Below are 57671 nucleotides of genomic sequence, written 5' to 3'. Positions count from 1 at the left end.
AAAATACCGGAAGTGTGTTAGGCGGAACCGATATTTCCGGCAGCCTGGAGGCGTATGCCGGGGGAATCTGCGGCTCTGCACACTCCACTTTTATTGGTGATTGTGTCAGCGACACCAATGACAGTTACAGCTCCCTTTACTCCGAGGGCTGCGTCGGCGGTATTTGTGGAAATATCTATGACAGTGAGGTTTATAACTGCTATGTGCAGGGAAAAGTGGGAAGCACATCGGCAGATTATATCGGCGGGCTTGTTGGGCGCATGCAGAGCGGACGGGTGAAGAACGGCCGGTTTGCAGGAACCATCGGGGCTTCCACCGCATCTGCTTTAAAGACAGCGGGTCTGTTTATCGGATTTATTGAGGGCGGAAATATCGAGCTGGGAGATCATCTGGAATACCTGTTTGCCAATTCGGAGGATAAGTTTGCATTGAATCCATTTGGAAACAAGCTGACTCCGCAGATTAGGCTGGAACATCATATCGGGGCGTACTATTCCAATAACCGGGATTTTTCGCTGTATCAGATGGGCAGCTTTGTAAAACAGACAAGCCGTTTCTTTTATGAGGAATTAGAGGAAGGGGTTTTGGCAATCGGGGACAGCAATATCCATCATATCGCGGCCAGCAAGACCGGAGACCCCATCCGGGGATATTTAGTGACGGTACCTTCGGTTGACTATGGAACATTATCCGTCATGGAATCCCAGAATAACTATGTGAAGGAAATTAACTGGGCGAATCCGGGGGCGGTTGCAGCGGGAACCAAAGTGCTGGTCTACACCAGCCCGGTCAACAATACGGAGAGCAATCCGCCTGTGTATTATGAGCTGGAGCCCGGATCATTAACCTGGGTGTCGGACGATGGCGGACATCATGAAGAAATCAACACCGACACAACCGATATTTCCTTTACCATGCCGGATGAGAATATCACAGTCTCAGCTAAATACCGGGCTATGACAAACGGAGTGGTACTTGACCGCGACAAGCTGAACTTTGAAGTGGAACAAATCAGAAGCGGGTCCCGCTGGAATCCTCAAATTGCCTGGAAGATTACAGATCCGCAGCATCTGACTGCCACCGTTATTCCGGATTCGGCCGCCAATAAAAATGTGGTCTGGAATGTGAAGGATACCGATGGTTCCTCAACCGATGTGATTTCTGTGGACGACAAAGGTGCTGTGACCGTAAACCAGGATGCAAAGTGGATACAGGATTTAATCAAGGCCGGCGTGACCAACCAGGAGCTGTATCCGTCCAAACCGATTACGACAGAGGGTAAGAATTACGCCTCCGTAACCGTGACAACAGAAGCAGGACAGAAGCGGGCCAGCTGTCTGGTCACTGTGGATTTCAAAATTACAGACGAGACAACCGTGCCGGTGTCCAATATTACGCTGAACCAGTCGGAAATCAGCTTTGATGTTGTCCGTGTCCTGAGCGGAAACCGGTTGCAGCCGGAGGTGGCTTATCGGGTAACACCGTCCCAAAGGTTATATGAGACAATCACTCCCGAGTACGCAGATAACAAAGCAGTGACCTGGAAAGCCGGGGATGGAGATATGGTGACTGTGGACAGGGACGGGCTTGTAAGCGTGAATAACCAGGCCAGATGGATTGCAGATTTGATCAATGTGGACAATGAAAATCTGAAGCTGAATCCATATGATGCGTCCATCGCCAGCGGAAACCGGTCCACCTACATAACGGCAACTACCGTAGATGGCGGAAAACAGGCGGTCTGTGCCGTAAACATTGATTTTTCAACCGAAGACCATACGGTCGTCCATGTGGAAGGGGTACAGCTGGAAAAAAAGAATCTGACATTTTCCATAGAGAAAATCATGGAAGGCAACCGGTTAAATCCTTCTGTCCGGTATGAGGTGACGCCAGCCCAGAAACTGAATGCGGTAATTGTGCCGGACCAGGCAGATAATAAGAAGATTACATGGGAGACCAATGACGGCTCCGTGCTGACCGTGGATCAGGGCGGAAGTGTGGAGGTAAACCAGGATGCAGCATGGATACAGGCTTTGATTGCAAATGATGAAGCGCGGCTGAAAGAAAATAAGTATGCTCTTTCCAATGCTTCGGGGTCTAAGAAGGGATTTGTGGTTGTCACTGCAGAGGACGGACAGTACAAGGATACCTGCGAAGCGGACATCACATTTACTACCACCGATCTTACCATTGTCCATCCGGAGGAGGTGAAGTTGAGTAAGGAGGAACTGGTATTTGACATTGAACTGGTGAAAGAGGGCAGGAGAAGCAATCCAACCCTTACCTGGAACATTACGTCGCCGCAGCAACTGAGTGCGTCTGTGCTGCCGGAAGCCGCCCATAACAGAAACTACACATGGAGCGTCAGTGACCAGAATATGATAAACGTTGAAGATGGTATGGTCACTGCCAATCATGAGGCAAAGTGGATACAGGACTTAAACGGTGCGGCAGGCAGCGCCGAGGCAGCTGTTACGGTGACGGCCGAGGACGGCGGGATTGAAAAAAGCTGTAAGGTAATCCTCCGTTATAAAACAACAGACCGGACTTATTCCAGCTCCGGTTCCGGTTCTTCCGGCGGCGGTGGTGGTGGTTTCTCCAGTTCCGTCAGACCGAATACAGTTACGGAGACGGGGCCTGCTGGAACCTGGCTCCAGGATCAGACCGGCTGGTGGTTTAAGTATACAGATGGAAGCTACCCGAAGGATACCTGGGTGCAGCTTGGCTATAATGGAAAGCTGGAATGGTATCATTTTGATGAAGCCGGGTATATGCAGACAGGCTGGTTTACAGACAAGGACCAAAACCGCTACTTCCTCCACAATGTCAGCGACGGCACCCAGGGACACATGGTTACAGGCTGGTATCTGGTGGAAGGAAAATGGTATTATTTCAATCCGGTATCAGACGGAACCAGGGGAGCTCTTTTTGTGAACCGGACGACACCGGACGGTTACACAGTGGGAGCTGACGGCGTATGGCTGCCCTGAGTCCCTTGCTGCCTGTAATTTTTGTTGTATTGAAAACAGGTTTAGGATATAATTAGAATTAGAAGATACCTGTTGAGATACAGCAAAGGAGGTGCAATCCATGGAAGTATTGAGAGAAATCATAAACAGCGACAGGCTGAAGACGCTGTTCACAGTGCCAAAGTCAATGGAGAATATGGATGTGGAGGTGATTGTGTTGCCACTTGCAGATAAAAGAAGACAGAAAAGAGAAGTCGATGTGGAGGCCGCCCTGAAGAACATTACGGGAATTATCCAGGATGAGGGGATGTCTTTAGAAGATTACCGAAATGAGAGGCTTGAAAAATATGCAGGTATTGATTGATACGAATGTAGTGCTGGATGTGTTGATGCAGCGTCCGGGATATGAATTGTCAGGACGGGTACTGCAGATGTCTGGGAAGGGAATCATCAGAGGCTTTTTATCCGCCTCGGCTGTCACGGATATCTACTACATTTTGAACCGCCAGATGAAAGACCGCGTGAGGACCGTGGATAGTATTAAAACAATCCTGAGCCTGATTGATGTGGCAGATGTGACGGGAGAAGATATCAGGGAGGCGCTGGACAGCGGTTGGAAGGATTTTGAGGATTGTGTCCAGAACCGGGTTGCAGTGCATAACCATGCCCGCTATATCGTTACCAGGAATATAAAGGATTATGAGGGCGGTGGGCCGCAGCCGGTCACACCGGAGGAATTTTTAAAACATATGGAGCCAAATGAATAAAATGCATGCAAGATACCTGCTTTTCGGAGTGGGTATCTTGTTTTTTCTGGTGTTTTTAATGAAGGGAGAACAAACCGTGAATTCCGATCCGGACAGCCCTGTTACCTTTGCCAAGGCGAAAATGGCGGAAAAAGAGGAATGGGGGGAGGTGGAAGGTGATTATCATCCGCCAGTTCCATTTGAGCAGCTCATGGAGCGTAATCCGGAAATAGTCGGCTGGCTTTTTATAGAAGGGACGAACATCAATGAACCAATCATGCAGTCTGCGGACAACCGGAAATATCTGACCGTGGGATACGAGGAGGAGGAGAATCCTGCCGGAGCTGTTTTTTTAGATTACGAGTGCAAAGAAGATTTTTCTGGCCTGCATAATATTATCTACGGACATAATATGAAAAATGGGACAATGTTTCATGATCTCGTAAACTATAAAGAGGAGTCCTATTTCAGACAGCATCAAAACATAATCATTTATACCCCGGAAAAAGAAATCCGCTTACGTCCCATAGCCGTTGTCTGTACAGAAGGGGCAGGAGTGAGGAGAATGACAAGTTTTTCAGATATGGCATCGTTTCAGGAGTACGCTGAAACGATGCTGGAAGGCGGATTGTATAAGGAAGACAGGGAATCTGGTATCGCCAGGCTTTGGACTTTTGTGACCTGCAGCTATGAATTCGATAATGCCAGGACAATTTTATATGCCAGGGAGTGTACCCCGTAGGAAACTCAAATCTTGTTTTTTCATGCAAAAGTCATGTTTTTTTCTGAAGCAGTGGACACGGGAAAACGCAGTTTGGTATGATGAAAGTGAGATAGTGGATAAACGAGTCAAATTTTGGGCTGGAGGTGGATAAAATGAAGAAGAAATGGATTCGTATTACTGCATTGTCACTGATTTTATCATCCATGACGGCGGTTTCTGCGTTTGCAGGAAAATGGGCAGGCGATGACAACGGCTGGAGATATGTGAGAGATGACGGAAGCTACCAGGGAGACGGCTGGCTGGAGGATAAGGGAAATTGGTATTATATCTCCAACGGATATATGAAAAACGGATGGATTAAGGACAACGGCAAAGATTACTTCATGGGAGTGACCGGGGCCATGCTGAGGGATGCTATCACGCCGGATGGATTTAAGGTGGGAAGCGATGGGGCCTGGCTGGGGCCGGAATCCGTTATTGATGAAAGAGGCTTTACGACTCCATACGATAACCACAGTTATTTCCTGGATGAAAATTCCCTTGAGCTTATTTATGACGCAGAGACAGATTATGCGGAGGAGCTCGGCAGATGGGGGATGTCGGATATCCGTGTGTTAGCGGCTCTAAGGGGCGTTTATCCGGTGAGCGGCCTCAACGAAAAAGAGGCGGCCGTATATCAGAAAACAGCAGAGTTTCTATCGGACTTTAACTACGGGCTGAGCGACAGGGAAAAAGCGGAACGCGTATATGAATATATCCAGGAGCGGGCTGTCTATGACACCGGGGAATTCAAACCGGATTCAGACACCATTTACGGGGTGCTGGTTCTGGGAAAATCAGAATGTGTGGGATTTGCCAGGACGTACAAGCTGTTGAGCAATGCGGCAGGGCTGCGGTGCGGCATCAGTGATAACGCCGCCCATGCGTGGAATAGCGTTATGATTGATGGGGAATGGAAAGGGATTGATTCCTCCACGATTGGAATGAGTTCCTCGTTCTACCTGGACCGGAAAGGCTTTTCCTGCCCAATCTGTGGTACCAGTTATGTTTTCGGCGCCAGGGAATCGGCATGGACCTGTCCCATCTGTGGTATTGAGTATGATAATCCTGGCTTTCAATAAGTTATTCGGTACCGCAAACAATACAATATGAATGAAAAAACACATCCAGGCAGAACCATGTTGGATGTGTTTTTTTGTGCCTAAATAAAGGAGGAACACGCTTTTGAATACAGGATATTCAGTTAAGTGCAGGAGACTGACAGCATTCCTGCTTGCGGTAGTGCTTTCATTGCTGCCGGTTATATCCGTGGAGTTCGGCTCCTTCACCTCTTGGGCGGACGGAGGCGGACGAGGGGAGACCTACACTTATTATGGAACACAAAACCTTTTAAAGGACGGAGCCAGCTTCCCGTTTTACGGAAAGGAGCATAACCGTGTCGGGCTGTGGCCATACGGAATCACCAATGCCAGTGATTCAGGAGGTAACGCACCCGGGTATTGTCTGGAATCAAATAAATCCATGAGAAAAAGTACACAGGGAACGTTTCAGACCTACAATCTGGATACAGACGGAGATAACCTGCCGCTTGGACTGACTCGTGAAACCGCAGAAATTTTGTGGTATGCGCTTTCCTCGTCCGGGAATTTTGAAGGGTATCAGGAGCGGGCCGGGAAAGTAGGACAGGGGCATTATATCCTGGGACAGGCGGCTACCTGGGCAATTATGAGCGGAAACTGGAACGGGCTTGAAGATTTCCAGAACCAGATGGAAGTGCTGATTGCCAACATCAAGGACCCATCCATGGCGATCCAGACCAGGGGTGCTCTGACCCAGTTTTTTAATCAGACGAATGGAGCGGTGGAGGAGGGGTCAATCCCTTCATTCACCTCAAAGTACCAGAGCAATGCACCGAAGCATAAGATGCAGGAAAATGAGGATGGGACCTATAGCGCTACCTTCGAGATTGACAGCAGTGACTGGCGTCAGCTGGAGCTGGAGTACGATCTGCCGCTTACCTGGAGCTATAAGATTTCAGGTAACCAGATAACCTTTACCTGTTCCGATGGAAATCCCAATATCGGCCTGGTGAAAGGACATTTTAAAGAGGGCTCCACGGCTGCACAATACTGGATTAAGCCGAATACATTTAAAATCTGGTATCCCGATGGCTGGACGGAAGCCAGTGCCACGGAAGGAAAACAGGCCATGATTACCATGGCCGGCAAAGAGGAACCATGGGAAGTCTGGCTGCAGTTTGGGGAGGGGGATACCATTATTACCTCCGGCCGGTATGAGATTCCCTATGAGCGTCATGAGCATGAAGAAACCTTTAAACGGAATTATAAAATTGAGCTGATCAAGTATGACTCTGAAACAGGAAAGCCTCTGGAAAACTCTGATTTTGAGATTCGGGAGCAATTTGATTTCGGACAGCTTGACGGAACCAATCTGGAGGAGGACCAGTTCTGGGAGGAGAAGCCTTCTTCAGAGGGAGGATTTGATTTCCTTTCCGTATGTGCGGACCGCATTACCACGGACCGGCAGGGGCATTTGGAGCATACGGATTTGAAAACATATGACTATTACAAGACGTACTGTAATGGACACCCGGAGCCGATTATTGATTATTATGAGGCAGACGGCGACGCAGATGAAGATGAGCAGGATGAAATTGACGCCAAAAATGAAGAACTGGAATGGGAAGCCTGGGAGGCATGGCAGCAGTGTGTTGACTGGTGCGAGGAGAACTGCGACTTTCATTCCTTAGACGAGGGCGTAGCCCGTGGATATTTGGAGGAGGACCGGGATGAAGCCTGGGATACATGGATCAATCTGGAACGCATCTATACGGTCAGGGAGATTAAAGCCAGATTTGGATATATTCTTCATGACCTCCATAATGATGACATTCCAGTGGAAATCGTGACATTTTCTTCATCAGAAGCAGGCGGCAGAGGCAATGTGATTGGAACGTATCCGGGGAATAAAGCGGAGGAAAAAGAAGAACCGTTTTCTTTGGCGCCAGCCAGGCATCGGGCCCCTCCATCTGAAATCCAGGAAGAAAAGGAAGGCCCAGGTATCTCTGTGCATGAGGTTCCAGTGGTACAGGCAGCGGCTACTCCTTCCAACGCGGATAAACCTCAGAAAGAGGAGCAGGAGGAAGAATCTCAGGATGAGGAGATACTGGACGAAGATGAGGATTTCGATGAGGAACTGGAGGATGACCTAGAGGAGGATTACGAAAACAGCATTGAGGAAGCAACGCCGAGTAATGCTGTCAGCCGCTTAAAGCTGGAACTATTGCGGGGCGAGACGTATGGGGAGGATGATGAAGGAGAAGGCGGGAGCTGGACCTGGGACGGCGTGATGTATGACAGTGAGGTCCCGCCGATCAGGCAAAATGACTACTCCCATTCCGATACGGGATATACCTTTGAAGTGTATGACCACCGTACAGAGGGACAAATCCATATCAATAAGAGGGATTTGGAACTTTACCGGCAGGACGCAGTAAGCAGCTATGGAAAGACGCAGGGAGATGGTACTCTGCAGGGGGCTGTCTATGGACTATATGCCTATGATGATATCGTCCACCCGGACGGTTATACCGGAACCGTGTTTTTGGCAGGGGAGCTGGTAGCTGTGGCGGCCACGGATGAGAATGGGGATGCTTCTTTTGTTGCGATTACAGAGGAATCCGAAACCAGCAGACAGGCTCCCAACCGATACGAGGAGAATATCACGAATAACGGGAACCAGTGGATTGGACGCCCGCTCCTTTTGGGAAACTATTATATAGAAGAAATTTCAAGAAGTGAGGGATATGAGCTTTCCAGGGTCGGAATTAATCTGTCAGAATCCAACCGTACCGGTACGCCTTTTGCCATTTCAAAGTCCGGCTCTGTCAAAACTACGGATTTGAGCCATCGGATCAATGAATATGATGGAAGCTGGAATGATTTTACTGTTACCTATTACGGCACAGACGGATACGATATCCAGGTGTCAGGGTATCCAAAGGATTCCAAATTCTACCGGGTGACAGGAGAGGAGACAGAAGATAAGGAACAGGTCATAACAGGAACAGAACGGGCTGAGAGGCGGGATGCAAATGGCAATATCGTTTATAAGACCGCAGCCGGAGGAGAATACAAGTATCATGAGGACGGAACCGTAAAATTAAAATACGATGAAACGGGAGAGCCGGTCTATGAGCCGGACCCTATGGAATTCACCTACTCTGCCGTGAACCGATTAAATACCGGCGTGGCGGCGATTGAGCGGGAGGATGAGGGAGACCCGGACAAAGAATCGTCGGAGGACATTGATAAGGCGTATGTGAAAAAGCAGGTCAATGAAGCCCTGGCCTATTCAGGTTATAAAGACAGCCTGGATCAGTATCCCTGGGCAATCCTTGAGCTGGACGGCGAGACGAATGAGCAGGTGATTGGAGAAATTCTGGAATACTGCGCGTCAGATTCCTTCTGGGATGCTTACCGGGTGGACCGGATTTACGAGGAAGATGGAGTTTGGAAGGCAATCCTGCGTTATGGATATAAAGCCCTGAGTGACGCGGCAATTTATGACAGGGAGACAGACCGCCTGATCGTAAAAGGCACTTACGACTCGGGCTATTTTTATGCCATTTACGGACCGGACGAATTTGTCAGGAACGGTTACCGGTTTACGGTTGGCAGAAAAACGGTACAGGAGCCGGTGAAGCAGGGAGAACCATTGGTGGTGGAATATGTATATGCACAGGCTGCCGATACCTATGAACCAGGCGAGACGATTCTGGATGGGGACGGAAATCCTGTTCCGGAAATGGAGACGGTGCCTGTCTATGAGACGGTTCCCGTATTCAAATATGAGGAAAACCTGGAGGAGATTGCCGCAGAGTACGACAGGGCTTCGGGTCTTTATACGATACATGTTGATACCACGGATGTGGACTGGGAGACTCAAGGCACCTCACTGTCAGTAACGTACCGGGCGCAGGCTCCGGAACAGACCATCACGGTGGATGGGGTTTCGATGGATTACGGCGATTATATCCGCCAGCATGAAAACGGCTCTGTCACCGTGTTCACAAAAAAGGATGCGGTTCCGGAAGGCTCTTATATAAAAGAAGCGGTTCTTTTATATCCCGGCCAGTACCGGGTGGATCAGGATGCAGGGACAAGGGAGAAGCCGGTCATAGTAAACCAGAGAGTCATAAAACAGGCCGTCAGGGTAACAAAAGACATTGCGGAGGAATCCTATCAGGATACGAACACCTACAAAATCCACAGAGATCCGTTTACCGTGTTGTTTGGCGGTTATAACAATCGGCCGGAGGCGAGGACGGTTCTGGGGTTCTATTTTAAATTATATCTGCGGAGCGACTTAATACAGACAGGGCTCCTTGAAACCATGGAGGACGGAAGCTATGCTTACGAAGCCTTTTTTGCAGCCCATCCAGAGCTGGGGGAAAGTCTTGCCGTAGAGTGGGATGACCCGCGCTATGATGTGGACTATGACCTTACAACGCTGCATGCCAGCAGGGGAGGCGGAAAGGACGATTACTGGGGGCAGAGTATCATGCTGCCTTACGGCGTGTATGTTTTAGTAGAGCAGCAGCCGACAGAGATTCCCAATAAGCATTATCGAATTGACAAACCAAAGGAGGTGGAGCTGCCGTTTGTCCCGGAAATTGATGAAGACGGGACCGTTCATGACAAAAATCCGTCACCGGAGTATTTCTATGACGCCCAGATGACGCCGGAGGAACTGATGAGCCGGTATCTGATCCGCTTCAATGAAGAAACGCATACAATCAAGGCTCATAATCATGACGGGGATTTTCTGGTCTTTAAATACGGACTGGAGCCGGACAGCGCAAGGGACTGTGGGAATGAGACGGTAGCCGGGTATTACCACTACAAGAGTATCAGTGAGGACCACGGGCAGCAGGACCAGGTATATTATGAGACGTATCTGGATCGGAATGGAACTGTGACAGATTACGGAGTCACACTGGACGGGGTGGACACGATGTCCGGCGTTTCCACGGCCATAGACCGGAAGTATGCTCCGGCTCTTGTACCATGGAGTGTGTTAGATCCCAGATATGGGGAAATCATCAATGACAATGGAGATATTGGAAACAGGGAGCCGGGACTGGAAAAGGACGGCTTTTTTAATTTTGTCAGCTTTGCCCCTATGGATTTTGAAAATGAATTTTATGGATCACGAATCCGCATAGAAAAGCTGGACAGTGAAACAGGGGAAAATATCCTGCATGACGGGGCGCTGTTTAAAATCTATGCCGCAAAGCGGGATGTGAGCGGAACCGGCACGACCGGGGTAGGCGGAACCGGGGATGTCCTGTTTGATGAAGATGGAGTGCCGCTGTATGATGAGACGGAACAAATCATCATGCGCGATGAGACAGGAGCAGAGGTCGGGATATTCAAAGCATATAGTACCGTCCGTGACGGGGAAGTGGAGCTTGAGGACGGCAGCTTTCAGAATGAGAAACAGGGAGTCGGCTATATCGAGCTGCCCCAGATGCTTGGAGCCGGCTGCTATGTCCTGGTGGAGCAGAATCCACCGGAGGGCTATGTCCGCTCAAAACCGATTGCAATCGAAGTTTACTCCGATTCGGTAGAATATTATGACGATGGGGAGCCGGATAAGAAAATACCAGCCGTTAAGTACCAGTATGTGAAGGTAATCGGGAATGACGGGAAACCGGTGGTGGAGGACATGCACCAGATGTTTGTGAAGGATCAGCCTATCCATGTGGAAATCCACAAGGTCGAGAGTGGTTCCGATACCATTACCTATATGGTCCGCGGGGAGGAAGAACAGCTGAAAAAGAGAGGGGACGTGTTCCTCTATTACTGGCCGAACGGGGAATATGCCGGATATGGCTATGCCACAAAGACGTTTGAGGAGTGGTCGTCCATCACGGTATCAGGGACGGAAGCGGAATTAAAGCAGATGGGAGATGTCAGGCTGCTTTACCATGAGGACGGCACATTTTCCGGAAAAGGAATAAAATATAACACCTATGTTGGAAATGCAACGCTTACCATGTACCAGGGGCTCAAAGTAGAGAAAACAGGGGAACATGAATACAAAGGTGTCACGGTAAAGAGGAATATGTTTGACTCTGTCCTTGGAATTACGGCAAGTGAGACAGGCAATGACACCGATATCCGGATTACCGGAGAGGATTCCCAAAAGAACGCTATCTGGGATATTACAGAGGAAAGGAATCCGGCCGTATCACTCTGGTATTTTGATTTAGAGTACGATCCAACGGAATATGATGAGGAGAGCGGGATTCTGTATGGGCTTGATGACTGGGGGAACCGGATCTGTATGCTGGACTCTGAGACAGGCATGGCCTATGTGGAGGACGAGAAGGGGAATGTGATTGTCTGGCCCCTTGATAAGAACGGCAATAAGATCATATCCAGGTCTGTGGAGGTACACAGGGATGAAAATGGAAAGGAGACCATCAATTCAGGATTAGAACCGGTTGTGGATGAAAACGGCCTTTCAATCTATTACAAAGGCGGAGGAGTCACTATGGCGGATAACGAGTGGGTGACATCCTCAGATAAAAAGGCCCATGAGATTGCCAGGGTGCCGGTGGGAGCTTACATACTGGAGGAAACGGTAGTACCTTCCTCCAAGGGATATGTTCAGTCCATGCCGGTGGGATTGATGGTAAATGAGACAACAGAAACGCAGGTATTCTTCCTGGAGAATGACTTTACGAAAATTGAGATATCCAAGCTGGATATGACTTCGAGAGAAGAAGTGGAAGGAGCGGAACTGACGCTCTATGTGGCCCATAAAGTCTATGATGATTCGGACAAGGGCTGGCACCTGGAGATTACCAGGGACTTAGAGGGAAATCCCAGAATCCAGAAGGAGTGGATATCCGGTTACGAATATGATGACCGAGGAAATTTGAAATACGGGGAAGATGGAAAACCAGTCAGGACAACGAAACCGCACTGGATTGACCATATTGCGCCTGGCGACTATATTCTGCGGGAGACGAAAACACCGACAGAGGCCGGCTATGTGACTTCCAGCGATGTGGAGGTCATCATACTGGAAACCGGGGAGGTACAGGGGGCTGTCATGGAGGATGACCATACCTCTGTTGAAATCCTCAAAACAGATTCCAGAACCGGGAAAGCATTGGATAACGAAAATCCGGCTGTGCTGGCACTTTACAAGGCAGTGCTCAACGAACAGGGGGAACCGGAATATGATGAGGCGGGAAATATCCGCTACAATCCGGAGGAACTGTTCTACAGATGGACAACGGATGACGGAAGCGAGGTCCGCAAGACGGCCCATCCGGTAATCACAGAGGGCGGACACAGCTATATTGGCTATGACTATGATAGCAAGCCGGTTCCGGGAAGTGTTCAGGCTGTGTGCTATGTTACAGAGACAGGGGCGATGCATTTTGACTATATGCCGGTGGGAAAATATGTACTGGTGGAGGAAGGCGTCCCGTCAGGGATGAAGTCAGCGGCCCCGCTGTACATTCCTGTTTTAGACGTCGGCTCAGGTATCAGGACACAAAGCTTTTCTATGGTGAACGAACCGATTACCGTACTGCTTGCCAAAACAAATGAGCCGGGAGGCAAGGTCATAGCGGGAGCGGAGCTGGCTGTTTACCGGGCGGCAGAGGACGGAAGCCTTACAAAGCACAACCGTTACGATCAGGACGGGAATCAGCTTTTCATCACAGATACGGACGGAAATTTCCTGTATGACAGGGAAGGGAATCTTATCCCTTCCATTGACTATGAGGAGAACGATCTTGTGGAAACCTGGATATCCGGTTCTGACGGAGCTTATACGGAACAGGAGAGGAAAGATGGGCGGATACCTGACGGGTATGCGGTAGGGGACTTAAAACCTCATAAGATGGAGGCGCTGCCAAAAGGAATCTATTATCTTGTAGAAAAGCAGCCGCCGTTTGGTTATGTCAGGGCAGAGGAAATCCGGTTTGAATCGGCGGAAAGCAGAGAAGTAATTGAAATCGAAATGGTTGATAAAAGAATCGAAGGGCGGGTGGAGATTTATAAGTCTGATGCGGATCATCCGGACAAGCCACTGGGAGGTGCGGCCTTTAAGCTGACAAACCTGGATACAAATACGGCGACGATTCTGATTACAGACAAAAACGGGTATGTGGCAAGTGGTTATATGCCCATTGGAGCTGTGAGCGCAGACGGCTCTGTGAGTCTGTACACATTCAAAATTCAGGAAGTGAGCGCGCCGGACGGATATTTTATTGATCCTGCTGTCCACACGTTCCAGTTCAATATCAAAACAGACCGGGTGGAACAGATCAGTTACCGGTATACGGTAGCAAATGAAGCTAATTCTGTGGAGATATCCAAAAAGGATTTAGTCTCGATGGACGAGGTTCCGGGAGCTTTGCTGGAAATCCGTCATGTCAGCGTGAAGACAGACGCCGATGGGAATGAGATAAAAGAGGAAGGAGAGATTTTTGAGAGCTGGAGATCCACAACAGTTCCGCATGTGATTAAGAACATACCGGCCGGACATTATGTGCTGATTGAGAAGGAGGTTCCTGACGGATTTCTCCAGGCTGAAAAGGTGTATTTTGAAATCAGGGAAAATATGACCGTTCCGGAATATGTGGAAATGTTTGATGAACACATCACAGTGGATATTGAAAAGCTGGACCAGGATACGGAGCATTTCCTGCCGGGAGCTAAATTACAGCTCATCGAGAAAGAGAGCGGAAATGTGGTGAGAGAGTGGCTGACCGGTAAAGAACCGGAGCATTTTACAGCCCTTCCTGCCGGAACCTATGTAATCAGGGAAGTGGAGGTCCCGGAGGGATACCAGATGATGAAGCCGGTGGAAATTGTGGTGCTGCCGACAGCAGAGCTCCAGACGTATACGGTCAGAAATTATCCAATCGAGGTATGGATTGAGAAGGTGGATAAGGAGACCGGGGAACTGATGGCCGGGGTATCACTGGAGCTGTTGGACGATGAGCAGAATGTAATAAGGCGCTGGACAACCGGAAGTGAGGCGATGACATTTACCGGCTTGCGGGCCGGGACCTATTTTGTGAGGGAAGCCAAAACAATACCAGGCTATCAGCTGTTAAAGGAACCGGTCAAAATCGTGGTTACGGATACGGCCGGAGTGCAGACCTTCCGAATTGAGAACCAGCATATCGAGGTGGAAATAGAGAAGGTTGACGGAGCAAATGGACAGCCGCTTGAAGGAGCGAAATTAGAACTGGTGCGTCTGCCGGAGGAGGAAGTTATCCGGCAATGGACTTCTCAGGATATACCGGAGACCTTTAAGGGAATACCTGCGGGGCGGTATCTAATCCGTGAAGTAGAATCCCCGGAGGCGTATCTTCATATGCCGCTGATGGAAATTTTAATCACAGACCAGGAAGGCGTGCAGAGATTCACCTTCCAAAACTTCCCCATACAGGCAGAAATTGAAAAAGTAGATGGGGAGAGCCATGAGCCGGTAGCAGGAGTGAAGCTGAGGCTTGTGAAGAAAGAGAATCACGCGGTCATACGTGAATGGGTTACCGATGGGGCGGCGGAGTGGTTCTCCGGGCTTCCGGCGGGAGAATACTTAATCTATGAGGCGGAGGAAGCAAGCGGGTACCAGCTTTTGAAAGCTCCAGTTGAGATTACCGTGACAAAGGATTATAAAATCCAGGTGTTTACGGTTGAGAACAATAAGATTGAGGTGAATATTGGAAAGACGGACGAAGAAACAAAAGAGCCGGTTGAGGGCGCTGTGTTACAGTTGTTCAGAAACCGCGATGACAAATTGATCAGAGAGTGGACATCGGGAAAGGAGCCAGAGCATTTTGCCGGACTTGAAAAGGGATTCTACACCGTAAAGGAAAAACAGCCGGCAGACGGATACCTGCCTTTACAGGAGCCGGTTATCATAGAGGTCACCAATGAGGCTGGAAAACAGAGCTTTGAAGTCTCAAATAAGAAGCTGGAAGTGGAGATTCAGAAAACCGATGGAGAGAAGCCGCTTCCGGGGACCAGGCTGCAGCTGGTATGGCTGGAGAATCAGCAGGTAATACGGGAGTGGATATCCGGGGAGTTACCGGAAATCTTTAAGGGGCTGGTTCCGGGAATGTATGAAATCCGTGAACTGGAACCATTGCCAGGGTATCAGCAGGCACCGCCCGTTACAGTTGAGGTGAAGGCCGGACTGGAAAAACAGTATTTTGAGATGAAAAATAAGCAGATTGAAGTCCTTGTGGAGAAAGTGGATTCAGAGACAAAAGAACCTGTGAAGGGAGCATATCTGCAGCTCTTTTCCAATCCCGGCACAGCTTCGGAACGGCTGGTGGAAGAATGGCTGACAGATGGGAACGTTAAAATGTTTACCGGGCTTTTAAAAGGAGAATATGAAATCCGCGAAAAGACCAGTCCGGAAGGATATGCAGCCATAAAGCCAGTAAGGTTCCAGGTGACAAACCAGGCGGGCATCCAGGAGGTAGTGATTGAAAACCAGAAGATTCAGGTAGAAATCAGCAAGGAAAACGGAAAGGACCACAAGCCGGTAGCCGGGGCGAAACTGCAGTTGGTACGCGAGACGGACGGTCAGGTTGTCCGGGAATGGATTTCTAAAGAGGAGCCGGAAGTTTTTAAAGGCCTGTCCTCTGACCGCTATATCATCCGGGAGGTGGAGGTCCCGTCAGGATTTAAGAAGATGGAGCCTGTGACTATCGAGGTTAAAGATCAGGCGGGGGTGCAGGCATTCTCAGTCTACAACTATAAGATTACCCATACGCCGCACAAACCTGGTGACGGTGGTGACAAACCGCATGATGAGTACGGTAATATTTCTAAGGTCGATGCAACAACCGGAGATAAGATTGCCGGCGCCACCATCACAATCTATAATCCGGATGGAAGCATATACTTTAGCGGTGTTTCAGACCAGAGCGGGAATGTTCGCTTTAAGAAACCGAAGCCAGGTGTCTATACATTTAAGGAAACCGCAGGACCGGATAATTACTATGTGAATACGACAGTATTCCAGTTTACTGTGGAGGACGACGGGAGAATTACAGGAGACAATACCGTAAAGGATTATAAGAAGATTCCGGTGGTGATACAAAAGATAGGTGCGGAAACGGGAGGCGGGCTGCCGGGAGCGGTGATACAGATACTGGATGACGGTGGAAACGTGGTGCTGGAAGGAAGCACTGACAGCGAAGGGAAACTTTCCTTTATTCCGGAAAAACCGGGAATCTATCAGTACAGGGAAATCACTCCTCCTGAGACTTACGAGTTAGATCCGGCAGTATTCACATTCCAGGTATTTGAGGATGGCAGTGTCGTGGGCGACTGTGTGCTGAAAAACAGCAGGCATTACGGGACGATCACAGCAGAATACAAGTCAAAACTGGGAGGAAAGGGGAACGTTGTTTTGAAAGGACTGGAGGATTTGCCAAAGACAGGTTACGGAGAGGAAGATTCCCAGGGCGGGACGGCAGCGGCAGCTTTGCTTTTAGTTGCAGCGACTGTATTGCTGCTGGCTTGGAGACGCCGCCGTCTGATGAAAACGGGCTGTATGGCTCTGCTTGTTGTGTTTTTACTGGCGGGGAGCAGTCAGAAGGCGTATGCGGCCGACGAGGTTTACCGGGAAGAACAGTATGTTACGACCGATCAGAAAGACTTGAGAAATGATTTTAGCGGGGACATCGTTATTGACGGTGTCCTTTACCGTTTGAAGGAAGTGCGGCATGAAATTATCGGTCAGCGTCCTGCACAGCCTGCCGGCGATGAACAGATTACCGTTTACAGCGACCCATTCCTAAGTGATTCGGAAGAAATGCTGGTTCCGGCAAAAGAAATTATGCGGAACGGCCTTATCTATGAACTGCAGGGGTACACCAGAGAGACGGCGGTAATCCCCGCCCATGAGGAGCTTGCAGAGGATGTTGTGCTTTATGAGGGGGTGGAGGCGGCAGATTCCATACCGGAGGAAGCGCCTGTCACGGTGACAGATGAAAGGACAGGTCAGGAGATAGAACAGAAGGTTCCCCTTGATAGGTATGAGTTTTCAGACCGCAGATGGGAAGACGGATTTCAGTTCCGGGCCGTATTTCATGAATATGGGACGCCGGGATACCATTTGGGAAGCGTTGTGATTCCTCACAATGATGAAAAACCGGAACTTGCAGGGTTTGAAGATGAGTTGCTGCAATTATTGGAGCTTGATAGAAAGAATTATGAGATCCAACAGATGGAGTGGGCCGGTGAGGCGTATGTGGATTCGGAGGGAATCATCTGCAGGGATGCTCTGATTACCGGGCGCAAGATGATTGCTGACTGCAGCGCGGTTTATCGCGGAGGGGTTGTGTTCCCAGAGGAGGCTGGTTTCCGTTATGAGGCAGAATACCTGGCGAAGGACTTTTTAAATAATCAGCAGACAGAGTATCAGGTGAAGGCGACAGCCGTTTACACTCCGCAGAAAACGAAGAAGGTGCCGGTGGCCTTAATTGGAGCCGGTGGCATGGCTGTGGCTTCCCTGGGCGCAGGAGGGGTCTATCATATGAAAAAGAAAAAGGTGAAACACTGAAAATTTGAAATTTAGTTATAAATACGGTTCCCACAGGCAGGTCTGTTTTATTACACTTAAATCATAACCAATATGAAAGGGGTCAGAAAATGAAATCCATGTGTAATAAAAAGAATGGCAGGAGCAAGAAGCGGAAGCCGGATGTAATCTGCCCTTACTGCGGAGGCCGGGCAGTGCTGCGGCCGGCAGAATATGTCTATGGCAGCCAAACCATCCTGCCGGGGAGTCGTCTGTATGTATGCAGCAATTATCCGGACCGGTGCAGCGCCTATGTGGGTGTCCACGAAGGGACAACGCTTCCCAAAGGGAGCCTGGCTGATGGAGATTTAAGGCATAAGAGAATCGTGGCCCACAGGGCGTTTGACAGGATATGAAAAATCACGTGATGTCCAGGAGCGAGGCATACGGCTGGCTGGCTTTCAAGCTGGGAATAGAGCCGGGGGAAGCCCATATTGGGAATTTTTCGGATTACTATTGTGAACGGACCGTGGCAGAGTGTGAGAAGTTCTGGGATAGCTGTTATAAGAAGGAAGCGGCATAGAGATGCTGGAGAGGAGGCAACTGGTTGCGCTTAGAAGCAAATGAAGATGAAATGTATAAAAGGATGGACCGGCGTGATTTGTACCGCCGGTTCTCTGTGATATATGCAGCGGCGGGGATGATACTATTGGTTCTTGTTGCGGCAGGATACAGAAGCTGGCAGATGATTTATTTAGAATTGATATCTATGGTTGGGGCAGCGGCACTGTTTGCGTGTTACAGGAATCAGGATCAATCTGTGATGGATATGTCAAATTGCTTTCTGGAACTGGAGGAAGGGACACTTGCCATCTGTCAGCCGCTTCGGGAACAGGAATATGAGACCGCCAAAATAGATATCAGAGAGGTGGAGGGACTTGGGGCGGAAAAGAGGAAAGGACGTCCTGTTTTCTACGTGATGTTAAAAAATGCAGCCAGAGACAGCCGAATCATGGCAGATGGGAACGCATACAGCGTCATACGGGTTGAGTCTTTTGGGTACGGAGGTGAGGAATTCTGGGCTCTGTTTTTGAATTTCAGGGATCAGGTTTCTAAACTTAGGCCAGTCCTGCCCTTAAAAATTCCAGCGGACAAAAAATGGAGGAAGCCGCCGCGGTTCCCGTTCCCGGTTTTCTATCTGTTATTTTATGCTGTGCCTGTGATTGTACCGCTTTTATCTTATTATTAGGAGGAAAACTATGCAGATTTTAAGTGCGGTTGGTAAGAAAACAATGGATAAAAAGGGAAGGTTTATGGTGGAGGCTTCCGGTGGGGAGTATTATCTGGTGAATATGGAGGTATATGTCTGGTCGGCCCTTCTGTGGAACTTTGTGGATAGAAATGATCTTGACGGTTATGTACTCAGCCTGATGGGACAGGCCGGGAGACACGGAGATGATGATTGGCTGCAAAGGTCGGTAAAAAGCAGCGAGATACAATATTGTGTCAGCCGTCTTTTGAGACGCGGGCTGCTGGTATGCGGGGAAGGCGAGTGTGCGGAAAAAGCTGTGGCAGACTTGCTGCTAAAAGTATTTGTCATTCCAAACCGGCTGCCGTTGTCGCTGCGTTTCCGGGCCTTCTGCATGGGAATATCTCACGGATTTTCAGTAAGAGGAGCGTTCACAGGAATGATTATGAATGAGAATGAAAAGCTATTGCTTGGAAAGCTGGAAAGGTCTGGAAATATATCTCTGCAGCTGGATGATTTGTACCGTGTGCTGGAGGAGAATGCAAAATGGTCATTCCGTATGCTGCCGGAGTATCAGGAGCTGAGGGAGACAATCAAGCTGGATTTCCTTCTGTCGGTGGTGCAGCTCTATAAGAAAAAGCGTCTGACCATTCAATGTGTCCAGGAATGTTCTGTGAGTGAGGCTGTCTGCTGATGAATAAAATCAGAGAGAGGGTAAAAGAGTTTTTCATACCAATTTTGTATGAGTGGCATGAAGCTCCAGGAGTTTTGAAAAATAAGATTTATATTCTGATTGGGCTATTGATTATAGTGTTTTTGGCAGGATTATATGCGGGACTTAAATATGGCGCAGAGGACTTTTTGATTTTATCGGCATGTTTGTCTCTGGCAGTTGGATTTAAAGTGTTTGGTATATTCCGGGTTATTATGAAAAGAAATTATTGTTCCATGGAAGGCGTGATTTTAAAAGTAAAAAGCAGGCTGCGTCTTGGGCGGTTTTACCGTGTGACGGTGCTGCAAGAGGATGGAACAGTTGAGACATTGCTGCTTGATAAAAACTGGCGTGTAAATGAAGGCGGGTCATACCGGTTCTTTTTTCGGCCAGGAAGCGGGAACCTAGGAACATTTTTTTATTCAGACAGTTTTTTAGGCGTAGAGGAAGTAGAAAAATGCGAATAAGCATACTGTATATAGATGAAAATATTTGACACTTACCATATATTGTGATAATGTATAGTTGATAGTGATTTTATATGTTCCCAAAACATATCAAAGTTTTGTTCCGGTAAAAACCGGGAGTTTTATGATTGAGGCAGTTGCCTGTTGCTAAAGCCGGACCAGGAATGGTTCGTTTAGAAAGACCCAAAAAGACGAGAAGATCATCTTTTTGGGTCTTTTTTTGTGCTTTAAGAAGAACGAAAGGAGAGAAAGAAATGGTTGGTACACAGGTTTTATGAAACAATGCAGATTTATTAAGTATTGACGAACTGGTTGAGTTAGCTGGATACGGTCTGGAATGGATCATTGAAGACGGTCATATCACAGCCGCAGTGCTGCTGGAAGAAGCCAGCTAGAAAGGAGAAGGAATGAATTATCAGGACGATTTTTCAATTAATTTCACAAAGGAGGACCAGCTGCATGGCTTCCTGGAGGAACTGGAGGAACGGGCTGGATGGGATGTCAGGCCCAGCAATTCAATCCGGGTACTGCCGGCAGAGGAAAATGAAGCTTTGTGCCAGCAGATTACGGAGGAACTGAAGGAAACGGAAATTATTAAGGATACCTGCCAGAACACGGGGCTTTTACTGAAGTTGGGGAGGTCTGTCTATCCGCTGGGGAAATCCAGCCTGTCTACGTTAAAAAGTAGGGCTAGGGTCAACGGAAACGCACTGTCTGATATAGAAAAACCGAAGCTTGCCAGGATTTTAAATGACTGCCTGAAGGTGACCAGGGGAGATGCTCTAATCCGGATTCAGGAAGGAAAGGTTCGGGCGGTTCACGGCGGTGATGAGAGTGATTACTGTATACTGCCGATGACCGAAATTTTTGGTACAGCTTCTTCTTATATCAACGGGAAATATGATGAAGCAAAGTTTAAAGGCGGATATTATGATCACACGATGGCAACAGCTACCTGGGAAATTGAAGATGAGGAGCTGGTCTCTGCTTACCGGAGTGCGTTGAGGAATTACCGGGAGGATTTGAATGGCCAGTTATCAGCTACAGTCAGGGTTTCTTCGTCTGATGTTGGTGCCAGCGGTGCTAATATCTATTATTCTCTGCTGATCGGTGAAGAGAAGCGGCCACTGGTGCTTGGAAAGGCATTAAAGCTGGCTCATGAAAAAAAAGCGTCCATGGCAAAGTTTGACGCCAATATGTCTATGGCATTTGCCAGATACGAGGAGGCTCTTTCCGGCCTTGAACGGTTGTTCCATATTTATTTGAACCATCCGGCCAATGTGATTACCGGGCTGATGAAGCGGGTGAATATTGGAAAAAAGCTGATTGCTGAAACTGTAGAACAGTTTAATGCTGCTTATATGGGCGGTGCTTGCAGCGGATATGACGTGTACTGTGCGATCTGCAACAGTATTTTTATATCAGAGGTTAATGGCGTTCAGGGAAAGGCTTTGGCAGATTTGGAAGAGGCTATCTCCAGATGTCTGACATTGCGGTGGAGTGAATACGATATTCCCGGAGATTTAAAATAGGATTCTGTGAGGAGGTGGAAATACTTGCTGAATTTGAACTATGAACCAGAGGTTTTTGTAGATGACATCACAAAAATCACAGAAGAGGAGTGGCAGGAACATCGTAGGAGCGGGATTGGAGGCAGTGACGTAGCCTGTATTTACCGTGTATCGCCGTGGAAAACAGCCAATGAACTCTATCATGAGAAGATGGGACATCAGCCGGTTGTGGAGGAAGAGCGTAACTGGGTCAGTCTGGAAATCGGACATCGTCTGGAAGAATTGGTGGTCCAGATATTTATGAAGAAAACCGGGTTGAAACCATATGCGGTAAGAAAGATGTTTCGTCACCCACTTTATCCGTTTATGGTCGGAGACATTGACTTTTTCGTGGAGAAAGATGGAGAAATATGGGTGCTAGAGTGCAAAACAAGTTTCAGCTTCAATAAAGAAGAGTGGGCCAATGATTCTATCCCCTATCATTATATGCTGCAGGGAATGCATTATATGAGTGTCACCAATGTGGCGGGAGTAATATTCCTATGCCTCTATGGAAATTCGGAAAATACATTTTTTATCAGAACCTTAACCAGGGATTTGGAATTGGAAGAGGAAATGATTGAGCTGGAACGGGATTTCTGGGTAAATAATGTACAGGCGGACCATGAACCGGAGTTTTACGAAGAGCCGGATTTGGTATTGGAAGCAATCAAAAAATACCGGAAGATTGAACCTGGCAAAACGATTGTATTGCCTGGGGAACTGGAAGATGTGATGAAAAAATATGTGCAGCTTGACGCGAAAAGGGCTGAGTTAGAGAGTCAGGCAAGGAAAGTAAAGGAGCAGATTAAGGAAATCTATATACCGGTGCAGAAAGCGCTTGGTCAGGCTGAAGGAGGGGAGTTGAATACCGGCAATATTATTTACCGTGTCGGTTATACAAAAAGAGTGACAACAGCAATTAACAAAGCAGAGTTGGAGAAGTTAAAACTTACATATCCTGACGTTTATCAGGAATATGCAAAGACAAACGTTTCCAACATTTTTTATATTAAGAAAGAAGAAAAGCCGGCATGAAAAAACAGTGGGATAAAGAGTTTATTACCTTGTTTAACCGTTTAGGCGGTAGACGCTCTAACTGGGAGGTGTGGAATGATTTTCTGACCATGGCCGCAATTGCCTTTGCAAATGTGATGCCAACGCCTGAAAGAACGGAAAGAGAAGATTGCTATCTCTCCATTATACGTTCTTATGAAAAAGAAGAACAGGAAATATTCCCCCAGCTTTTAAGTGTGGTAACCATGGCGTTTGAAGAGAATCCCAAGCAAGACTTTCTGGGAAATCTTTATACGGCATTAAACCTGAACCAACATCAGAAGGGACAGTTCTTTACACCATATCATATCTGTGAGTTTATGGCAGAGGTTCAAAACGGTGGAGATCTTAAAGCGGAAGTGGAGAAAAAAGGGTTTATATCAGTGAGTGATCCGGCTTGCGGTGCAGGAGCTTTGCTAATCGCATTTGCCAATTCTGCCAGGGCTCATGGTGTGAATTATCATGAAAAAGTGTTGTTTGTAGCACAGGATATTGATGCAACAGCAGCCAAAATGTGCTATATCCAATTAACTCTGTTAGGCTGTTCCGCGTGCATCATTATTGGAGATTCATTGTCGAAGCCCGGATTTCATCCAGATAATGAGGTCTATTATACGCCTATGTACTTCCTGAATTCCTGGAGATTTTGTGAAAAGACCAGGACTGAGGAGATATCCGCTAATGGAGCAGTTGCGGAAACTGTGAGTGAAGTTGTTATCGAGGCAGTGGTCAGTAAGCCTTCGGTCGATGCGGCAGAAATTCGAGAGGCTTTTCTGGAGGAGGCAGACGGTCAGTTCAGTTTTGATTTATTGACAGCGTCATGAGAAAAAATTGAGGAGGAAACACATGACATTACAAGAGAAGTTTGTGGAAATACGCAAGGCGATTCCGGCATTAGTAAAGCGCAGGTACAATGAGAATGTTGACTATGACTTTCTCAAAATAGACGATATCTACCGATTTTTGACTCCGGCTATGAACGAGTTTGGGGTCAATTTTGATATTGTGGATGAAACGGCTACCAATACTGACGAAAATGGTAACCAGGTTTTTGTCCGCTATATTTCAGGTGTGAATTACTGGCTGTATGAGGCGGATTTAAAGTTACTCTGGACCAATGTGGAGGATCCGCAGGATTTTAAGGAAATTAAAATTCATGCGATCGGAACCAATGAAATGCCGGATAAAGCAAAAGGAAGCGCTTTTACTTATGCTTTGAAATATTATTTCTTCAATAAGTTTACGATTGACCAGGGCGGTGATGACCCGGATATGCAGCAGGAAAACTATGATGAGCAGGAAGGGGATGGCGCGAATTATGAAGATAAGAAAGAGGAGGCAGCAAAGACACAGGCTCCGCCACCTTCCCGCAACATTAAACCAGAAAGTGGTACACCCGTACAGTTACCGGAAAACGCGAGAAAGGCACAGCAGGAAGAGAAGCGAACGGTACAACCGACTCCTGATGCATCGGCTTCCGGAATGTTTACTGTGGAAGATGCCAAAAAAGTGGTATGCAACTTTGGCGTGGCAAACAGAGGACGGACACTGGGGGAGATTGCGCTTGACGGGGCAAAAGGAATTGATGATTTGCAGTGGATGGCATACAAATACAAGGGTCCAAACGATACCGTCCGGCAGGCTGCAAGAGTTTTATTAAAAGCTGCGTCTTAATTACAATATTTTTAATCTAGTGGATTTGTAGTTAAAGGAGATGGGGAAATCGAAAATTTTATACCTCCCTTCAGCATCGCTGACGTTGTAGATATTCTGAGACTAATCCGTCTGACGGATGGAGAAGATTCATTTAATCTGATTTGCCCGTTTTGTGGGGATGACCGCGGGAAAATGAACGCCTGTATCTGGAAAGGCAGCCGGATTAAGAATGTGTATCACTGCTACAATTGCGGTGCCCAGGGAAACATGCTTACATTATATTGCGAATTAAAGGGAATCACCGGTCCGGACTGCTTTAAAATCGCGTATCGTGAAATCCGCGAGCAGTTGACTGTTGGCGGATACCCTCTAAACCGGGAATATGAGATTCGGAAGCCATCTGTGATGGAGGCAAAAACTGCGGACAATACAAAAAGGAACAGGGTCTACATGGAACTTCTCAAGCTACTGAATTTAACAGATCGGCATCTGTCTCTGCTAAAGGAACGGGGGCTTTCTGAGGAGGCGATTAAACGGTTCCAGTTTCGCAGTACACCTGTTTATGGGACGGAGGAGCTTGCCAGGAAGCTTTTGCTAAAAGATTTAAGTCTGTCAGGAGTGCCGGGGTTTTATCTCAATAACCGGGGGAACTGGGACATCGCATTTGGTAAGAAGTATTCCGGATATCTCTGCCCGGTTCCGGATATCTCAGGAGATTTAATCGGTTTTCAAATCCGCCTTGACGTACCAATCCATGGAAGGAAGTATATCTGGCTGTCAAGTGCAGGACGGGAAAAAGGAGTTAGCAGCAGCAGCCCGGCCGCATTTTTCGGGAACCCATATGATAAGAGGGTATGTGTAACAGACGGTGTGCTAAAAGGGCTGATTGCTCACGAGTTTTCTGATCGCACCTTCATTGGGAATCCGGGAGTTAACAACTATAGGGGATTAGAACAGCTTCTTACCGTGCTGGCAGGGAATGGAGTTAAAGAAGTCATTGATTATTATGATATGGATCGTCAAATGAAAATAATCTGTGACCATATCGAAAAATACTGTGATACATGTGGTTTGGAGTTTACGAAAGGAGCTGTCTGTCCCTATAAGGAGCGAAAGCGGAATGAAATCCGTAAAGGGAGCAACCGGCTATATGAAATGTGCCAGGCGCGGTCAATCCGATACCGGAGAAAAAAGTGGGATTTAGATTCAGACGGCAGCTGGGCAGGAAATTTTAAAGGAATAGACGATTACTGGAAACCGTATGTAGATCGGCAGAGAAAAAATTACATTACACAGAGGAAAGGAAATGGAGAAACATATGTTTAAGCAGGAGAATGGTGAGAATAGCTACATCAAAATTACAGGCGAGGTGGGACAGGAGCCTTGCTACAGCCATACCAGCTTCGGTGAGCGGTTTTATGAGGTAGCAGTTGAAGTAAAAAGGCTCAGTGGAAATATTGACAAAGTGCCTGTTATACTGCCTGAACGTTTTTGCAGCCAGTTAAAAGCAGGGAGACATGTTGGAATCAGAGGACAACTTCGGACCCACTCTAAAGACGTTGGCAATCATAGGCAAGTATTGTTACGCATTTTTGCACGGGAAGTATGGGAGGCACAGGATTATGATAAGGGTATTAACCAGGTAGAACTGAATGGATTTCTCTGTAAGGAGCCAATCTATCGGCGGACACCGTTAAACCGGGAAATCACGGATTTAATGGTTGCAGTTAACCGGCCCTATGGGAAATCGGATTACATCCCCTGTATCTGTTGGGGAAAAGATGCCCGTAAAGCAGGCGGGAAAAAGGTTGGAGAACCAATTCACATCCTGGGAAGAATGCAGAACCGAAAATATGTGAAGCAGTTTCCAATGGGGGGTCAGGAAGAAATGGTCACATATGAGATCTCCGTTATGAAAATCTTAGACGACCGCGAGTAAATTATATTAGGAAAAGAGGGATAAAATGGCGAGTTTAAATGGAATAACAGTAAAAGGGCTGAAATCAACAGAAGGCCCGGAAAGTATTGTGTGGACCGGTAAGCTATACTTAAATGATGTGATAATTGGAGTATGGTCCAATGATTATTATGGCGGACCTGATTACTTTGAACTGCTCCCGGGTTATGATGAAGAAAAGCTGAAGGAGCAGATCTATGGGAAGTATCCGGACTGTGATTTGATATCGGCAGATATTTTTATGGGCCGCCTGGTGGACCTTATCATAGAAGAGCAGCTCTTTTGTAAAGCGGTTGGAAACAGCGGCGGGCTGCTGCTTTCAATTAATGACGGCTATCATGGAATACATATTGATCTGCCAAGGGAATACGGCGGGCTTTCCGATGAAGAAATTTTGAAAAAAGAAGCCGAACTGATATACAATTCCCGGAAAATGCTGCTTCTGCAAAGCGAAGGGGGAATCCATAAAATTAAAATTTACAGAAAAACAGAGGAATTTTGTGTTGGCAGCCCTATCATGCTTGATGCAATTCGGGAGAATTAGAGGCCGGAAGAACTAAAAATTTATATGAAAATGGCAGGCAGGGAGTTATATCACCACAACCCCCTGCCTAAATTTTATATTTGTATTTCAGATACCTGATAAATTCCTGCAATTCTGCTCTGGCTTCTGGAGGAAAATTTTCTGGCAGCGGCAGAAGCGGTTTGGTGGAGTAAGGGGCCGGGGTATCGGTGAGTCCGAGCAGGTAATCCACAGACACATGGAAATGCTTTGCTATCAGGATTTTCATCGTGTCCGGAGGTTCTGCTTGTTCACATTCATATTTTGATATGGCATGTTTCGTAGTATTTAATATTTTAGCCAGTGCTTCCTGGGTTAAGCCTGCATCTTTTCGCAAATCATATAAGCGTTCACCAACCATAAGCGTCTCCTTTGTACGTCTTTATCACGTCTTGTAACTCAATTATATAGAGTGATAGAAATAAAACACAAAAGTAGAAAATTATGCTATTTATTGATAAAAAGAATAATAAGATACTAATATTATGTGAAGGCGGAGGAGGAAAATACATGATAAGATGGAGTTATATTGTTATTGTTGCATCAGCGCTGCTGTTGGGATTATGGATTGGTTCTCAAATAAACAGGGGAAGGGAAATCAAAGAAAATATGGAAATGGCAGAATTGCTGATTGATAAGGAGAGGAACTATTTTAATGAGTGCAATAAGAAGATTGAAAATCCAGATTATGAGCCGCATCTGGGCTCCAGCGTTGTTTTTAATTTCCATAATGGAGTGTTGACGGTAGAGGAACAGGATTTAAAATACCGCTTTGAAGCAAATAATATGACAATCCGATTTCTAGTAGAGGGGTATTATCAGATTCCCTGGTTTTTTTAAAATGATAAGAAATACAGAGAAATTTATGAGAAATACGTACTCTATGGATCCGAATTTCATAGGCTTATGGAAAAATTATAGAACTCAATAGAGAACACTATATACAGATATAATGTATTGACGGAAACTATATATTGTGTTATTCTTGGAGTGATATTTGATTTATGTCTGGCTTACTGAGCCGGATAAGTTATTTTGTTCCAGCACATAGCTGGAAGTTGAAATTTGAGGGAATACCTTAAAAGGAAAAGGCGCAGCAGGAATCACCTGCTTTCAAGACACTTAGAATGGAAATTCTTTGTGTCTTATTTTTTTGCCTGAAAATGAAAGGAAGGAGGATAGGACGTTTATTAATCTAAGTTGAAAGGAAGGAGGATAGGAACATTAATGGAAGAATTATCACTGACTGTAGCCGAGGCATATGACTGTCTTCTGGTAAGCGAGGAAGGAATGGTTCACAGCTTTGTAAAAGGTTTACCAGGACACTTTTATGGGGCAGATCTTACCAATGAACGGGTAAGAGAACTTTTAAGCGAGGCGAATGACAAGAACCGCCTGTTTCTGGTTGAGGAAGGTATCCTGGATCATAACATCAAAGTCTGGGATGAAAAGACCGAAGAGTGGATTTATTTAATGTGCAGAGAAGGGAAATCAATAATTGCTAAAGGAGAGAGTGTATGAACAAGTGCATTTTTTTAGGCAGAATGACCAATGACCCGGAAATTACTTATACACAGGGAGAAAGTGCAATGGCGATTGCACGGTTTGACTTTGCGGTAGACCGGAGAGGATCGCGGGAAGGAGAGCCTAACGCGGATTTCTTCCGATGCACGGCATTCGACCGCAAGGCAGAGCTGCTGGAGCGTTTTGGAAGAAAAGGACTGAAGCTGTTGTTAACTGGGAAAATGCAGAACAATAACTATACCAACAAAGAAGGGGTAAAAGTTTATTCGATGCAGTACCTTGTTGATGATGTGGAATTTGCAGAAAGCAAGAAAAATAGCAGTGAGGATGGCGGAAATCAGGGGACGCCGCCGGTAAATCAGCAAAGTCAGCCAGCGCAGAGAGCCCAACCGGCGCAGAGCAGTCAGCCGGCACAGAGGAGCCTGCCGTCGCAATCGAACCAGGCACCGTCAAGGCAGCCAGCCAGGCAGCCGGCGAGACAGGCAGCAAGATCAACAGCCAGGAACTCCCAGCGGAATGCACCTGCCGCTAACAAGGGTGACTTTATGAATATTGATGACGGCATGGAAGATGGGAGTCTGCCATTTAACTAAATGAACGAAAACCAGAGGGAATAAGAGTCTTTTGATTCAGGATTTCAGTTCCCTCTTTTTATGAAGGAGGTAAAAAATTTGGAACAGAAAAATATCAGAAAGATCATGCAGCTTGTGCTCTTAGGAATCGGGTGCAGTATTTTACTTCCGTTTCTGCTCCCGTTTGCGCTAGGAATTGCAGTCAATGTCATTTCACTTGGAATCCCATTTTTTGTTGTTCTGTGTGCTTTGAAAAATCCATGGGCGCTGGGTGTATTAAAAAACATGAGGAAACATCTGGTGACCATGCTAGGCGGAACCATTCCAGAGGCGTTCCAGGAAGAGGATACAAAGGCTGCAAAAACAGAGTCTGCACCGTTAGACACAGAGGCAGTCTCAGAAGCGATGGAGGACAGCGTAGAAGATGCAGACACCCAAACGATAATCGCCTGGTATGGAAGGATTGGCAAAGAGCGCTTAAACCAGATTGTTACCAATCTTAATGCAAAAGGCATATATGAATGCTGGCTGCGGAGGGATGGAATCTGTAATATCAGGACCCCAAAGGGGTATCGGCGTGTTGGCTGCCTGCCGGAATATCCGGGTGAAAAGGCAGAGGATATTTGCCGCTTTTTAACCCGGGAGGGGGGATTACAGGCTTCTGTGAAGGGAAGGTATGTTTATTTATCGTGGAATGGCTAATAAGTGGAGGTATCAAGTTTGATTCAGTGTATACCGCATCGCAAGATATATTATAACGATGAAAATGGATATACCATAGCCGCTTATAAGACCTATCAGACAATTCCGGAATCGGCCGAAAACCAGTCTTTCAAAAGCGGAGAGAGTGTTTTTACGGCCATTGGAACTGCAATCCCCTTTATAGAAGGGATTGATACGGGACTGGAAGGTAAGTGGATTAAAACAAGCTATGGATTACAGTTGTCAGTGACGGAAAGTCAGATATTTATGCCGACAACCAAAGAGGGGATTACATGTTATCTGGCATCGGGACTGATTAAAGGAATCGGGCCGGTAACTGCCGGCCGGATTGTAAAACGGTTTGGAGAAGATACCCTGAAGATTTTTGATACACAGCCAGAGAAGCTGCTGGAAGTAAAAGGAATTACGAAAAGCAAGCTGGAGACAATCCTTAGCTCATACTCGGAAAGCCGTTCTTTGCGGGAGCTGATGCAATACCTGGCTCCCTTAAAGGTAGGGCCGAAACGGGTGTCCGAAATCTGTGATTACTTTGGCTCAAAGGCTTTACAAATTGTGAAGGAAAAACCATTCAGGCTTTTTGAATTAAGTGGTTTCGGGTTTGAGAGTGCGGATATCATCGCAAGAAGAAACAAAAATTTCCGGCCAGATGACACACTGCGGATTAAAGCAGCGATTCTTCAGGTCTTAAAAAATTCAGAGGGCGATGGTCATCTGTATTTAGAAGGCAGGGATATTGTTAGACAGGCGGCGGAACTTCTAAATTATGGGATATACCGACAGGCTGTAAATACACGTTTAATTAAGGATATTGGAAATGAAATGGTCTTTTCCGATGAGCTTTTAGCGGCGGAGGGACATTACCTTTATTCCATGAAGAATTATATGGCGGAGAAGATGGCAGCGGTGCATATCCTTCGGGTCATGAACAACAAGCAGCCGGTCTACGACATTGAGCGGGAGCTGGACGAGGTTCAGGGGACTACACACATGGTTCTGGCTAAGCAGCAGAAAGAAGCGGTAAGGCGTGTATTTGCGAATAGTTTATCTATCATAACAGGGGGACCTGGAACCGGAAAAACTACAGTCGAGAGGATTATCTTAAAAGTGTTTGAGAAGAAGGAGCGGAAGAAAACCGCCCTTTTGTGCGCTCCGACCGGACGTGCCAGCCGCAATATGGTAATCAGCACAGGATACCCGGCCATGACCATCCATAAGGCGCTCTACATCACCGGGGAAGAAGAGGAAGTTAATTTGGACCTTACGGAAGAACTGGAGGAAGACCTGATTATTGTTGATGAGATGTCCATGGTGGATATGTGGCTTTTCTTCGTGTTGATTTCTAAAGTGAAGAATGGCGCCAGAGTGGTTTTTATCGGTGATCCGGATCAGATACCATCAGTAGGGCCGGGAAATGTATTTAAAGAAATGATTGATTCAGGAGTTATTCCGGTTACGGTTCTTGACGTACAGTTCCGCCAGGCAGAAGGCTCCCGGATTATTATCAATGCTTTAAAAATGAACAACGGAGATACAGACCTGTTATTTGGAGACGATTTTCAGTTTATATCAGTTGACAGCGACGAGGTGGCGGCTGAAGTGATTGCCGACCTGTACCAGAAAAAGCTGGAAGCAAATCATGGTGATACCGATATGGTGCAGGTACTAACACCCTTCCGGCAGGATACAGCGGTGGGAGCTAACGCCCTCAACAAAAAACTAAGGGAGTTGGTAAACCCGCAGGTTCAGGGTTGTTTAGAAATGAAGCTTGGCAGCTCTGTATTCCGCCTACAGGATAAGGTTATGCAGTTAAAGAACAAGGAAGAGGTATCCAATGGTGATATGGGGATAGTCACTGACATTTATCAAAATGATGACGGAACTCCTACATTAGTGGTCCGGTTTGAGGACGGAAGAATTGGTGAATATGCTTCAGAAGACTATGGGTTACTGATGCTTGCCTATGCGGCTACCATACATAAAAGTCAAGGGAGCGCGTATCCCTCTGTCATCATTCCGGTACTCCCCTGCTTCAAAAGAATGCTGAAACGAAACATCTATTATACAGCGGTGACGCGGGCAAGATGTGAAGTGACTTTAGTGGGAGACTGGGCTGCTTTTTGTGAGGCTGTGATGACGGATGATAGAGAGAAGAGAAATACAAAACTGGCGTATCGGATTCAGCAGGAGGCTTTGAGGATTGAGAAAATAAAATCCCAGGAGACCGGTGCAGATAAGCGAATAGCAAGCTAGTTACGAAATTTAAGGAGGAATACCATGAATCGTTATGAAGAGAAAAAACAGGCTAGGATTAACCGGTATCGGGAACATGCGGAACATGCAGAGCGCGAGTCGGTTGCCCGTTATCAGCGGTCAAATGAGATTGCAAAAGCATTTGAGGGTGGGCAGCCAATCCTCGTAGGTCATCACAGTGAGGCACGGGCCCGCCGGGATCAGAAGAAAATCTGGGATAACATGGAAAAGTCGGTCGAAGCCGGAAAAAAGGCTGAGTATTATGAAGCAAAGGCAGAAGCCGCGGAAAATAATCAGGCTATCTCTTCCGATGATCCGGAGGCAATTCAAAAGCTGATGGATAAGCTGGAACGGTTAATCGAGGAACAGAGCTATAAGTAACGTGTGAACGCCTATTACAGAAAGCATAAGACATGTAAAGGCTGTGGCGGTGTTACCGATGAGCGTGCAGAGATGCTGGCAGTATGGTAAGAAATGGGAGTTCTTATGAGAAAATCCCGTTCCGACGGTTTGAGCTTACTAATCTGAATGCAAACATTAACCGGATTAGGAAAAGGATTGAGGTGCTGAAGGCAAGAAGGGAGACTCCGCCGGAAGGCTGGGATTTTGAAGGAGGGCGTGTTTACATGAATCTGGAAGAAAAACGTGTCCAGATTTATTTTGATGACATTCCATCGGAAGAGTTCCGGCAGTTTTTGCACAGGAACTTAAGTTTTCGCTGGTCAACATACCATGGGGCATGGCAGCGTCAGATTTCAGATACCGCCATATGGGCAGCCCATAGGGCCACAAACCGTTTTTTAGCGGAGGGAGCATGATGTCAATAGCAATGGAAACGTTAAAAAAAGACGAATAGAAAGAGGGATAACATGGCATCTTCAAAGTTATTTGAAAGCTGGACATTCAGCTTACCCGTACCGGAGCCGTTTTTACAGACGCTCATCGACAAGGGGTTAAACAAAGCATCATCACAAGAGGAGCATATCTCGATCTACAATCTGATGCAGCAGGGAAAGCAGTCTACACTTCATGGCCCTGTTTTGCGGGCGATTTTTAAACTGGTGGAGTTAATGGAGACAGATACGGAGGGAGCGTTAGGTGTTCAAAAGAATGAGACAGGTGAGACTCAATTCTACTGCGGCGAATTTAAGAAAAGAGACGAGGAAGAAAGAATTGTTGCCGTATATAATTTCAAAAATGGGAAGTTCAAAGTCTGTGAGAGTGGAATCGGTCTGCATCGGCATATGCCGGCTCTGCGGTCAGGACAGAGTGATGGAAAGTATTTATTGTGTATGCTTGAATACGCCAGCTTAAATATGGACGGTCCGCTTTTTAATCAGGAATTTTATGACAACTTTACGATTTTAAGAGAGCAGTATAAGTACAACTGGACCGATATGGATCTGGCGCTCAAAGCCGCATTTGTCTGCTGCGATAATATCTACCGACGGGTGGAGAAAGCCAATGAGTTGGGAACGGATGGTCTGCCGGTAGACAGGAACTCTCTTGCCTCCGGAAACGCTCCGATTTTAACGCCCCAGGCCATCTCCGGCGGAGAATATGCGCCGACGGAAGTTACGTCTGGACGATTTGAAATTATGAGCGTTAACCGGATTACGGCAAATTCCAGGCCAATCGGGACTCTGGGCAGTAAATACTGTATGAATGTAGAACTGACAGAGGAGGAGAAAGCCCGTGTACCGCAGATTTCCCCCAATTATCATGTGTCAGAGGAGGTACAGGATATCCTTGAGATGATTCAGAATTCTCCTATGCGCACGTTTATGATGCGAGGAGATTCCGGTACCGGAAAGACCATTGATGTTGTCATTCTTGCCAAGGCGTTGGGGCTTCCCTATTATTTTTTGACCTGCTCTGAGGGTACGGATGAGATGGATCTGGTTTCAACTATGATTCCAAATACAAACGATAAGGTAAAGACAGAACCGCCGGTAATGCCCGATTATGAGGATTTCATGATGGATCCGTCCACGGTTCTGAGTGAGTATACAGGGATCTATGAGGAGGATGTGGATATCAGCCAGGCATTCGAGAAGCTGATGGGTCAGATCTATAAAATCGGTTATCAAAACTGCAAAGACCAGAAAGATTTTGTATTGGTGGAATCGGACTTAATCAAAGCATGCCGTCGGCCATCCGTTTTTGAGCTGCAGGAGCCAGCGGTGGTTGGAAAGCCGGGGACCCTGGTAAAGCTGAATGGCCTGTTAGATGACTGTGCATCCATTACCCTGGCGGATGGCGAAATTGTCCGCAGGAACCCGGATACCATAATTGTCTTGACCACCAACACAGATTATAAGGGCTGTAAAGATATGAACGAATCAATCCTGTCCCGTATGTGTATGGTTTTTGATAAAAAGGAGCTGACGCCTGAGCAGATGAAGAAACGGGTCATGGTAAAGACTGGCTGTAAAGATGAGGTCATACTTTTAAAAATGGCGGAAACCGTGGAAATAATCAGGCAGTATTGCAGGAATGAACGGATACGCGGCGGTGTGTGCGGGTATCGGGAGTATGAGTCCTGGGTTTGGGCATACATGGTGACCGGTGATGTGCTAAAAGCGGCAAAATCAACGATTTTAAGTAAAGCAGCCTCTGACAGAGAATATCGGGAGGAGATTTATGAAAACTGCATTAAGGTAAGCTATTTCGAATTTTCGGCAGCGGCATAAGTGGAAGGAGGTTTTATGAGGGAAAAAGGTTATGACCGTTTAAGAATCCGGGAAATCAAAAATAAGATTAGTAATAAGCAGGTTTTTACGTCCAAGCCGTTTATCTATAACATGGAGAAGCTTGCAAATTCATTAGTCCGAAAGCAGGGAAAAAGACTAAAGGTTTCCATAGGATGGAATACCAGCCCATCGGCAACGGTTGCCGTAACAGGAAGAAATAATGTGTATATCAATGCTGCGAATCCTATTACAAGGAGCTTTCCGACAAAGGAATTAAAGACAGACAGCCTGGTGGGATTTCTGGGGCATGAATGCGGCCATCAGAAATATACTGCTTTATATTTACGAAAAGTATATGGAAAGGGGTTTGAAGAAGGGAAAATATATCCCCGGCCACCAGTACCGGGGAATGAAAAAGAGAGTGAGGCACTGGAGGAAATAAAACAGTTCCTCCAGGCCGGAGATAAGGCGGCGGTATCTGTGATTGCAGAAACCGCTTTGCGTATCAATAACATTCTGGAGGACATTTACATCGAAATGCGTATGTGTGATGAATATCCAGGCAGTATCCGGAGAGGCATTTTAATGAATGCGAACCGGCATATAGAGAAGCTGCCGACTGTCACCCAGGAGATACAGCAGCAGGATCATGGGCTGGCAATCATCTTAAATCTGATTTTGGGATATGCCAGAGCCGGAGAAATCAACAACTGGGAAGGCTATACCGGTGAGTATCTGGACTGTTTGTACGACTGTGCGGAGATTATTGATGACGCGGTGGTGAACGTGGATAAAATGGAGCGTTTCCGTGCTGCCAATCAGGTGATACTAAAAATCTGGGACTATATGAAGGATTTGATTGAGCTGCTTCATGAACAGGAGACTAAAAAAAAATCTTCCAATGAAGCGCAGAACGGTGAAACATCTGACTGCGAAGCGGAATCTGGCAGTAAAGAAAGCTCAGATAGTGATGAAGATACTGGCGGGGAGAATGGTTCTTTCAGCCAGGAGGACGATTGCAAGGATAATTCCTCCGGTCAGGAAAACTCCGATTGTGATGCTGATTCTGAATGCGACAATGACCCTGGCAGTGAATCAGAGACAGATAATCAGGATGATGAAGAGGAAGAAGATATTTTACAACATGTATTCTGCAATGTTGCAATTCCGGCGCCAGATTTGGAGGAGGAATGTGAGGAAATTGAGGATCCCCCAGAAGGCTGGGACGGTATATGGGAAGAAGAGGAGGAACATACAGATGAAGAGAAGAAAGAAAATGACCAGAAGTTGGAAGAGAAAGAGGAATCAGATTTGGAAGGAGGCGGAACGGAACAGGAACCTTCAGAGATGGTGGAAAGAGCCGCAGAGGAAGATACTGACCCACAGGACGAGGATGATAAAGAGAATCTGTTAAAAGCACTTTTGCAGATATTTCGCAACAACTCAAAACCGGAAGTCACAGATCAGGAAGGCGGCCGGTTTGAAGGAGAGAGTGTCTGCGAAGAGACAAATGGAGAACGGCTCATCAGATGGGAGCATGCTTATGATGGAAACGGATACTTTGATGCTGCGGAGGACATGAACCGGGTGTTATATGATTTGGCTGAGGAGAAGTATGAAAAGGAACAGGAAAAGAAACTTATCAAAGCCATAAGCAGCCAAGCAGAAAATATGGATTTTGGGTATGCACATGAAGACTGCAACATAGTGGTCCATCGGCTTGAAAATGTTCCGGTTCAGTGCAGACGGATGTACGATAGCCTGTCACCGGATATTTTGAAAACTGCAAAGCGGCTGAAGGAGGAGATGTGGGAGATTATCCATCCTGAAGAAGATGGAATGAAAAAGAACCTTCCTATGGGGAAAAAGATAGACAGCTCCAGGCTTTACCGTCAGGATAGAAAAATATTTATGAGCCGCAGTGCGCTTGGAGAGGCACGGCAGGCAGCAATCGCGGTACTGATTGATGAGTCTATATCTATGGGATATGGAGACAGGATTACCTACGGACGGCTGACTGCGCTGATTCTCTATGATGTCTGTGTGAATTTGGGAATCCCGGTTATTGTCTATGGGCATTCCACCAGCTATGACAAATTCTACACAGAGGAAACGGTAGACTTGTATGCTTATGCTGAATTTGACTCTGTAGATGGGAAGGACCGGTACCGGATTATGGATATGTCTCCGAGAGGCTGTAACAGGGATGGTGCGGCAATCCGCTTTGTTGCGGAGCGTCTGAAAACCAGGACGGAAGAATTGAAAATGCTGTTTCTCGTATCGGACGGTCAACCGTCCGGGCTTGGCTACAGCGGGGATTTAGCCAAAGAGGACTTAAAAACTTTAAAAGGTAATCTAAAACGGCAGGGAATTTTACTTTTTGCTGCAGCAATCGGAGATGACCGGGAAGTGATTGAAGAGATATATCAGGACGGTTTTTTAAATATTTCGGATATCTCCAAACTTCCTGTCCGCATTGCGAAGAAGATTCTAAGTTATCAAAGATAGGAGAAAATCAATGGCACAAAATGTGCAGCGGGACTGGAAGAACGAAGTATCGAAGCAGATCGTGGTTTATAAGACAGATAAGAAGCTTCTGGAGCTGAATGACAAATTAAAGCCGGCCTCCAAACTATTCCCGGCCCATATTCATGCAATGGGAGAGGAAGCGGAGAAGGGCGCCCGCTCTTTAATTCAGATTATCATGCTGGATTACAGTAAAGGGACAGGAGAGAATACAATCAGAGTCAGCGCTCATATCAATCCGGAGGAAGCCAAGTTCCTTTATTCCAGAAATTTTTGTGGGGTATCGTTTGTTGACTTTACTCAGGAAAAGATTTTTGGCGATCCGGATGAGGCTGGACTCAGCAAAGTAACCAAGTTGTCCATTAAACGGTTTGACACGGATGCCAAGGGAGAGAAACGACGGTATCCGTGGATTGCGGATATTGAGAACGGAAGAGGCTTTGCGGCCCATAATTCTAATGGCGGAACCTACTGTAAAAAGGATTCCTATATCTGTGACGACCGGGTATCCGTCAACATTAATGATGTGGATATGTTCAAGCTGTTTGCAAAAGCAGAAGCTTGGATTCGCGTTTTTGAGCAGGACCAGGCATTCAAATCCTGTTTAATCCGCTTTTTCAACAAGCTGTATCTGTTGATAAAAAAAGAAATACTGGGACAGACCGATGTGATTATCCGTCACATAGATGAGTCAGATGAGTGGGAAGAGGATTCGGAAACCAGAAAAGCAAGCTGAGTGAAGGAAATGGTAGATGAAATGCGTCAGTTTTACAAAAAGAGCGGAGTGCCGGATATGTAATGGATAAAGGAGGGCATAGCCATGACAAACAAGGAAATCCGGGAAGAAATGATGCTGCAGATTGAGCAGCTGAAAACCATCAATATCCTGAATCGCTTAGGAATGCACAACAAGGACGAAGAGCAGACAAAGGCAGGAATAAAGAGCCGGATAGAAGAACTGTATCAGCAGTTACTGGAGGAAGCTGTGTAACGTACATACGACAGTAGGAGGTAAACAGAATGTCGATAGTGGGTAAAAGTATAAAACAGAATGACAGATATGTGTTTTTTTATGGAGTAAGTTTTGAAGAAGGGAGATTTATGCTTCAAAGTAAAATTTTGGACAAGATAACCGCAGAGCATAAACGGCTGCGGCGAATAGAACATTCTGCAAATCGATTATATGGCTATTACGGACAGGGATTTTACAAAGGGCGGTTTGCAATTCTAAAACCGGTTTTAGAAGACATCTTTCTTAGGTTGGATGATGTTTTTTATGCTTGGAATCTAATTGATGACTGGCTCTGGAATCTGTATGATGAAGCAACAGACGTGGATCATTTTATGTTCGGTTTAATTCAATTTTTTAACGGACGTACTGATGTGAAACAAATATCTCGTCTTTCATGCAGAACCGTAAAAGGCCAGGAGCGGAAGCTGAAATTTCTTGAGGCGTCCCTGGAAGAAATGGGGAAGACAGAAGATCTCTGCATAATCCGGCTGATGAAGGAAACAGGAATCCGGTTTGGAGATGTAAAAGATATTACGTGGGACAATATTCAGTTTCCTTATGTTTCGGGTGTTATGACAAAGAAAACAGGATCACTTTATCCGGTTTACGAGATTAGTGAAAGAACCTATGAGCTATTAAAACAGCTAAAAAGGAAAGATGAGAAAATCTTTCATAGAAATTTGCCGGCATTTCAGGCTACAGTCAGGAGAGCAGCCGCAGGTGAATTTGAGTTTGCTATTCACGGGATTCGCTGGTACTGGCTCAAGGCGGTAGCAAAAGTTCAGATTCCGAAATCCAACCATAACCATGCAGATATGAATCCCACAGATGGGTGAGAATACTATATATAGAAAAAAGGGTATTGACACACACTATATATGGTGTTAAACTGTACTTGGATTTGATTTTTGCAGTGTTCAATCATTGTAAATAACCTTTGTTCCGGCAGTGTGCCGGGAGTAAAAACATTAGGCTTAGGCCTTATTTATCTGGAAGAAAGACGTCAAAAGTGGAATATATTTTGGCGTCTTTTTTTATTTTAAGGAAGCGCAGGAAGATACCATACGGGAAACCTGCGGTTTACTGAAAGAAGAGAGGAGGGCAGTCACAAATTTAGCTTTATCAAGCGGTAAGGCAGAACAGAAGAAAGAAATTCTATGAAGGATAAAGATGGACCATTGGCAGATGCCGGTGGTTTTTTTGATGGAAAATCAGCCACCAGCACAGAAACCCGTCTGGGATATCTGTGCATTTTATCCGCAAAGAAGAAAGGAGTTACGGATGATTAATTTGTTTCAGGATATCCCGGCGGAAACCATAGAAACAACTCTGGACATGATTCAGAGAAATTTAGATCAGATTGGTCTTTATGGCGGCCACACACTCAGAAAGCATACGGATGTGCAGGTATTGGCCTTAAAAACACGCCTGAATGCAGAGGACATTATTTATGCCACATCTTTCTGGGATATGGAAGTTGCGGCGGCAGTGGTGAAAAGCCTGATGAAGCGGTATTACAATCCGAAAATTAGGGAATGGCTCCTGGATACTACCAGGGACGTGATTTCCCTGCATGGAACCTTTCCCAAGCCGGTGGGGTACGGATTTAAAAGAGGGATTAATGTGCTGAATGAAAACCTGAAAAAAGCCTGTGTGGTCTTATTAAAAGACAGTGATGCGGATTGGGGGGTTCGGATACTGACATGTTATCCACAATTTTAACGGAGGAAAACGAGTGAAACGAACATCAATCAGCCTTCAGGTCATCATGGCAGGCAAATATGACTTTGAAGTAGGAAAGAAAGTAAATTTCCGTCTTGATCCGGAAACCAGTCTTTATATGGTATCCAGCGAGCAGCTGGAATTCGGACTTGCCAAATCGCTGGTTCGTGGGAAACGGGAGGAACTTCAATCGCTGGGAAGTGATTTTTCCGGTATTGTCGTCCAGTCTTCACCGGAAACTATGCGTATGATGGTAAAAGTATTCACGGAAGACGGCCATGACGGGCGGAAGGAGGAAACACATGATACAGGACGAGCTTTACTTGGCAGAAAGGCTGCTAAAAAAAGAGTTTGGAGAGAACTGGAAGGAGATTGTGCGGCATTTGGGCACCCGGGAACTGACAAGCTGTGTTGGGCGTGATTTAACATCATTTATGGCTTTTCCCGAACGGAAACAGGGTGGCAGCAACCGCTGGAGAGGGAACTGTTCTCCCGAGGTGGTACGGGCCGTATTAAAGCATGTTCTGCAGTGCAGGACGTATGAAGGAAAACAAAATCAGGATTTTGTGCTGCTGGATCCAATGTCAGGCTCCGGTACCAGCGGAGATGTGGCAGCCAGTGAGGGAGTGCAATCCATTCTTTATGACTTAAATCCAGAACCGGCAAAGGGGAAGGGAAACTGGGACGCATTAAAAGATGAGGTAGAGGAAAGCTCATCCATGATTTTTCTGCACCCGCCTTACCATTCGATAATTCAGTATTCAGGCAGTGTATGGGGAAAGCCCCACCCAGATGATTTAAGCCATTGCAGCAGTTACAGAGACTATATTGACAAGTTGAATTTCATTATAAAGAAGCTTTTTATCAGTCTGAGACATGGCGGATACTTAGCGGTTCTTGTGGGGGATATTCGGACACAGGGAACCTTTCATTCCATTGCAGCGGATATGATGACGATAGGAACACTGGTATCCTGGATAGTCAAGGGGCAGTATAACTGCCGTTCCAGCAGCCGGACATATAGCGGTAAACCGTTTATTCCCATTGTAACAGAACATTTGCTGCTGTTTAAGAAAGAAGAATGGCTGATGATTCCGTTCAGCTACCGGGTAAACGGTATCTGCGATTTGGAAAAGAATGACTCTTTGGCTCTGTCCTGGTTTCATCTAATCCGGGGAATTATGGAAAAAAACGGCGGAACCATGTCTTTAAAAAATCTTTACGAACATCTCGAAAAACATCCAAAAGCAAAGAAAAATCAATATTACAAGGAACGCATCCGTGCCTGTATTTATGAGCACCGCTCTCACTTTCAAACCGACGGAAAAGGTACTTACCGTCTGGCATATGCGGTGGAGTAAAAGGAGGCGTTATGGGTTATGAGGGAGAGGAAATAGAGGGCTATTACTGCCTTTTAATAGCCATTCTGGGGAACTTTGATGCGAGCGAGGCCCGATTTCTATATGAATACGGACCGGATCATCCAGTTTGCCAGAAGATACTGAAAAAGAGACCGCCACCGGTCAATTTGGCCAAAATGAGTAAAGAGGAGATTAACCAGTGTATGTACCGGTTATTTGAAGAGGGATACAGCAAACGAAGTATCGCTGATTTATTCAGTTGCTATCCTTCCACGGTTAATCGAAGACTTACTATTGGAAAGAAACAGGACGCTGAAAAGAAGATGGAAGAACGGAGGAATCAAAATAATGCACAAACTGACAGATGCCCAGAGGAACTTTGCAGAGGAAAACCATAACATGATTCAGGACTTTTTATTCTACAATCATCTGGACCGGGCTGATTACTATGATGTGGTCGCATTAGGCTATTTGGAAGCTGTACAGGACTATGATGAAGACAGCAGAACCAGGCAGTACAAGTTTGAGACAATCGCTTCGAGAAAGATGTGTGACTGTTTATTTAAGCATTGGCGTTACAATGGCCGGTTAAAACGCAAGGCCTACTTGGTGAGTTTAGATGGGACTGTGTATGAAGATTCCGGGCTGACGCTTTCAGAAACGATTGTGGCAAAAAGTGTAAAGTGTGAGGATTTGGTTTTCCAAAGACTGATGATTGAAGAGGCAATGGTACATATGACAGAAAAGGAAAAAAAGGTTGTCCAGATGAAGGCGGCAGGATTTACCGGGCCTGAGATTGGAACGGCGTGCGGCGTTACTACATCGGGAGTTTATGGCAGGCTATACCGAATGAGGAAGCGGTTGAACCGGGTGTTTTCGGCACAGGAGAGTGAAGTATATGCATATACATAAATTTTCAGATCTTGTGACATTTGATGCGGTTGCCATCGGCGGTACCCTTCCGGCTACGAACGAGTATCGGAGCTTTTTCAAAAATCTGCACCCCAGACAGCTGCTTACTTCCAGAATTACAATTCCTATATACGAGGTGACATACGGTTATGATACCTGCCGGAATAACCGGAGAGAAGGCAAAAAATATGTGATTTTACGGTCCGCCCATGGTGAGGAAGAGCTTGAGATAGATATGCTCTTTCGTGACTGGGTAGAAGTAGAAAATCGGCGCAGGCCATATCGGAAGATATCCAATGTTCAAATTCTGGAAATCAGGCCGAAAGCATATGCCACTCTTTCTCTTACAACGTAAACACGTTTCATTTCTTCATTCCCTGTATAAAAATACAGGTTGCTGTTAGGAATCAGGCGATTGCGGGCTGAAGTTCCGGACTGTATTCGGTTAGCAGCGTAAAAAGACACACCGTTAAGAATGGCTTTTCCGTCCAAAGCAAAATTTATGTGAGGGACGGGAAGGAATGGAACAGTTATATCTGTTTGAAATAGAGAAAAAGATCAAAGGAGCAGTAGAACTGCTGAAAATGTGTGAATCGGCTGCTTTGAGAATGAACCCGGCTGGCTACTACCTGGCTTTCAGCGGGGGAAAAGACAGCCTGGTGATTTACCATCTGGCAAAAATGGCTGGCGTCCGATTCGAGGCACATTACCACTTAACAACAGTAGATCCGCCGGAACTGGTGCATTTTATCCGGCGGAACTATCCTGACGTGATGATTGACTATCCGCCGATTACCATGTGGAATCTGATTATCAAAAAGCAGCTTCCACCCTACAGGAATGCGCGCTATTGCTGTAGGGTGCTGAAAGAGACGGGAGGGGAAGGGCGCTTTGTAATCACTGGAGTAAGATGGCAGGAGAGCCGCAAGCGGGAAAGCCGTGGAGCAGTTGAGGTTTTAGGAAGCAGGAAACCGGATTTAATACTCAATAATGATAATGAAGAAAGCCGCAGGATCATTGAAAACTGCCAGCTTAAAGGGAAACGGTTAGTCAATCCCATCGTCAGCTGGACAGAAAATGAAGTGTGGCTTTTTATCTATTCTCAAAAAATCGCGTACTGTGAGTTATATGACTGCGGGTTCCGAAGGCTCGGCTGTATCGGCTGCCCATTGGCATCGGTAAAAAACAGGGAATGGGAATTTAAACGGTATCCGAAGTTCCGGGAAGCATATATCAGAACTTTTGACCGAATGGTAGAGGCTAGGAGAGCCGCCGGAAAGTCAGATGGGAATTGGAACAGCGGGGAAGCGGTATTCAACTGGTGGATGTATGGAACTCCCAAACAGGAAAAACAGGTAGAAGGGCAGATGGAATTTAACTGTAATGAAGAATTATATGACAAAGCTGTTTAATAACGGGACAAAGTAATCAGTTTCAACAAGGAGGGACAATTATATGGTTATTATTGATGGAAAAATTGCTGTAAGCGTTTGCAGACTGGGCGAAAATAATGTGTATTCGTATGCCCTTGTGGTAAGGCCCGACACAATCCCCACATGGGGACAGGACTGCTACTATTACGATATACACGGACATGCAGTGCTGTTTGATGAGCCGGAGGAGGGATGTAGCTATGCGCGGAATGAAACCCTGGTGTTATTACCGTATACGATGCTAGAGGCATTGTATGAGGAAGTGGAGGGAACCGATTGGGTTGAGGCAGAAGATTCCCCGTTTACGGAGGTTTATAGTGAGATGGAGGCAAAGATTGCCTAAGAGGAGCGGTTACATGATTGGAAAGGCGTGCTGTAATACCTGTGCGTCATTGAAACGGGAACAGAAGGTAACAAAAACGGGAGAGAACCGATATTACTATGGCTGCCGTGTACATGGTCTGATCCGCAAAGCCATTGTATCTGACTCTGGGCTGGAACATCAGTCCTGTGATGAGTGGGTAGCAGCGGACGAACAGAAAATAGAGAACCGGGCGATTGCGGAAACGCTGGGGAAGGAACTTCAATCGCTGCATGATATATGGAAGCAGGTATATGCGTGCGGGGGAGCGGATTTCAACTGCCCGGACGGAGTGGAACTGAATCTTCTCAGAAGCCGCATGATGTCCCAGCGACGCCGGATTAGAAGCTGTCTGTTGGAAGCAGACTATCCCGCCAGTTATAAGTTGGAGATACCGGACATGATTACTAGCCAGTACATGGCGCGGAGAGAGGAGATTGAGGCGGCGGCAAAAAAGGCGCTGCAAATCTACAGGGAAAATAAGGACTATCAGTGGCTTGTTGAAAAAAATCTGGAATTATGTGAGGAAGAACGAAAGGTGTCCGGTATTTACTATGCGCTTGGCTATATAGAACAGTTAGAAAGAGCCATAGAACAGGATGATTATGTTCTGATGCGGTCCCATGAGGTTCCAGAGCATTACATTGAGATATTGAGGATCTGCCGTGATAAAGTGGCTTGCATCATGAAAGAAGGAAAGTTGGTCAGCATACAATCGGATAAGGAAAAAGAGAGGCATACCGGGGGACAGCCGCAGATACCGGGGCAAATGGATATTTTTAGTTTTCTTGCTTCTTGATTAATACTTTATGGAGGGAATGATGGATAGTCTGATGGAGAAAGAGAACTGCCAGACAGAAGGAATGATGTTACAGATAGCAGGGGGAAAGAGAGTGGATAGAAACAGACGATGATTGTGCGCCATTTTGCGGATGTCTTGGAACTGGCGAAATTGAATTTGTACAGATTAACCGCTAACTGTCGGAATATGTATTCTATATCAGTTCCCATGTAATGGTTTGCCTTCAGAATTTTTTAATGAACAGATTGATTCCATACTGAAAAACTATGGGTATCAGCACCCGAAATATGGTAGTCATGAAATAAACGCTGAAGCGGAACCCAGCAGTCAGCAGATAGCGGAAATGTGATTTACAGTCTGGTAAAGATAAGGAACGATAAGGAAGCCGGCTATGATTTGAATGACCATGGCAGGGTGTGATTGTGTGAGAAAGGATATTTTTTATGAATCAGAAGGTAAGCTGGAAACAGTGTGTGGAAATTTTTGAACAGTATCTATTTTCGCTTTCAGGCATGGATTATAACAACGGATGTTATAGATTTACTGTGAAGACAACGGTCAAACGAAAAGACGCACTAAACCATGATGAATTGGCAGAGTTGTGTACCAGATTATGCGCTGTTTGTATTGATGTATGCTTAGAGGGTGAAAAAGATTACTGTTGGACTGTATTTTACACCACAGTAACCTGATAAAGATTGTTTTATAAAAGGCTGCGGCTGATGGATTGTGGACATAATACTTTAAGGAATAATTGGATTCAGGGCAGAAAAGAACGAGCTGTCATATATTAGTCCCCAAATGTAATATGATTATCCCCCATATAGAGGACAATATTGACCGAGGAAATTCCATATACAGTTTTCCTGGCACCTTTTCCAAATGCGGGGCTCCAACCAGAGTCCATACACGTAATGGGGACAAGGGCCGCAACATGAGACGCTGCATTGTGATAATCCGGACTGTGAAACAGAGTGGCTCCGGCAGTTAATCCACTTCACCGGGAAAAGGCCATGGATAACAAAGCTCTGTCAACGGCTACACTATCAAAGTTTTTGGAATATGGTTGGCTGGATTCATTCCAGGATTTTTACCACCTGGATATGTACCGGGAAGAGATTATTCTCTTAAAGGGATTTGAAGTTAAATCCTATGAGAGCCTCTGGTCCTCCATTGAAGCAAGCCGGCACACAATCTTTGAGTGTTATCTGGCAGCTATGGATATCCAGTTCGTTGGCCGGACCATAAGCCGGAGCCTGTGACAGCAGTTTCACGGAAGTCTGAATGACTTTGAATCGGTCGTAACCGGCACACATGATCTCACACAGATGGAGAGCCAATATCAATAACAACATCCATAGCTGGTTTTCAGATATGGACAGTCGCTGTCTTTTTTAGCGATTGTCTTAGTTCCTTTCTAGGAAACTGCGCAAATTAGCAAAGATGGTGTATAATAGACTGGAAATAAAAAATGGTATAACAAAAGAGCGAAGGTGTGACTTCGCCATGACGTTGTCTATGCAGTTTTTTGCTTTTTGGTTTAGACTGCACGATCTGACGGTAGAGAAAGAATAAGACCTATGGAACTATCTATACTCCATAACCTTTCGATATCGTTCAAATAGTGCAGTTTTTTTGTGGTAAACTTCTAAAACCAACATAGAAGTGCCACACTCCGGGCATCTAAGCGGATCATAGCCAAAAGTCATCAGAATTGAATTACGCCAATCAAGGAGTCTGGAAAGATATTGCTGCTTTTGAGGGGATAAACATTTCCGGAGATTTTTTTCCTGTTTGTGGTGCTTTGCATAAATACCGTAGTAACGGACCATTTTAAAGTGCCTGTCAGGGATATGAACAATCAGGCGTTTAATAAAGTCAATGGCGGGGATGCATTCTGTGATCGTTTTATGCTCCTCATGGCGCTGATAATGGAAAGTCACAAAATCCCCGTCATAGGAATCAATTCTGGAAGTGGCAATGACAGGTCTTCCGAGGTATTAGAACATAAGTTAGGTTTGGCTCTGACATAAAATCCCTCAGGCTGATCTTTGTAGAGCTGATTTTTAAGTCTTTTAAAGGAATCCCCCATTTTAGAAGAAAGTTTATCTAAAAGGACTTTGCGAAAAGCCAGACGTAGGAAATCATAATCAAAATGGGGATTGGGGCGCCATGGAGTAAAGTTGCCGGCGGCGCCTTAAGAAATAAGGGCGTGGATGTGTGGATTCCATTTCAAATCCCTCCCAAAGGTATGAAGGACGCAGATAAATCTAGGAGTAAAGTTTTCGGACTTGTGAAGCTTGAAGAACATGTGTAGGATGACCTCCCTGACAGAATGGAAGAGGCAGTTAAGGAGGGAGTGATTCTTAAGAAAAAAGTTACGTATTTCCTCAGGAATAGTAAAGACACAGTGTCTGTGGCTGCAGGAAACGAGTTTACAGGACATACGAAAAGCCCGTTTCTGGTTATACATGTTCCCACAGGAAGGGCAGAAACGGCTTTTACAGGAAAAGGGAACAAATTTAAGGTTCCCACAATGAGGACAGCCAAAGAAAGCGCCGCCATAAGAAGGATCATGGCAGTGGATCATGCGGTTGATGTTATCCATAATGTTTTTGCCAGGGCGGAGGACATATTGGATGTATTCAAAATGGTCAGAAAAAATAGTTTGGAGGATGTTCCTTTTATACATAAGAACATTTTACAATAAAGTATCAAAAAAGGAAATCTCCTAAAACCCCTCATGAGTGAGGGGCAGGGGAGTTGAGAGTGCCGAAGGCACTTTGTTCTGCAAATTAAAAGGAGGAACTGAATGAAAGAAAATCAAAAAGAATACATCAATGAAATATAGACCGGCAGAGAACAAATCTCACATGGAGAGAGAAAGCCAGACGGTGTCCTGACAAAGAAAATCGGGGGAAATACCTTTGCGACCGAAATATTTTTTGAGCAGGGACAGTAAGGATACCTTTCAGAATAAGCTGTTAAAGGTAATATACTCAGAACAGAAAAATAAACAGGGAGAATAAAAGCCAACAGTTGGAAGATGAAAAACAAACAGCATAGAGCAAGCTAAAAAGGTGCGTGAAGTAATTTACGTACCTTGAATTTTAACAAAGATATGTGGAAATATTGGAAAAAATAAGATATAATGTTGCTGTTTAAGAAAAAATAGGCATGGGCTCATAGTATCGGCCTGTATGTTCCATAACAATTCGAGTATCGCCATTTAAGCTTTTCAACTGGCTAATTAGATATGTTATGTCAGAAGATGTGTGTTTTATATCAAATGGTTTAGCAACAATCTCTCCGAATGGGCGGAGGATAGCGATTGTACTTTTGTTTTTTGATACGTCAATACCTACTGCATTCATGGTATTCCCCTTGTTTGGTATTTTGTCAATGGTAAGGTCGGCTTTACTCATTGCTTATTCTAACTACTGGCTGACACGAACGTAATAAATCTACCTGCGTAAAATGAATGCTGCGAATGAGGGCAGGCTGACATTCTACCGGACGGACGCGAAGTCCAAGTGGAAAGCAGTCATACCATTGTTCCCTTCATTCTAACAGCTTGAGCAATAAGAAGGATATGGACATGGCTGGTTGTCATGTACCTTATCCATAATTCTATTGCAGTAGTCGGAAGGAATGTTTTCCATGGGGCGTGACCCCGTTTAGGAGCAAAGCTGACACCCTGGTTATGGATAGGCAGGACGAAGGAAGTGAGGGCCTCTGGAGACAGAGATGATCCTGGTGGACATAGGAGGTTAGCTGCCATAGAGGGAAGGGTATACAAAGGCCATATAAAACGAAAAACAAAGACGTTTTATTTCGAATACCCTTTAGTCCCTATTTGAGTACCAGATACACCGAAATATCCATTACCGAGGCTTATTCACTGAGATAGACAAGGCATAAAAGCCTTGAATTTTCAATAAAAAACACTTGATTATATGAGGAGGAAAAATGAAATGCAAGAAGCAGTATTGAAGATTCAAAAATTAGGAATACCACCGGAAGGATTTCATAAATTCACTAACGATGAGGCTATTATTCAAATATTCGATGAATGGGTAGACGCAGTTACTTCCATAGAAAGACCGATAACATGGGATGAGGCTGAAATACTTATCAAGTGTGCTCCGATAGAAGATATGTCAGGAGTTGAATGGACATTTTTACATTGTATAGAAAGTGTTTTTAAGCCTGAGATAATAGAGGAATATCGAAATCTTATTGGAAAATGTACTTCGGAAATGATGAAGCCCATGTTACTGGAACGGCTATCTAATTATGAGGAAAAACATAAACCAGGAGTGAAATGAGTATGAATAACAATATTTACTTTAAATCAAAATGGTTTGAGAAATGTATTAGGAATTATCTTGAGATTGGAGCAGATGAGCCTATTACAGAGATAATGCTTGCGGGTGTTAAATATTTGTATGTGTCCACAACGAATGGTTATGAATTAGCTTTTGGAAAACAGAAATTACCTATGAAATTTGAATTTAGCAATACTGGAGATGAATGGTTGAGTGCTTGTATCACGGACACTGGAAGATTTCAATATTTTGATGAATTTGTTGAAATACGAAATTGGGGTTCGAATATAGTTTTATATCTGAAAAAGAAAATTTTGGAAGAGGAAGAAGAATTGCGGGCAGATGTACCTATGATAGACACTGCAGCCATGGAATTGTTTGAGAAAAGTGTTAAAACCTATTGGGCAAAGGAAGAAGACTATGAAGGTTTGGTTGAGGATGAAGATACCTGTGATATGGGAATGTTAGTAGCAGATGACTTTGCATATTTAACCAACTTAGAAGTGGTACGTTTAATGTCCTGTCAAATAGAAATACATAGTCTGAAATTCTTAGAGTCTTTAGCAAATCTAAAGGTATTAGAAATTGGTGAAGTCAGACTTCATGGAGTGATCGGATTGGAGAAGTTAGTCGGATTGGATAAACTATGTATCTGGACAAATTGATGTCATACTAATTTAACATACAAATTCCGGTTGAACAAAATCGCTACGCGATGGCCTGCCAAGGCTGTGGTGCAGTTTTTACGTTCCTCTAAATAAAAAGCAGTGGAAAAATCTTCCGCAATACGGTATTGTTAAGTTACCACACAAAACAACCAAATACGGAAACCTCCACTGCCTATGAATACAATAGCATTTTTTGGTGTCTTCCGCAAGCGGAATTATGATGCCAATGCCCCTCCTGACAGGCAGCTGCCACGATCAACGCTGCTTATTTCAGGAGGTTTTATTATGTACGATGATATTTTTGAATCTATCCGCTATGAAGCGGAAAAACGGAACCTGCGGGAAAGTACCATAAACTTGTACTGTGCCAATGTCAATTACTTTCTCCGCTGTATTGGGAAAACCGCCTCTGAGCTTACACTTGACGATGCGGAAAGTTTCCTCTCTGCCAAACGTTTGGAAGGCAGGTCTCCCGAAACTCACAACCACTATCGGTCAGCAATTAAGTTCTTCTACAAAAAAGTGCTCTGGATCCTTTGGGATGATGACATAGTTCCTGCCATGAAAAGGGAACAGAACCTTCCCGCCGTCCTGAGCCGTAATGAGATAAACGCGATCATTGAGGCCACCCAAAACCTGAAGCATAAAGCTATCATTGCGACGATGTACTCTTCCGGATTACGCGTCTCAGAGGCTGTCCATCTCCATTACGATGACATTTCCCGTACCAACATGACCATCCATGTCCGTGAAACCAAAGGCAGGGTCGACAGGTATACCATCCTCTCCCGGAAGAATCTTGACCTTCTTACCGAGTATTGGTACAAATGCGACCGGCCCAGGGGGATACTTTTCCCAAGCTCCTGGACTGGTGGATACCTGGATATAACCAGTGTGAACCAGTTCACTGTGCCGGAAAATCTGAACCCTGTTATCTACAGCAATCAGAAACTTTTATATACAGCGCTTTACCATGCCGCGTCCGATACCCTGCGTGAACTTGCGGCTGACCCGAAATACCTTGGCGCTGACATCGGCTATATCTGCATTCTGCATACCTGGGGGAGCGCCATGAACTTCCATCCCCATATCCATGCCATTGTTCTGGGAGGCGGGCTGGATGCAGGAAATCACTGGAAAGACAGCGGGGAGGACTTCTTCCTTCCGGTCAGGGTGGTCTCCCGGCTGTTCCGCGGAAAATATCTTGCTGAACTGAAACAGCTATGGAAAGATGGAAAACTCGAATTCCACGGTACGGCAGAGCCTTACAGGAACCATTATGCCTTACAGGAATTATTGGATACCTGTTACAAAAAAGAATGGATACCCTACTGTAAGAAGCCGTTCCATGGCGCGGAATCCGTCATCAGGTACCTTGGAAGGTACACACACCGGATTGCCATCAGCAATTATCGTATCAAATGCATGACGGATTCTATGGTCACATTTACTGCAAAAGATTATAAAAACCAGGGCCAGTGGGAGGAGATTACGGTTTCCGGTGAGGAGTTTATCCGCAGATTTCTGATGCATGTCCCGCCAAAGCGTTTTGTCCGGATACGCCACTATGGCCTGCTGTCATCCCGGAACAAGAATAAGAAGATCACCTTGTGCCGGAATCTCCTCGGCTGTAGAAAGTATATCGCAAGGCTGAAAGATCTGGATGCCCCTGCCATGATCCGGCTGCTTTACAATAAGGATATCTGCAGGTGTTCTTCCTGCGGCGGAAGGATCATTCCTTTACCGGCAGGGCAGCCTTGTACAATGCCAGAACCGCATCTTCTATGTTAAAAAAGGCAACTGAATATTTTTTAAGCTTCCTTTGGAGGCTTATTTCTGATGCCATAAACATGACACCGGACGCCGAATCTGGCTGCCATGCATCCATATGCAGTATACTTCGCTAAAAGGCTGGGGAAATTGAAAGTCCATATATAACGGCTACCCGGACGCGCCTTTGTTCAACCAGGAAAAATCGAAACTGATGCAAACGAAAGGGCAGTTATCGAAATATCAAAGCTGCTTTTTCGTTTGCACCACCTTCGATTCTTTCCTTAACGATTTGATGGTTACTTAAAATAACTATTTGTTGCGTAAATATATTGAATTAGATAGTTTGTATAATTTGTATAAGGAGATGGATTTTTATAGAGTGGAAAAATAAAATAGAAGATGAATGTTGTGCAGAAGAATTAAAAGAAATGACAATCGACTATATTAAGGCCGGATTTTTATCAATTGATGAAATTTTAGATGAATGTGAGGAATATATTGAAGATAATTACCCGGATGAATGTGACAATATAACAAAAAATGACTTATACGAAATAATAGAAAATCTTTGTAAAGATACGGAGGATATCTTAATTGGTCTGGCAGCAGTTTATGGGGAAGAAATTGTGCTTAAATCTGGTGGGGAATGGCAGTTACGGAAGGATATAGGCAATAGCTGCTTTATTTCCAATATATACGGAAATAAGTATGAAATGGCGGAGCCTATGGAGATTATATGCACCTATCTGACTTATGGATGCACGGATATGGCTGGTCTGTTACGATATTTAAAAGAAAAATGGAGAAATCAGACTTGCTAAAATCCAAACCCATAGCGGGGGAGGAAATAAAACTATGGGGGAAATAATAATGAGTTTTGAAAATGAACAGACAAACATGGAAAAAATTCGTTGCTGTCAAAAACAACCAAGTGACAACCAACTGTCAACCAACTGGCGGGCAGGTGAACCAACCTATGGCAACCTAGATTAGGGGAGTATAGGTTAGAGGAGAATAGTATAGGGGAGGGTAGAGCAGGAAGTCCACCCCCCACCGGATATGAAAAAGTGGAGATACCGGCTACCCTATGGTATAATAAATTTTCAACCGTGAAGGCCAGTGACAATCCGGTTGGACTTATAGATAATTATAGATAACCTTTTGTGGAAATGGGAAACCACAGTTTGAAAGGAGTATTTGCATGAAACATGTATGTATGCTTATATCGGTGGCCGACATTAACGCCGCGAGAAATTTTTATGAGGATATCTGGGAGAAGTGATCGAGCATAGCTGGGGCTAGCGGGTGATTCGGTTTTACGATTTGGACGGACACATCATAGAGGTTGGCGAGGATATGAAAATGGTGATAAAGCGTTTTCTTGAATCCGGCATGACGATGGAAGAAGTCTCTGTGAAAATGGACGCTTCTATTGAGGATTTGACGAAACTTCTAAACAGCTAATACATGGGACGAATAAACAAATCGAAATTGTGCGCCCAGACGAAGGGCGAATAGTCTAGCAGGTGGGAAACCTGTCTGGTAAGGTCTAACCAACCACCAGCAGCGAGTCTTGGGTGGCTGTCAGTAATGGCAGTTGCTAAGCGTAGACAGCGAGGAAATAGGGAAAGTGATTGAGCCTCGAAATTTTGACATTCGGAGGGCTGACGCTCTAATTTCGGCGGAAAGCAACACAGGCGGCATTGTTATGGTGAGATGCTGTCTGCTTCTGCGGGGTCAAAGAGCTTTTCATGTTTCACATTGTGACTATTCAGTCAACTGGGGAGAGCCTGATGTCCCTTGTTTTTTTTTCAAGTATGGCAGACAACGCTGAAACGGAGGATGCCATATAGATGTCAGGCAGTCGGATAGCTTCATAGTACCGAAGAAGCCGGGTAACTCTGGCAGAGGGAAGGGGGCTACATAATAACGGTCTCTCTGAGGACACATCAGCCGTACTCAGGGACGGAGGTATTGATGGAAACGAAATTGGAGAGAATAGCAGACAAATCGGCTCATGAGCCGAAACCGGAGTTCACATCTTTGTACCATCTGATAAATAAAGAACTGCTGATGCAATGCCACAGGGAACTGGACGGAAGTAAGGCAGCGGGGATTGATGAGGTGACAAAGAATGAATCCGGAAAGAACCTGGAACAGAACATCAATGGGTTAGTAGAAAGGCTGAAAAGGAAGTCATACAAACCACAGCCATCGCTTCGGGTATACATTCCGAAAAGTAATGGAAAACTGCGCCCGCTGGGGATTGCAAGTTACGAGGACAAAATAGTCCAGCTGGCTTTGAAGAAGATACTAGAAGCAATATATGAGCCAAGATTTCTGAACTGTATGTACGGATTCAGACCAAACAGGGGATGTCATGGTGCAGTGAAGGAACTGTATAAGAGACTGAATTTCACAAAGATATGTTATATCGTGGATGCGGATATCAAGGGTTTTTTTGACCATATGAAGCATGACTGGATTATGAAGTTTCTGAATCTATACATTAAAGATTCGAACATTCTCTGGCTGGTGGGAAAATATCTGAAAGCGGGAGTGATGGATGAGGGCAGACTGGCTGAGAATGAAGAAGGCTCAGCACAGGGAAATATCATCAGCCCAATCCTTGCGAATATCTACATGCACAATGTACTTACATTATGGTACAAGTTTGTCATAGCAAAAGATAGCAAGGGGGAGAATTTCCTGATAGTCTATGCAGATGATTTTATTGCGGGATTCCAGTGCAAATGGGAAGCGGAGAAAACTACAGGCTTCTGAAAGAACGGATGGAAAAGTTCGGGCTGGAGCTGGAAGAAAGCAAGAGCAGGATGTTGGAAAGCGGCGGATATCTGGCAAAATCGAAACAGAAACGCGGAGAAACAACAAGGCTGGAAACTTTCGACTTCCTCGGATTCACATTTTATTGCGGACGGACATGGAAAGGAACAGCATGGATGATGCCGAAAACAAGCAGTAAGAAATTTCGGCAGAAACTGAAGGATATGAAAGTCTGGCTGTACGCTAACCGGGACCAGAAACTAGAGAAACTGATGGGAATGCTCAATCTGAAACTGACAGGACACTATAGATACTATGGTGTCAGCTTCAATGGAAGGATGATAAGTAATTTTAAACAACAGGTAAGAGAAATGCTGTTTAAGGCTTTGAATCGAAGGAGCAACAGAAAGAGCTATACACGGGAAGGGTTCATAGAAATGCTGAAATATTATCCATTGGTGATGCCGAAGATATATGCCAGCGTATTCTGAAACTGTAAATGTTATTATGAAGAGCCGTATGCGGGAAAGCTACACGTATGGTTCTGTGAGGGGCTTACATTGCGAGGTGTAAGTCTACTCGACTGGCAAAGGAGCTTGAGTGTATGAAAAAATTGATGATTTGGTTTATAATAGCAGTGTTTTTGATGCTTGGAATGCCTTGGCTTGCTGTAACATTTGCTGGCATGAACGGAATGGCAATATGCTTTATTCTATTTTTTGGTGTTAATCCATTGTTCTCAATATTCAGCGGTATACTTGCTGGCAGCGATGTGAAAAAGTTATGGGTATTACCTATAGTCACAGCAGGAGTATTCATATTGGGAGTATGGATATTTTTCGATATGGGAGAACCGGCATTTTTGCTGTACAGTAGTGCTTATTTGGTTATTGGAATAATCGCTATGCTAATAAGTGGATTTATAAAAAGAAGAAGAAAATGACAAATTCTCGTTTGTCGGGGAATAACACAACAGAAAAATAAATTTAGGGAGGAATACTTATGGAGCGTTTTAAAAAGATTTATCAGCAGGGAATTGTTGATGTGGTTGAAATTTGGGTTGATACACAAACTGGTGTAAACTATGTTTTTCACAGAAATGGAAATGCGGCAGGATTTACTCCATTGCTTGACAAAGATGGAAAACCAATAGTAAGTCAATAGTATTTATAAATTACAGTTTGCTATACTGGAAAAGCGGAATTTGCAAAGGAAGTGAAAATAAAATGTGCGTGGAATGTTATGTTGATGAAAATAGAAAAACGCCATTGTTAAATCCATTGGATTGTTTAGAAAATCACACACAATACATTTGTGGTACTTGCGGGCGGTGCATTTGTATTGAACACGATCCCCATCGTGGATTACAACGATGGAATTTCCCTTTTAAGTCGTTAGAAATTGCAAAGTTGTACTTGCGTACTGCTGATTACAGTATGAAAAAGCCATGTGGTATTTATAAACTGAAAAGCGAAAATGGCAGATTTTCATACAAAATCTTTGCAGGCAGCGAGGATTTGCAGTTATATCTAAAAAAGAATAAAGGAAAAACTTGCGAAGATATGAACCCTATTTTCATTGTTGAAGAATATAGAGAGTATGCAAATACGCGGATAAGAAAATTAACACCTGACGAAATACAGAAATATATGTCAGAGCGATAACTTCCAATTTATCAAACTGGAAAATTAGGATTTATCTTTCTTACATTAGGAGGTTCCATGAAAGGATTTAACCGACCAAATCAATTATTTTCCCTCTGCGGTTTGAATTGCGGGCTTTGCCCCATGTTTTTGAATAAAAACTGCCCTGGCTGCGGCGGCGGTGAAGGAAATCAGTCGTGTAAAATTGCAAGGTGCAGTATGGAACATGGCGGTGTTGAATATTGTTTCCAATGCAGTAAATACCCTTGCGAAAAATACGCTCATATTGACGATTTTGATTCTTTTATAACACACCGAAACCGAAAATCCGATATGGAAAAGGCCAAACGATTCGGGATAGACACTTATAATGCAGAGCAGACGGAAAAAGCAAAAATCCTGGAGGTTTTCTTGTCGGGCTATAATGATGGCCGCAAAAAGACACTCTTTTGTGTAGCCGTCAACCTGCTGGAACTGCAAGAGTTGCAAACGGTACTTAGAGAAATTGATCCTAAACCTGATATGGAAACAATGACGCTCAAAGAAAAAAGTGCTTTTGTTGCCGGATTACTGCAGAATGCAGCGGCAACGAAAAATATTGCCTTAAAGCTCCGTAAGAAAAAGGGTTAATATGAATACGCTATGATTCTTATAGATGAACGGAAAGCAAAATTTTTGATAGGAGAATTAACATGAGCGGGATTCATCAAATAAAATGCGGTAATGTTAATTGCTATATTATCGAAAATGGAACAAATGGAATATTAGTGGACACAGGGAAAAAAGAATTTTTTGGCAAGGTAATTGAATCATGTAAACTTTACAATGTCAAACTGATTGTCCTGACTCACGCACATTTTAACCATGCCGAAAATGCCGCCCAAATATCGGACGTATTAGGGATTCCTATCGGAATGAATGAGAACGATTGTAATTTGATCCAATCGAACGCAAACCAATCGTTATCTGCTGCAAATATTTTAGGAAAAATCGTTCTATCGGCATCCCTTAAAGAATTTTCAGTCCGTTCCATGCCGGAATTTAAACCTAATGTATTATTGCATAGTGATGACAGTTTATCCGATTACGGAATCGATGCACATATCATTTCTTTACCGGGACATACGGACGGTTCCATTGGTATTGATGTAGAGAATAAACATTTGATAGTAGGTGATGCATTGATGAATATGTTTTATCCCACGGTTTAGGTCAGTTTACAAGGAACTACACGCAGACCGAGAAACGGGCTGCTGACAACAAACGGCGGTATGCTCCCGGAGAGGGTAGCATACCGCCTGTTTTGTTGTCCGGGGATTCCAAAGGGGCTTGCCCCTTGG

Annotated in this window: 53 protein-coding genes and 5 pseudogenes (1 of these 58 running past the window's edge); 55 read left to right on the top strand and 3 right to left on the bottom strand. The window is 45.3% G+C overall.

Going from position 1 to position 57671, the window contains the following annotated elements; genetic code table 11:
• The 18 genes from H8S75_RS29575 to H8S75_RS29495 form a co-directional block, all read left to right on the top strand.
• Positions 1–2990 carry the 3' portion of an Ig-like domain-containing protein gene (locus tag H8S75_RS29575; RefSeq protein ID WP_187024575.1) on the top strand. Its footprint begins 1024 nt before the window's first position, so only the last 2990 of its 4014 coding nucleotides appear in the window; the start codon falls outside the window, past its left edge; the stop codon is at positions 2988–2990.
• 100 nt (positions 2991–3090) lie between these two features.
• Positions 3091–3333 carry a hypothetical protein gene (locus H8S75_RS29570; protein ID WP_002570131.1) on the top strand — a complete coding sequence of 81 codons (243 nt, stop codon included), beginning with the start codon at positions 3091–3093 and terminating at the stop codon, positions 3331–3333.
• On the top strand, positions 3317–3736 hold the full coding sequence (locus tag H8S75_RS29565) for a PIN domain-containing protein (RefSeq protein ID WP_055176239.1): 420 nt from the start codon (positions 3317–3319) through the stop codon (positions 3734–3736). The genes H8S75_RS29570 and H8S75_RS29565 overlap by 17 nt, the downstream gene beginning before the upstream one ends.
• Positions 3737–3794: 58 nt before the next feature.
• Positions 3795–4457, top strand: coding sequence for a class B sortase (locus tag H8S75_RS29560; protein ID WP_187024574.1), 663 nt, complete (start codon positions 3795–3797; stop codon positions 4455–4457).
• Between the two features lie 134 nt (positions 4458–4591).
• Positions 4592–5560, top strand: a complete 969-nt coding sequence (locus tag H8S75_RS29555) for a transglutaminase domain-containing protein (protein WP_187024573.1) — start codon at positions 4592–4594, stop codon at positions 5558–5560.
• Between the two features lie 103 nt (positions 5561–5663).
• Positions 5664–18077, top strand: coding sequence for an MSCRAMM family protein (locus H8S75_RS29550; RefSeq protein WP_187024572.1), 12414 nt, complete (start codon positions 5664–5666; stop codon positions 18075–18077).
• 89 nt (positions 18078–18166) lie between these two features.
• On the top strand, positions 18167–18451 hold the full coding sequence (locus H8S75_RS33480; protein WP_330615970.1) for a zinc-finger-containing protein: 285 nt from the start codon (positions 18167–18169) through the stop codon (positions 18449–18451).
• Positions 18448–18618, top strand: coding sequence for a zinc-finger-containing protein (locus H8S75_RS33475; RefSeq protein WP_330615969.1), 171 nt, complete (start codon positions 18448–18450; stop codon positions 18616–18618). The genes H8S75_RS33480 and H8S75_RS33475 overlap by 4 nt, the downstream gene beginning before the upstream one ends.
• Before the next feature lie 24 nt (positions 18619–18642).
• Positions 18643–19284, top strand: a complete 642-nt coding sequence (locus H8S75_RS29540; protein ID WP_002570125.1) for a hypothetical protein — start codon at positions 18643–18645, stop codon at positions 19282–19284.
• 10 nt (positions 19285–19294) lie between these two features.
• On the top strand, positions 19295–19978 hold the full coding sequence (locus tag H8S75_RS29535) for a hypothetical protein (RefSeq protein WP_002570124.1): 684 nt from the start codon (positions 19295–19297) through the stop codon (positions 19976–19978).
• Complete coding sequence (locus H8S75_RS29530; protein WP_187024571.1) at positions 19978–20463, top strand: hypothetical protein; 486 nt, start codon at positions 19978–19980, stop codon at positions 20461–20463. The genes H8S75_RS29535 and H8S75_RS29530 overlap by 1 nt, the downstream gene beginning before the upstream one ends.
• 407 nt (positions 20464–20870) lie before the next feature.
• A complete protein-coding gene (locus tag H8S75_RS29525; protein WP_187024570.1) occupies positions 20871–21995 on the top strand; it encodes an endonuclease III in 1125 nt (374 codons plus the stop codon).
• A gap of 24 nt (positions 21996–22019) precedes the next feature.
• Complete coding sequence (locus H8S75_RS29520; RefSeq protein ID WP_002570121.1) at positions 22020–23051, top strand: YqaJ viral recombinase family nuclease; 1032 nt, start codon at positions 22020–22022, stop codon at positions 23049–23051.
• Positions 23048–23893, top strand: coding sequence for an N-6 DNA methylase (locus tag H8S75_RS29515; protein ID WP_021641983.1), 846 nt, complete (start codon positions 23048–23050; stop codon positions 23891–23893). Before H8S75_RS29520 ends, H8S75_RS29515 begins: the two co-directional genes overlap by 4 nt.
• Positions 23894–23915: 22 nt before the next feature.
• The gene (locus H8S75_RS29510) at positions 23916–24743 is read left to right on the top strand and encodes an ERF family protein (protein ID WP_187024569.1); all 828 of its coding nucleotides are present in this window, start codon (positions 23916–23918) and stop codon (positions 24741–24743) included.
• 48 nt (positions 24744–24791) lie between these two features.
• Positions 24792–26051 carry a DNA primase gene (locus H8S75_RS29505; RefSeq protein WP_187024579.1) on the top strand — a complete coding sequence of 420 codons (1260 nt, stop codon included), beginning with the start codon at positions 24792–24794 and terminating at the stop codon, positions 26049–26051.
• Positions 26032–26664, top strand: a complete 633-nt coding sequence (locus H8S75_RS29500) for a single-stranded DNA-binding protein (RefSeq protein WP_187024568.1) — start codon at positions 26032–26034, stop codon at positions 26662–26664. Before H8S75_RS29505 ends, H8S75_RS29500 begins: the two co-directional genes overlap by 20 nt.
• A gap of 25 nt (positions 26665–26689) precedes the next feature.
• On the top strand, positions 26690–27226 hold the full coding sequence (locus H8S75_RS29495) for a hypothetical protein (RefSeq protein ID WP_187024567.1): 537 nt from the start codon (positions 26690–26692) through the stop codon (positions 27224–27226).
• A 67-nt stretch (positions 27227–27293) separates the two neighbouring features.
• On the opposite strand, the gene H8S75_RS29490 is transcribed toward H8S75_RS29495, so the two are convergent.
• Positions 27294–27605 carry a helix-turn-helix domain-containing protein gene (locus H8S75_RS29490; protein WP_187024566.1) on the bottom strand — a complete coding sequence of 104 codons (312 nt, stop codon included), beginning with the start codon at positions 27603–27605 and terminating at the stop codon, positions 27294–27296.
• A gap of 149 nt (positions 27606–27754) precedes the next feature.
• Here H8S75_RS29490 and H8S75_RS29485 point away from each other — a divergent pair, with 149 nt between their 5' ends.
• From H8S75_RS29485 to H8S75_RS29380, 23 genes are all read left to right on the top strand, one after another.
• Positions 27755–28084 carry a hypothetical protein gene (locus H8S75_RS29485; RefSeq protein WP_187024565.1) on the top strand — a complete coding sequence of 110 codons (330 nt, stop codon included), beginning with the start codon at positions 27755–27757 and terminating at the stop codon, positions 28082–28084.
• A 387-nt stretch (positions 28085–28471) separates the two neighbouring features.
• On the top strand, positions 28472–28765 hold the full coding sequence (locus H8S75_RS29480; RefSeq protein WP_187024564.1) for a hypothetical protein: 294 nt from the start codon (positions 28472–28474) through the stop codon (positions 28763–28765).
• Entirely contained in the window at positions 28762–29361 is a 600-nt protein-coding gene (locus H8S75_RS29475) for a single-stranded DNA-binding protein (RefSeq protein WP_187024563.1), read from the top strand. Before H8S75_RS29480 ends, H8S75_RS29475 begins: the two co-directional genes overlap by 4 nt.
• Positions 29362–29439: 78 nt before the next feature.
• Complete coding sequence (locus tag H8S75_RS29470) at positions 29440–30042, top strand: hypothetical protein (protein ID WP_049943652.1); 603 nt, start codon at positions 29440–29442, stop codon at positions 30040–30042.
• An 18-nt stretch (positions 30043–30060) separates the two neighbouring features.
• Positions 30061–32313 (top strand): SF1B family DNA helicase RecD2, encoded by a 2253-nt coding sequence (recD2, locus tag H8S75_RS29465; protein ID WP_187024562.1) that lies wholly within the window; start codon positions 30061–30063, stop codon positions 32311–32313.
• 24 nt (positions 32314–32337) lie between these two features.
• On the top strand, positions 32338–32694 hold the full coding sequence (locus tag H8S75_RS29460) for a DUF3560 domain-containing protein (protein WP_187024561.1): 357 nt from the start codon (positions 32338–32340) through the stop codon (positions 32692–32694).
• 83 nt (positions 32695–32777) lie between these two features.
• Positions 32778–33131, top strand: a complete 354-nt coding sequence (locus tag H8S75_RS29455; RefSeq protein ID WP_187024560.1) for a hypothetical protein — start codon at positions 32778–32780, stop codon at positions 33129–33131.
• 51 nt (positions 33132–33182) lie between these two features.
• On the top strand, positions 33183–35006 hold the full coding sequence (locus tag H8S75_RS29450; protein ID WP_187024559.1) for a P-loop NTPase family protein: 1824 nt from the start codon (positions 33183–33185) through the stop codon (positions 35004–35006).
• Positions 35007–35021: 15 nt separating this feature from the next.
• The gene (locus tag H8S75_RS29445; RefSeq protein ID WP_187024558.1) at positions 35022–37514 is read left to right on the top strand and encodes a vWA domain-containing protein; all 2493 of its coding nucleotides are present in this window, start codon (positions 35022–35024) and stop codon (positions 37512–37514) included.
• Positions 37515–37524: 10 nt separating this feature from the next.
• Complete coding sequence (locus H8S75_RS29440; protein WP_187024557.1) at positions 37525–38268, top strand: hypothetical protein; 744 nt, start codon at positions 37525–37527, stop codon at positions 38266–38268.
• Between the two features lie 84 nt (positions 38269–38352).
• Positions 38353–38523: a hypothetical protein gene (locus H8S75_RS29435; RefSeq protein WP_002570104.1), complete on the top strand. Its 171-nt coding sequence runs from the start codon at positions 38353–38355 to the stop codon at positions 38521–38523.
• A 29-nt stretch (positions 38524–38552) separates the two neighbouring features.
• Entirely contained in the window at positions 38553–39380 is an 828-nt protein-coding gene (locus H8S75_RS29430) for a site-specific integrase (RefSeq protein WP_187024556.1), read from the top strand.
• A 321-nt stretch (positions 39381–39701) separates the two neighbouring features.
• Complete coding sequence (locus H8S75_RS33185) at positions 39702–39833, top strand: hypothetical protein (protein ID WP_279288746.1); 132 nt, start codon at positions 39702–39704, stop codon at positions 39831–39833.
• Entirely contained in the window at positions 39826–40266 is a 441-nt protein-coding gene (locus H8S75_RS29425; RefSeq protein WP_187024555.1) for an RNase A-like domain-containing protein, read from the top strand. The genes H8S75_RS33185 and H8S75_RS29425 overlap by 8 nt, the downstream gene beginning before the upstream one ends.
• Before the next feature lie 13 nt (positions 40267–40279).
• Positions 40280–40687: a hypothetical protein gene (locus tag H8S75_RS29420; RefSeq protein WP_147296736.1), complete on the top strand. Its 408-nt coding sequence runs from the start codon at positions 40280–40282 to the stop codon at positions 40685–40687.
• Positions 40569–41627 carry a class I SAM-dependent methyltransferase gene (locus H8S75_RS29415; RefSeq protein WP_002570101.1) on the top strand — a complete coding sequence of 353 codons (1059 nt, stop codon included), beginning with the start codon at positions 40569–40571 and terminating at the stop codon, positions 41625–41627. The genes H8S75_RS29420 and H8S75_RS29415 overlap by 119 nt, the downstream gene beginning before the upstream one ends.
• Positions 41628–41638: 11 nt before the next feature.
• Positions 41639–42025 (top strand): helix-turn-helix domain-containing protein, encoded by a 387-nt coding sequence (locus H8S75_RS29410; protein WP_187024554.1) that lies wholly within the window; start codon positions 41639–41641, stop codon positions 42023–42025.
• A complete protein-coding gene (locus H8S75_RS29405; RefSeq protein WP_002570099.1) occupies positions 41976–42539 on the top strand; it encodes a sigma factor-like helix-turn-helix DNA-binding protein in 564 nt (187 codons plus the stop codon). The genes H8S75_RS29410 and H8S75_RS29405 overlap by 50 nt, the downstream gene beginning before the upstream one ends.
• Positions 42526–42894, top strand: coding sequence for a hypothetical protein (locus H8S75_RS29400; RefSeq protein ID WP_187024553.1), 369 nt, complete (start codon positions 42526–42528; stop codon positions 42892–42894). Before H8S75_RS29405 ends, H8S75_RS29400 begins: the two co-directional genes overlap by 14 nt.
• Before the next feature lie 166 nt (positions 42895–43060).
• Positions 43061–43951, top strand: coding sequence for a phosphoadenosine phosphosulfate reductase family protein (locus tag H8S75_RS29395; RefSeq protein ID WP_187024552.1), 891 nt, complete (start codon positions 43061–43063; stop codon positions 43949–43951).
• A 43-nt stretch (positions 43952–43994) separates the two neighbouring features.
• Positions 43995–44315 carry a hypothetical protein gene (locus H8S75_RS29390; RefSeq protein ID WP_187024551.1) on the top strand — a complete coding sequence of 107 codons (321 nt, stop codon included), beginning with the start codon at positions 43995–43997 and terminating at the stop codon, positions 44313–44315.
• 13 nt (positions 44316–44328) lie between these two features.
• Positions 44329–45132, top strand: coding sequence for a hypothetical protein (locus tag H8S75_RS29385; protein ID WP_187024550.1), 804 nt, complete (start codon positions 44329–44331; stop codon positions 45130–45132).
• Positions 45133–46148: 1016 nt separating this feature from the next.
• Positions 46149–46397 carry a hypothetical protein gene (locus H8S75_RS29380; RefSeq protein ID WP_187024549.1) on the top strand — a complete coding sequence of 83 codons (249 nt, stop codon included), beginning with the start codon at positions 46149–46151 and terminating at the stop codon, positions 46395–46397.
• A gap of 324 nt (positions 46398–46721) precedes the next feature.
• Here H8S75_RS29380 and H8S75_RS33685 read toward each other — a convergent pair.
• Together H8S75_RS33685 and H8S75_RS29365 are read right to left on the bottom strand one after the other, a co-directional pair.
• Positions 46722–47827 (bottom strand): annotated as a pseudogene (locus H8S75_RS33685) (IS91 family transposase).
• Between the two features lie 484 nt (positions 47828–48311).
• Positions 48312–48509: pseudogene (locus H8S75_RS29365) on the bottom strand (IS110 family transposase); the annotation flags it as partial.
• Positions 48510–49109: 600 nt separating this feature from the next.
• Between H8S75_RS29365 and H8S75_RS29360 the strand changes: the two are divergent.
• The 14 genes and pseudogenes from H8S75_RS29360 (at position 49110) to H8S75_RS29300 (ending at position 57542) form a co-directional block, all read left to right on the top strand.
• Entirely contained in the window at positions 49110–49463 is a 354-nt protein-coding gene (locus tag H8S75_RS29360) for a hypothetical protein (protein WP_187024547.1), read from the top strand.
• A gap of 2 nt (positions 49464–49465) precedes the next feature.
• Complete coding sequence (locus H8S75_RS29355; RefSeq protein WP_187024546.1) at positions 49466–50128, top strand: hypothetical protein; 663 nt, start codon at positions 49466–49468, stop codon at positions 50126–50128.
• Positions 50129–50305: 177 nt separating this feature from the next.
• A pseudogene (locus tag H8S75_RS33680) lies at positions 50306–50983 on the top strand (tyrosine-type recombinase/integrase); the annotation flags it as partial.
• A 51-nt stretch (positions 50984–51034) separates the two neighbouring features.
• Positions 51035–51922 (top strand): annotated as a pseudogene (locus tag H8S75_RS33675) (IS91 family transposase); the annotation flags it as partial.
• A gap of 410 nt (positions 51923–52332) precedes the next feature.
• Positions 52333–52725: a hypothetical protein gene (locus H8S75_RS29340; RefSeq protein WP_187024545.1), complete on the top strand. Its 393-nt coding sequence runs from the start codon at positions 52333–52335 to the stop codon at positions 52723–52725.
• 34 nt (positions 52726–52759) lie between these two features.
• Positions 52760–52897 (top strand): hypothetical protein, encoded by a 138-nt coding sequence (locus tag H8S75_RS29335; protein WP_187024544.1) that lies wholly within the window; start codon positions 52760–52762, stop codon positions 52895–52897.
• 273 nt (positions 52898–53170) lie between these two features.
• Positions 53171–53368, top strand: a pseudogene (locus tag H8S75_RS32895) (VOC family protein); the annotation flags it as partial.
• 513 nt (positions 53369–53881) lie between these two features.
• Positions 53882–54688 (top strand): reverse transcriptase domain-containing protein, encoded by an 807-nt coding sequence (locus tag H8S75_RS33470; protein ID WP_330615964.1) that lies wholly within the window; start codon positions 53882–53884, stop codon positions 54686–54688.
• Positions 54658–55179: a group II intron maturase-specific domain-containing protein gene (locus H8S75_RS33465; RefSeq protein ID WP_330615963.1), complete on the top strand. Its 522-nt coding sequence runs from the start codon at positions 54658–54660 to the stop codon at positions 55177–55179. The genes H8S75_RS33470 and H8S75_RS33465 overlap by 31 nt, the downstream gene beginning before the upstream one ends.
• Before the next feature lie 113 nt (positions 55180–55292).
• A complete protein-coding gene (locus H8S75_RS29320) occupies positions 55293–55631 on the top strand; it encodes a DUF2651 family protein (protein WP_187024543.1) in 339 nt (112 codons plus the stop codon).
• Positions 55632–55690: 59 nt separating this feature from the next.
• A complete protein-coding gene (locus H8S75_RS29315) occupies positions 55691–55852 on the top strand; it encodes a DUF6440 family protein (protein WP_128125377.1) in 162 nt (53 codons plus the stop codon).
• Between the two features lie 62 nt (positions 55853–55914).
• Positions 55915–56352: a hypothetical protein gene (locus tag H8S75_RS29310; RefSeq protein WP_187024542.1), complete on the top strand. Its 438-nt coding sequence runs from the start codon at positions 55915–55917 to the stop codon at positions 56350–56352.
• A 57-nt stretch (positions 56353–56409) separates the two neighbouring features.
• Positions 56410–56961 carry a DUF3795 domain-containing protein gene (locus H8S75_RS29305; protein ID WP_187024541.1) on the top strand — a complete coding sequence of 184 codons (552 nt, stop codon included), beginning with the start codon at positions 56410–56412 and terminating at the stop codon, positions 56959–56961.
• Positions 56962–57023: 62 nt separating this feature from the next.
• On the top strand, positions 57024–57542 hold the full coding sequence (locus tag H8S75_RS29300) for an MBL fold metallo-hydrolase (RefSeq protein ID WP_187024540.1): 519 nt from the start codon (positions 57024–57026) through the stop codon (positions 57540–57542).
• The last annotated feature ends 129 nt before the right edge of the window (positions 57543–57671 follow it).

The organism is Hungatella hominis, assembly GCF_014288005.1.
Taxonomy (GTDB): domain Bacteria; phylum Bacillota; class Clostridia; order Lachnospirales; family Lachnospiraceae; genus Hungatella; species Hungatella effluvii.
This window is presented reverse-complemented; position numbering and strand designations above follow the sequence as displayed.

Bases quoted from the DNA above. Each gene is read 5' to 3' on its own strand.
- H8S75_RS29570 (WP_002570131.1), top strand. From the start codon at position 3,091: ATGGAAGTATTGAGAGAAATCATAAACAGCGACAGGCTGAAGACGCTG.
- H8S75_RS29565 (WP_055176239.1), top strand. From the start codon at position 3,317: ATGCAGGTATTGATTGATACGAATGTAGTGCTGGATGTGTTGATGCAG.
- H8S75_RS29560 (WP_187024574.1), top strand. From the start codon at position 3,795: ATGAAGGGAGAACAAACCGTGAATTCCGATCCGGACAGCCCTGTTACC.
- H8S75_RS29555 (WP_187024573.1), top strand. From the start codon at position 4,592: ATGAAGAAGAAATGGATTCGTATTACTGCATTGTCACTGATTTTATCA.
- H8S75_RS33480 (WP_330615970.1), top strand. From the start codon at position 18,167: ATGAAATCCATGTGTAATAAAAAGAATGGCAGGAGCAAGAAGCGGAAG.
- H8S75_RS33475 (WP_330615969.1), top strand. From the start codon at position 18,448: ATGAAAAATCACGTGATGTCCAGGAGCGAGGCATACGGCTGGCTGGCT.
- H8S75_RS29535 (WP_002570124.1), top strand. From the start codon at position 19,295: ATGCAGATTTTAAGTGCGGTTGGTAAGAAAACAATGGATAAAAAGGGA.
- H8S75_RS29530 (WP_187024571.1), top strand. From the start codon at position 19,978: ATGAATAAAATCAGAGAGAGGGTAAAAGAGTTTTTCATACCAATTTTG.
- H8S75_RS29525 (WP_187024570.1), top strand. From the start codon at position 20,871: ATGAATTATCAGGACGATTTTTCAATTAATTTCACAAAGGAGGACCAG.
- H8S75_RS29515 (WP_021641983.1), top strand. From the start codon at position 23,048: ATGAAAAAACAGTGGGATAAAGAGTTTATTACCTTGTTTAACCGTTTA.
- H8S75_RS29510 (WP_187024569.1), top strand. From the start codon at position 23,916: ATGACATTACAAGAGAAGTTTGTGGAAATACGCAAGGCGATTCCGGCA.
- H8S75_RS29500 (WP_187024568.1), top strand. From the start codon at position 26,032: ATGGAGAAACATATGTTTAAGCAGGAGAATGGTGAGAATAGCTACATC.
- H8S75_RS29495 (WP_187024567.1), top strand. From the start codon at position 26,690: ATGGCGAGTTTAAATGGAATAACAGTAAAAGGGCTGAAATCAACAGAA.
- H8S75_RS29490 (WP_187024566.1), bottom strand. From the start codon at position 27,605: ATGGTTGGTGAACGCTTATATGATTTGCGAAAAGATGCAGGCTTAACC.
- H8S75_RS29485 (WP_187024565.1), top strand. From the start codon at position 27,755: ATGATAAGATGGAGTTATATTGTTATTGTTGCATCAGCGCTGCTGTTG.
- H8S75_RS29480 (WP_187024564.1), top strand. From the start codon at position 28,472: ATGGAAGAATTATCACTGACTGTAGCCGAGGCATATGACTGTCTTCTG.
- H8S75_RS29475 (WP_187024563.1), top strand. From the start codon at position 28,762: ATGAACAAGTGCATTTTTTTAGGCAGAATGACCAATGACCCGGAAATT.
- H8S75_RS29460 (WP_187024561.1), top strand. From the start codon at position 32,338: ATGAATCGTTATGAAGAGAAAAAACAGGCTAGGATTAACCGGTATCGG.
- H8S75_RS29455 (WP_187024560.1), top strand. From the start codon at position 32,778: ATGGTAAGAAATGGGAGTTCTTATGAGAAAATCCCGTTCCGACGGTTT.
- H8S75_RS29450 (WP_187024559.1), top strand. From the start codon at position 33,183: ATGGCATCTTCAAAGTTATTTGAAAGCTGGACATTCAGCTTACCCGTA.
- H8S75_RS29445 (WP_187024558.1), top strand. From the start codon at position 35,022: ATGAGGGAAAAAGGTTATGACCGTTTAAGAATCCGGGAAATCAAAAAT.
- H8S75_RS29440 (WP_187024557.1), top strand. From the start codon at position 37,525: ATGGCACAAAATGTGCAGCGGGACTGGAAGAACGAAGTATCGAAGCAG.
- H8S75_RS29435 (WP_002570104.1), top strand. From the start codon at position 38,353: ATGACAAACAAGGAAATCCGGGAAGAAATGATGCTGCAGATTGAGCAG.
- H8S75_RS29430 (WP_187024556.1), top strand. From the start codon at position 38,553: ATGTCGATAGTGGGTAAAAGTATAAAACAGAATGACAGATATGTGTTT.
- H8S75_RS33185 (WP_279288746.1), top strand. From the start codon at position 39,702: ATGAAGGATAAAGATGGACCATTGGCAGATGCCGGTGGTTTTTTTGAT.
- H8S75_RS29425 (WP_187024555.1), top strand. From the start codon at position 39,826: ATGATTAATTTGTTTCAGGATATCCCGGCGGAAACCATAGAAACAACT.
- H8S75_RS29415 (WP_002570101.1), top strand. From the start codon at position 40,569: ATGATACAGGACGAGCTTTACTTGGCAGAAAGGCTGCTAAAAAAAGAG.
- H8S75_RS29410 (WP_187024554.1), top strand. From the start codon at position 41,639: ATGGGTTATGAGGGAGAGGAAATAGAGGGCTATTACTGCCTTTTAATA.
- H8S75_RS29405 (WP_002570099.1), top strand. From the start codon at position 41,976: ATGCACAAACTGACAGATGCCCAGAGGAACTTTGCAGAGGAAAACCAT.
- H8S75_RS29400 (WP_187024553.1), top strand. From the start codon at position 42,526: ATGCATATACATAAATTTTCAGATCTTGTGACATTTGATGCGGTTGCC.
- H8S75_RS29395 (WP_187024552.1), top strand. From the start codon at position 43,061: ATGGAACAGTTATATCTGTTTGAAATAGAGAAAAAGATCAAAGGAGCA.
- H8S75_RS29390 (WP_187024551.1), top strand. From the start codon at position 43,995: ATGGTTATTATTGATGGAAAAATTGCTGTAAGCGTTTGCAGACTGGGC.
- H8S75_RS29385 (WP_187024550.1), top strand. From the start codon at position 44,329: ATGATTGGAAAGGCGTGCTGTAATACCTGTGCGTCATTGAAACGGGAA.
- H8S75_RS29380 (WP_187024549.1), top strand. From the start codon at position 46,149: ATGGATAACAAAGCTCTGTCAACGGCTACACTATCAAAGTTTTTGGAA.
- H8S75_RS29360 (WP_187024547.1), top strand. From the start codon at position 49,110: ATGCAAGAAGCAGTATTGAAGATTCAAAAATTAGGAATACCACCGGAA.
- H8S75_RS29355 (WP_187024546.1), top strand. From the start codon at position 49,466: ATGAATAACAATATTTACTTTAAATCAAAATGGTTTGAGAAATGTATT.
- H8S75_RS29340 (WP_187024545.1), top strand. From the start codon at position 52,333: ATGACAATCGACTATATTAAGGCCGGATTTTTATCAATTGATGAAATT.
- H8S75_RS29335 (WP_187024544.1), top strand. From the start codon at position 52,760: ATGGGGGAAATAATAATGAGTTTTGAAAATGAACAGACAAACATGGAA.
- H8S75_RS33470 (WP_330615964.1), top strand. From the start codon at position 53,882: ATGGAAACGAAATTGGAGAGAATAGCAGACAAATCGGCTCATGAGCCG.
- H8S75_RS33465 (WP_330615963.1), top strand. From the start codon at position 54,658: ATGGGAAGCGGAGAAAACTACAGGCTTCTGAAAGAACGGATGGAAAAG.
- H8S75_RS29320 (WP_187024543.1), top strand. From the start codon at position 55,293: ATGAAAAAATTGATGATTTGGTTTATAATAGCAGTGTTTTTGATGCTT.
- H8S75_RS29315 (WP_128125377.1), top strand. From the start codon at position 55,691: ATGGAGCGTTTTAAAAAGATTTATCAGCAGGGAATTGTTGATGTGGTT.
- H8S75_RS29310 (WP_187024542.1), top strand. From the start codon at position 55,915: ATGTGCGTGGAATGTTATGTTGATGAAAATAGAAAAACGCCATTGTTA.
- H8S75_RS29305 (WP_187024541.1), top strand. From the start codon at position 56,410: ATGAAAGGATTTAACCGACCAAATCAATTATTTTCCCTCTGCGGTTTG.
- H8S75_RS29300 (WP_187024540.1), top strand. From the start codon at position 57,024: ATGAGCGGGATTCATCAAATAAAATGCGGTAATGTTAATTGCTATATT.